General features: G+C 44.7%; 39 protein-coding genes, 1 tRNA gene, 1 other RNA gene and 2 pseudogenes. 9 read left to right on the plus strand and 34 right to left on the minus strand.

Annotation, left to right across the window (positions count from 1 at the left end; all coding sequences use genetic code 11):
• Positions 1 to 203 precede the first annotated feature (203 nt).
• The 7 genes from J7E78_RS20860 to J7E78_RS20890 all read right to left on the minus strand — a co-directional run bounded on the left by J7E78_RS20860 (position 204) and on the right by J7E78_RS20890 (position 9716).
• Positions 204 to 1457: a mechanosensitive ion channel family protein gene (locus tag J7E78_RS20860; protein ID WP_215078030.1), complete on the minus strand. Its 1254-nt coding sequence runs from the start codon at positions 1455 to 1457 to the stop codon at positions 204 to 206.
• 145 nt (positions 1458 to 1602) lie between these two features.
• Entirely contained in the window at positions 1603 to 2244 is a 642-nt protein-coding gene (locus J7E78_RS20865) for a polysaccharide deacetylase family protein (RefSeq protein ID WP_215078031.1), read from the minus strand.
• A 188-nt stretch (positions 2245 to 2432) separates the two neighbouring features.
• Positions 2433 to 3308, minus strand: coding sequence for a carbohydrate ABC transporter permease (locus tag J7E78_RS20870; protein WP_215078032.1), 876 nt, complete (start codon positions 3306 to 3308; stop codon positions 2433 to 2435).
• A gap of 15 nt (positions 3309 to 3323) precedes the next feature.
• A complete protein-coding gene (locus J7E78_RS20875; protein ID WP_215078033.1) occupies positions 3324 to 4193 on the minus strand; it encodes a carbohydrate ABC transporter permease in 870 nt (289 codons plus the stop codon).
• A gap of 217 nt (positions 4194 to 4410) precedes the next feature.
• A complete protein-coding gene (locus J7E78_RS20880; protein WP_215078034.1) occupies positions 4411 to 5724 on the minus strand; it encodes an extracellular solute-binding protein in 1314 nt (437 codons plus the stop codon).
• Positions 5725 to 5913: 189 nt separating this feature from the next.
• Complete coding sequence (locus tag J7E78_RS20885) at positions 5914 to 7692, minus strand: response regulator (protein ID WP_215078035.1); 1779 nt, start codon at positions 7690 to 7692, stop codon at positions 5914 to 5916.
• Positions 7683 to 9716, minus strand: a complete 2034-nt coding sequence (locus J7E78_RS20890) for a cache domain-containing sensor histidine kinase (protein ID WP_251035172.1) — start codon at positions 9714 to 9716, stop codon at positions 7683 to 7685. The genes J7E78_RS20885 and J7E78_RS20890 overlap by 10 nt, the downstream gene beginning before the upstream one ends.
• Before the next feature lie 229 nt (positions 9717 to 9945).
• Between J7E78_RS20890 and J7E78_RS20895 the strand changes: the two are divergent.
• The 4 genes and pseudogenes from J7E78_RS20895 to ltrA all read left to right on the plus strand — a co-directional run bounded on the left by J7E78_RS20895 (position 9946) and on the right by ltrA (position 14405).
• A pseudogene (locus J7E78_RS20895) lies at positions 9946 to 10816 on the plus strand (ABC transporter ATP-binding protein).
• Positions 10809 to 11234, plus strand: coding sequence for an ABC-2 transporter permease (locus J7E78_RS20900; RefSeq protein WP_311517756.1), 426 nt, complete (start codon positions 10809 to 10811; stop codon positions 11232 to 11234). Before J7E78_RS20895 ends, J7E78_RS20900 begins: the two are co-directional and overlap by 8 nt.
• A gap of 233 nt (positions 11235 to 11467) precedes the next feature.
• Positions 11468 to 11681: pseudogene (locus J7E78_RS20905) on the plus strand (GntR family transcriptional regulator); the annotation flags it as partial.
• 759 nt (positions 11682 to 12440) lie between these two features.
• A complete protein-coding gene (ltrA, locus tag J7E78_RS20910) occupies positions 12441 to 14405 on the plus strand; it encodes a group II intron reverse transcriptase/maturase (RefSeq protein WP_215078036.1) in 1965 nt (654 codons plus the stop codon).
• A gap of 641 nt (positions 14406 to 15046) precedes the next feature.
• On the opposite strand, the gene J7E78_RS20915 is transcribed toward ltrA, so the two are convergent.
• Positions 15047 to 15634, minus strand: a complete 588-nt coding sequence (locus tag J7E78_RS20915; RefSeq protein WP_215078037.1) for a hypothetical protein — start codon at positions 15632 to 15634, stop codon at positions 15047 to 15049.
• A 94-nt stretch (positions 15635 to 15728) separates the two neighbouring features.
• On the opposite strand from J7E78_RS20915, the gene J7E78_RS20920 reads away from it, so the two are divergent.
• Positions 15729 to 15890, plus strand: coding sequence for a hypothetical protein (locus J7E78_RS20920; RefSeq protein ID WP_215078038.1), 162 nt, complete (start codon positions 15729 to 15731; stop codon positions 15888 to 15890).
• Positions 15891 to 16317: 427 nt separating this feature from the next.
• Here J7E78_RS20920 and J7E78_RS20925 read toward each other — a convergent pair whose 3' ends face one another.
• The 16 genes from J7E78_RS20925 to J7E78_RS21000 form a co-directional block, all read right to left on the minus strand.
• Positions 16318 to 16890, minus strand: coding sequence for a zeta toxin family protein (locus tag J7E78_RS20925; RefSeq protein WP_215078039.1), 573 nt, complete (start codon positions 16888 to 16890; stop codon positions 16318 to 16320).
• Positions 16883 to 17080: a hypothetical protein gene (locus J7E78_RS20930; protein ID WP_215078040.1), complete on the minus strand. Its 198-nt coding sequence runs from the start codon at positions 17078 to 17080 to the stop codon at positions 16883 to 16885. The genes J7E78_RS20925 and J7E78_RS20930 overlap by 8 nt, the downstream gene beginning before the upstream one ends.
• Positions 17081 to 17166: 86 nt before the next feature.
• Positions 17167 to 17531: a transfer-messenger RNA gene (ssrA, locus tag J7E78_RS20935) on the minus strand.
• A gap of 585 nt (positions 17532 to 18116) precedes the next feature.
• A complete protein-coding gene (gene smpB, locus J7E78_RS20940; RefSeq protein ID WP_036674736.1) occupies positions 18117 to 18599 on the minus strand; it encodes an SsrA-binding protein SmpB in 483 nt (160 codons plus the stop codon).
• A 259-nt stretch (positions 18600 to 18858) separates the two neighbouring features.
• A complete protein-coding gene (gene rnr / locus J7E78_RS20945; protein WP_215078041.1) occupies positions 18859 to 21654 on the minus strand; it encodes a ribonuclease R in 2796 nt (931 codons plus the stop codon).
• Between the two features lie 555 nt (positions 21655 to 22209).
• A complete protein-coding gene (gene secG / locus J7E78_RS20950; protein WP_062837740.1) occupies positions 22210 to 22443 on the minus strand; it encodes a preprotein translocase subunit SecG in 234 nt (77 codons plus the stop codon).
• Between the two features lie 184 nt (positions 22444 to 22627).
• A complete protein-coding gene (locus J7E78_RS20955; RefSeq protein ID WP_215078043.1) occupies positions 22628 to 23317 on the minus strand; it encodes an ABC transporter ATP-binding protein in 690 nt (229 codons plus the stop codon).
• Complete coding sequence (locus tag J7E78_RS20960) at positions 23314 to 24501, minus strand: ABC transporter permease (RefSeq protein WP_215078044.1); 1188 nt, start codon at positions 24499 to 24501, stop codon at positions 23314 to 23316. The genes J7E78_RS20955 and J7E78_RS20960 overlap by 4 nt, the downstream gene beginning before the upstream one ends.
• Positions 24498 to 25535 (minus strand): FtsX-like permease family protein, encoded by a 1038-nt coding sequence (locus tag J7E78_RS20965; RefSeq protein WP_215078045.1) that lies wholly within the window; start codon positions 25533 to 25535, stop codon positions 24498 to 24500. Before J7E78_RS20965 ends, J7E78_RS20960 begins: the two co-directional genes overlap by 4 nt.
• Before the next feature lie 76 nt (positions 25536 to 25611).
• The gene (locus J7E78_RS20970) at positions 25612 to 25980 is read right to left on the minus strand and encodes a type 2 periplasmic-binding domain-containing protein (protein ID WP_215078046.1); all 369 of its coding nucleotides are present in this window, start codon (positions 25978 to 25980) and stop codon (positions 25612 to 25614) included.
• A 232-nt stretch (positions 25981 to 26212) separates the two neighbouring features.
• The gene (gene eno / locus J7E78_RS20975; RefSeq protein ID WP_215078047.1) at positions 26213 to 27499 is read right to left on the minus strand and encodes a phosphopyruvate hydratase; all 1287 of its coding nucleotides are present in this window, start codon (positions 27497 to 27499) and stop codon (positions 26213 to 26215) included.
• Positions 27500 to 27738: 239 nt separating this feature from the next.
• A complete protein-coding gene (gpmI, locus tag J7E78_RS20980; protein ID WP_215078048.1) occupies positions 27739 to 29283 on the minus strand; it encodes a 2,3-bisphosphoglycerate-independent phosphoglycerate mutase in 1545 nt (514 codons plus the stop codon).
• A 1-nt stretch (position 29284) separates the two neighbouring features.
• Positions 29285 to 30037, minus strand: coding sequence for a triose-phosphate isomerase (tpiA, locus tag J7E78_RS20985; RefSeq protein WP_215078049.1), 753 nt, complete (start codon positions 30035 to 30037; stop codon positions 29285 to 29287).
• A gap of 36 nt (positions 30038 to 30073) precedes the next feature.
• Positions 30074 to 31255, minus strand: a complete 1182-nt coding sequence (locus J7E78_RS20990; protein WP_215078050.1) for a phosphoglycerate kinase — start codon at positions 31253 to 31255, stop codon at positions 30074 to 30076.
• A gap of 151 nt (positions 31256 to 31406) precedes the next feature.
• Entirely contained in the window at positions 31407 to 32414 is a 1008-nt protein-coding gene (gene gap, locus J7E78_RS20995; protein WP_024629503.1) for a type I glyceraldehyde-3-phosphate dehydrogenase, read from the minus strand.
• Positions 32415 to 32520: 106 nt separating this feature from the next.
• Positions 32521 to 33546, minus strand: a complete 1026-nt coding sequence (locus tag J7E78_RS21000; protein WP_215078052.1) for a sugar-binding transcriptional regulator — start codon at positions 33544 to 33546, stop codon at positions 32521 to 32523.
• Between the two features lie 426 nt (positions 33547 to 33972).
• On the opposite strand from J7E78_RS21000, the gene J7E78_RS21005 reads away from it, so the two are divergent.
• Both J7E78_RS21005 and clpP read left to right on the plus strand, forming a co-directional pair.
• Positions 33973 to 34047 (plus strand) — tRNA-Arg (locus J7E78_RS21005).
• A gap of 177 nt (positions 34048 to 34224) precedes the next feature.
• A complete protein-coding gene (clpP, locus tag J7E78_RS21010; protein ID WP_017691245.1) occupies positions 34225 to 34821 on the plus strand; it encodes an ATP-dependent Clp endopeptidase proteolytic subunit ClpP in 597 nt (198 codons plus the stop codon).
• 166 nt (positions 34822 to 34987) lie between these two features.
• On the opposite strand, the gene J7E78_RS21015 is transcribed toward clpP, so the two are convergent.
• From J7E78_RS21015 to J7E78_RS21060, 10 genes are all read right to left on the minus strand, one after another.
• A complete protein-coding gene (locus tag J7E78_RS21015; RefSeq protein WP_215078053.1) occupies positions 34988 to 36085 on the minus strand; it encodes a stalk domain-containing protein in 1098 nt (365 codons plus the stop codon).
• Positions 36086 to 36473: 388 nt separating this feature from the next.
• A complete protein-coding gene (locus J7E78_RS21020; protein WP_215078054.1) occupies positions 36474 to 37226 on the minus strand; it encodes an SIMPL domain-containing protein in 753 nt (250 codons plus the stop codon).
• A 156-nt stretch (positions 37227 to 37382) separates the two neighbouring features.
• Positions 37383 to 37652, minus strand: a complete 270-nt coding sequence (locus J7E78_RS21025; RefSeq protein WP_017691248.1) for an HPr family phosphocarrier protein — start codon at positions 37650 to 37652, stop codon at positions 37383 to 37385.
• A gap of 255 nt (positions 37653 to 37907) precedes the next feature.
• On the minus strand, positions 37908 to 38846 hold the full coding sequence (whiA, locus tag J7E78_RS21030; RefSeq protein ID WP_215078055.1) for a DNA-binding protein WhiA: 939 nt from the start codon (positions 38844 to 38846) through the stop codon (positions 37908 to 37910).
• A 6-nt stretch (positions 38847 to 38852) separates the two neighbouring features.
• Positions 38853 to 39839, minus strand: coding sequence for a gluconeogenesis factor YvcK family protein (locus J7E78_RS21035; RefSeq protein ID WP_017691250.1), 987 nt, complete (start codon positions 39837 to 39839; stop codon positions 38853 to 38855).
• Positions 39840 to 39852: 13 nt separating this feature from the next.
• Positions 39853 to 40752: an RNase adapter RapZ gene (gene rapZ, locus J7E78_RS21040; RefSeq protein WP_215078056.1), complete on the minus strand. Its 900-nt coding sequence runs from the start codon at positions 40750 to 40752 to the stop codon at positions 39853 to 39855.
• A 51-nt stretch (positions 40753 to 40803) separates the two neighbouring features.
• Positions 40804 to 41754 (minus strand): ROK family glucokinase, encoded by a 951-nt coding sequence (locus J7E78_RS21045; RefSeq protein WP_215078057.1) that lies wholly within the window; start codon positions 41752 to 41754, stop codon positions 40804 to 40806.
• Positions 41755 to 42208: 454 nt separating this feature from the next.
• Positions 42209 to 43279, minus strand: a complete 1071-nt coding sequence (locus J7E78_RS21050; RefSeq protein ID WP_311517774.1) for an AI-2E family transporter — start codon at positions 43277 to 43279, stop codon at positions 42209 to 42211.
• A gap of 123 nt (positions 43280 to 43402) precedes the next feature.
• Complete coding sequence (gene trxB / locus J7E78_RS21055; protein ID WP_215078058.1) at positions 43403 to 44362, minus strand: thioredoxin-disulfide reductase; 960 nt, start codon at positions 44360 to 44362, stop codon at positions 43403 to 43405.
• Positions 44363 to 44532: 170 nt separating this feature from the next.
• On the minus strand, positions 44533 to 46266 hold the full coding sequence (locus J7E78_RS21060) for a tetratricopeptide repeat protein (RefSeq protein WP_215078062.1): 1734 nt from the start codon (positions 46264 to 46266) through the stop codon (positions 44533 to 44535).
• A gap of 828 nt (positions 46267 to 47094) precedes the next feature.
• On the opposite strand from J7E78_RS21060, the gene J7E78_RS21065 reads away from it, so the two are divergent.
• Positions 47095 to 47664 carry a hypothetical protein gene (locus tag J7E78_RS21065; protein ID WP_215078059.1) on the plus strand — a complete coding sequence of 190 codons (570 nt, stop codon included), beginning with the start codon at positions 47095 to 47097 and terminating at the stop codon, positions 47662 to 47664.
• Positions 47665 to 47726: 62 nt separating this feature from the next.
• Positions 47727 to 48056, plus strand: a complete 330-nt coding sequence (locus J7E78_RS21070) for a hypothetical protein (protein ID WP_215078060.1) — start codon at positions 47727 to 47729, stop codon at positions 48054 to 48056.
• The last annotated feature ends 376 nt before the right edge of the window (positions 48057 to 48432 follow it).

Below are 48432 nucleotides of genomic sequence, written 5' to 3' on the forward strand. Positions count from 1 at the left end.
TGCTCGCACTTCGTGTTGAAGTTACTTTGTCACGGGGCTTCAACCTTAGGATTTCTCCACCAGCTGCCCGTCAGCTACGAGGCGACTTGGCTCTTACCTCGACCGGACTTTCACCGGCTAGTTGTGTCTAGCTTGGCTAGGCGCGCAGAAAGTAGAAAAAACGACCACTAGTGTGGTCGTAATCGTAAATTTTATGGAATAGTCTAGTATTCTCTTGAATATTGCTTGTTCTCTTTCAATTGCACGATATCATGTCCGGTTGGATTCTGGAAGGCCCGAAGTCCAAATGTTTGTGCCACCGCGAAAATATGGTCAAAGATATCCGACTGAACGTTCTCGTATACGTCCCAGTCAGTATCATTGCTAAATGCGTAAATTTCAAGGGGCAATCCCCGATCCTCTGGTGCCAACTGTCTAACAATCATTGTCATATCCTTATGAATCTTCGGATGATTTCTCAAATACTGAAGGATATATTCCCGGAATACACCCACGTTTGTCAGTTGTCTGCCATTCACGTTGCTCTCGATGTTCACCTCATGCTCCGTGTTGTAAGCCTGGATTTCCTTTAATTTGGCAGTAACATAATCGCTCAGATAATGAATTTTTTCGAACTCGTCTATCATCTCTTCCGTACAAAAACGGATACTGCTGATATCGATATATATACTCCGCTTAATTCTTCTGCCGCCGGACACCTGCATGCCTCTCCAGTTCCGAAATGAGTCCGAAATGAGAGCATAGCTCGGGATCATCGTAATGGTTTTATCAAAATTCATAACCTTTACCGTGTTTAATGTAATGTCGATGACATCGCCATCCGCATTATACTTTGGCATCTCGATCCAGTCACCGACACGCACCATATCGTTCGACGATAACTGTACACCAGCAACCAGCCCCAGGATGGAATCTTTGAATATCAGCATCAATACCGCCGACAAGGCGCCTAATCCACTGAGAATAATTAATGGATTCTGTCCAATCAGGCTGGAGATGACGATAATGCCCCCGATAATGTACAGGACGATCTTGGCTACCTGAATGTAACTCTTGATTGGGCGAATCTTCGACACCTCATAGGTACGATAGATATCATCGAATACATTAAGCAAAGCATTCAGTACCGTGATCATGATGACAATCATGTAGGTCATTGCTGCTTTTTCAATTATGGCCTGATAGGGCGAGAAAATATAAGCGGAATAATAGATAATAATGGCCGGCACGAGATGCGACAGCTTCTGAAATAAATTTTTCTGAACCACGATGTGACCCCACTTGAAACGGTTGTTACTTACGATACGATGAACCGTCTTCAGCACCACTCGCTTGGCAATCACATTCGCCAATATCGAGATCACTGCTATAAAAATAATCATAATGATGTTTGAAAGATAACCAATGGAGGGTCCACTCATGCCGAGTTCTTCTAGTTGATTTCTGATAAAGTCCATTGTCTCCTCCTGACATAATCTAGTTTAGCCTATTATTATAAAGTAGTTTGAGAGGGCAAGCAAAGTTTTTGCTTTCGCTCCGTTCTTCCTATTCATTATATATAAAAAAAGACCCTGTCATTCAAAGAATGATGGGTCCACTTGATTATGTCGTCTTTATATCATGATCACGAGAAATGTCCAATAATTCACTCACCGTCACCAAACGGTACCCTTCCCCCACCAGTTCATCCACCAGCACACGAACCGCCTCCACGGTCTGGGAACGATCCCCGTACCCGTCATGGAATATCAACACGCTGCCGGGTTGCACCGCAGACCGGGTATACTCCAAGATATGCTTAACGCCGGGATTGTCCCAATCCCTCGCATCACCGTTGACTGCACCAATCGTGCGATATCCGCGCTCCGTTGCCAGAGACAGTATCTCTTCGTTTACGCCAAAATACGGCGGTCGGAAGCTGCGAGCAGGTTGCCCCGTAACTTCTTGAACAAGATGTTCTGCGCGTTGCAACTCTTCCCCGGCTTCCTCCAGCGTCAGCTGGGTTAGGTCTGGATGCGTGTATGTATGATTGGCGATCTCATGCCCTTCACGGTGCACCTTCGCCGCAATCTCCGGGTGGTTCTCCATCTCTTGGCCAATCATGAAAAACGTTGCCCGCCCACCGGCACGGCGGAATATCTCAAGCACTTGAGGTGTATACACCGGATGCGGCCCATCATCAAACGTGAACGCCACAACCTTTTCCCGAACAGACTCCTGCTCTACCATCGCGATATTGACCATACCATAATGCCCCCTCTCTGAAACTGCCTGGCTACATACCCCCTTATTATTCCATGACCACAGGCTCTGGTCTAGTCCAGAGATCACACTTTGTGAAATCCCTAATCAAGCTGATATCTACCAGAAAGAGAGCATAGCGAGCAAGCAGCTATCTCTTCTATCGCCACGCCCTCCAGTCCAGCCTCCAGCTAACCTTTGATCGCACCTGCGATCATACTCTTCTGCACCTGTTTGTTCAGCAGCAGATAGATGACCACCGTTGGCACCGTCGTAATCATCAGTCCAGCACCAATGATACCCCATTGCGTAATGTACGTTCCCACCATCGACATCATACCCACCGTCAATGTCTGGTAAGCCGTGTTATTGATAAATGTGACGGCAAACATCAGCTCATTCCAGCACGACAAAAACGTGAAGATGGCTACCGTTGATATAGCCGGGGTTACCAGAGGCAGAATAATAGAGAAAAACGTCCGGTAGATACCGCAGCCGTCGATCACCGCCGACTCCTCCATCTCTCGCGGAATACCTTTGAAAAAACTGCCCAGAATGAATACTGCCATCGGAATGCCAAATGCCACATAGGGAATGATTAGAGACCAGTAGCTGTTGAGCAGGTTCAGATTCTTCAAAATAATAAACAATGGCAGCAGCGCCGCATGAATCGGCACCATCATGCCCAGCAAAATGATCGTCATCGTGAACCCGCTGAGCTTCCAGTTCATTCTTGTGATTGCGTAACCCGTCATGGAGGACAGGATCAGCACCAAGACAATGGAGGCCGCAGTAACCAGCACACTATTCATAAAATAGGTCAGCACATGGCCGTCGGACATGGCTTTGGTGTAGTTGCTCCACAAAAACGCTTTGGGCAACCCGGCCACATCACCGCTGAAAATCTCACTGTTATCCTTCAGGGAAAACAGCGCCAGCCAGATGAGCGGATAGATCTGCACAATCGCAACGAGGATCAGAAACGCTTGCAGGAACACTTTCCCGATTGGTCCGGAGATGGACCTCGGCTTGGGCTTTTTTTGCAACATGACTTCTACGGTACTCATGCCTTATGCCTCCCTCTACTCCGTTTTGAACAATGAATTAATGAGGATCGTACACACCAGACACTCCACAATGATAAAGACCGAGATCGCACTGCCATACCCATACCGGAACGTATCAAAAATGGTGGCGTACATCAGCGTGCTTGGCACTTCAGTGGTATAAAATGGCCCGCCACCTGTCAGCACATAGATCAGGTCAAACACCTTGAACGCACCGATGACGGAAAAAACAAGGCTTACCTTCAGAATCGGCTTCATCAGCGGGATCATAATGGACCACGCCGTCCGAATACGGGAAGCACCATCCATTCGAGCAGCTTCGAGTACATCCTGGGACACGGACTTCGCACCTGCATACATCAGCAGCATGTGATATCCCACGTACTGCCACAGGGTTGGAATGAACGATGCCGTCAGTGCGGTGTCCTTCTGCCCCAGCCAGTCCTGTGCCCAATGGGATAAGCCGATATTCTGTAGCAGTACGTTCAGCAGTCCGTAATCGGCATTATAGATTTTCGACCACAACTGGGCAATGACCACCGTCGAGATCAGAACGGGAATGAAATAGACAGTCCGGTAGAACCCTTCTCCCTTGACGTTGGATGCCAGAATCAGGGCAAGCACCAGCGAGATCGGCAGTTGAATGAACACCGAAGCGCCCGCGAATAAGAGAGAGTTTTTGATCGAATTCAGCACCCGGGAATCCTTAAACATCTCCACATAGTTGTCCAGACCGATAAATGTGCCTTTCCCTACGCCGTTCCAGTCCAGCAGACTGTAATAACTGGAGACAAAGATCGGAATAAGCACAATCCCGCAGAACAGAAGCAGTGTGGGCAGTACGAAGACAGCTATCGTGCCTTTATTGGAAAATACAGAGTTCATTGTTGTTCTCCTCTCAAAGGCGTGACCGGGATATGCCGGGCCACGCCTTGTTTGGGTTCATCTTCATGGTTAGTAGCGGTAGCCGTGCAAGCTCACAAGGTCTATGCGTAAGATATTCACAGGGAATTGGCAAAGACATGTAGTGTAAAGACCTTCTAGGACCTGTATGCATTTAAGCTTGTATGCTTGCACGTGCGCATACCTGCCTACCTGTTTCCTATAGACTTAGTTCTGTTGGTTTGAGCTGTGCCATCTGTTTGCAGAACTCCTCCGGTGTTACATCGCCGGCAAGCAGCTGGGCAATCAGGTTTTTGTGCGCTTCAGCCGATTCCGCAGGCAGAATGTTATCCCACCACGCGATAAATGAGGTCGCCGTTTTCATAATATCTGCCGCAGACAGATCCAGGGAGGACAGGCTGGACGTGTCGAGTGCATCGGTTTTCCAGCTTGGCAGACCCGCTCCAGCCAGGAAACCTTGCGTACCAAGCTGCTCGCTCAGATACATGAGGAATTCCACGGCTTCCTTCGGATGCTTGGTATTCTGGTTGATGTAGAAACCATCGACGGCTCCCCCGAAGATTTCGGTATTTGTGCCTTGCCCATCCTCAAATACCGGGAACGGAATCACTTTCACTTTGCCTTTGACTGCCGAAGACGGATCCTCAATTCCTGCATTCACCCAGTTGGCCTGGAACATCATCGCCCCCTTGCCTGCATTAAATGCCCCAAGCATCTCGTCATAGCTCATGCTGAACATGCTGCTGTTGAACGCTCCTGCTTGCGCAAGCTGCTGCATTTTGGTTGCGGCGGCAACAAAGTCGGGCGAATCCCACTTTGACGGATCTTTAAAGGCTTCCATCACCGCAGCATTGCCTGCCTGACGCATCGCAATAATGTCGTACCAGTACATGCCAGGCCAGCGATCCTTCTCTCCAATCACAGCCGGGGTGATTCCTGCCGCTTTCAGCTTGGCGACTGCATCCAGCAGTTCGTTATAGGTGGTCGGAATCTTGGCACCCGCCTGCTCGAACAATTCCGTATTCACGTAAAGGTTGGCGATATGTGTGTACACGGGCAATGTGTAGATTTTGCCGTCCATATTGATCGCCTCAGCCATTCCCGGGCCCATTCGTTCTTTGATATCGTCCGTCAGGTAACTTGAGATTTCCAGCACATTACCGGATTTGATGTACGGCTGCATGAAGCTGCCGCCACCCATGCCATAGAACAGGTCTGGCGCTTCACCAGCTGCAATCGATGTTTTGACTTTGGTTTTGTACTGTTCTCCTGTCGTGCCTGTACGTTCAACCTGAATGTCTGGATGCTCGCTGTTCCATTTCTCAACAATCTCGGGCAGCAGCTTGGCCGAAGGATCGGTATTGCCGACCGATTGATCCCATAGCGTCAGCTTGATCTTGCCATTACTTTCCCCCTGTGCACCGCCGGACGAGCCGGATGAACATGCCGCCAGACTGCTTACAATGCCCAGAGCCAAAATTAGACTTGCTGATTTTTTTAGTAGCGCTTTCATATCTACGGACCTCCCTATGTGTTTTCGTTGGTTCTAGCCCATATTTTAGGCAAAATGTGCTTTGTTCTCCATTTAGAAAACAGGCATCCATTTGTAATATTCGAACATATGTGGAATTGGAACCGGAAGTCGGTTTACGCTCAAACCTTCTCCGCACTCCCCCGACACTCCCGATTGCACTCTCGTTTTTCAGTTTTTTACATTCCGATATTCATTCATGGATCGGCCGATATGTTTTTTGAACAAGACGCTGAAATAATGAGGGTCAGGGATGCCCACCTGCTCCCCAATCTCATATCCTTTCATATCCGTCTGTTTCAGCAGCTGTTCAGCCTTCTTCATGCGGAGTTGGGTCAGATATTCCACAAATGTCTGCCCGGTTTCTTTTTTCACCAGCCGCCCCAAATGGCCCGAACTTACATAAAAAGCAGCCGCGGTACTGGAAAGCCCCACTTCCGCATTGCCCATATTCTCTTCAAGATAAGCCATCACCCGATCGATCAGATTGCCTTCCTTGGCCTGTCGCTTAGCTTGTATGACATCCGATACGGTGCGGACATGCTGCTCCAACATACGTTTTAGTTCGGGCAGATGATCTGCTGTAAAAATGGCCGCAATGGCCTCTTTGTTCAATGCGTGCTCTCCCTCAATCTGCTGCTCTATGGCAGCACGCTGGCACTCCGTAACCACATCCAAGGCTGCCATCCGAAACTGTGAAACGTCCGAGAACGGCACAGACAGCACACGCTCCAGCAATAATACCGCTTCTTCCCTCGCACCAACACTGACGCAAAATTGCAGTTGTTGGAGCAGCTGAGCATCCGAGTGGTAGAGCCTCTGCCCGCCTTCGATGACCAGATCCTCGAAGCAAATGACCTGATTTTTCCCCACAAACGCCTGATAATCGAGTGCACGACACGCTTCCCGGTATCCCACACAGGCTCTTCCCCATCCTGATTGCCATTGCCCAATGCCTACGGTCACATCAACTTCATATCCTTCGAGTTTAAGCGTATATTGAAGTTCTTCCTGAAGCTGCTGCACCTGATTGGAGAATTCGGTATCCGCTCCAAGCGAGAGTACAACGATCCGGTTATGCGGGTCCATAACGATAAGGGTGTGCGAATCCTGCGGATAAAAAGCCTGCACCTGCTTCATGCCTACCATTCGCAGCAGAATATGTATTTCCTCAGCGGGTTGTCGATGGGCTTCTGTCTGATGCTGGCTTAATTGGGTTTGATCGTGTTGAGGCTCTCGTTGAACTTGGCTGTATTGGTGGGGTTGACGGGCTTGATGAGCTTCATGAGCTTGATGAGATGTCTCGGACAGATGTGGGTATACCTCTGGTGCAGCTATCTTCGCTCGCGGTACAGCAACCTCAACCTCCATTACTGCGATGCGTAATCCTGGTTCACTAGACGAGATAGGAATGCCTAAGAAACTTGCCTTCTCTTGTAGTTCATCCTCAGGTATCACGTCACTTAACCATTGATTTACAAACCTCTCCCTGAGATAAGGCAGGCTCTGCTTCATCTCCTCCCGCAGCTTCATCAGCTCGTACTCACGCCCCATCTCCTGCTCGATTGCCTCTCGCAGCTTCGCCGTAACCTGTAATAACTCAGAAGCACGAATGGGTTTCAAAATAAAATCGGATATGCCCAGCTTCACACTCTGACGAGCATATTCAAATTCATCATGTCCCGTCACAACCACGATTTTTATGTTCGGGTAACGCTCCATGAGAATGCCGCTCAGTTCAACACCGTCCATCTTTGGCATGTATATGTCCGTGAACACGATGTCTGGACGCAACAGCTCGACCTGTTCCAAAGCCTCTGCAGCATCCGAGGCCTCTCCAATGATACTCATGCCTTGCTGCTCCCAATCGATACGCATGCGCAGCAGATTTCGGATGAGGTACTCGTCATCCACAATCAATACCTTTAATGGTTCCAAAGTTAGTTCCATGATTCATCGGCTCCCTTCGGGATCGTTATGATAATGGTGGTTCCTTTTCCAACCTCGCTCTGCAGCTTAAGTCCATCTTCTCTGTCATAAAAAATGCGAAGCCGCTCCATCGTCCCCCATAAGCCAAAGCTTGGATTGTGTTTAGCGATATAGGTAATCTTAGAAAGATTGGAAGGATTGAAAAGATTAGTTGAATTAGAGGGGTTAGATGAGTTAGAGATATTCGAAGAGTTAAATGGATTAGATGAGTTTGAGTGATTAAACCTGTTCACTTCTGTGCGTTGAACCTGCTGCACATCTTCCTCGGACATGCCGACTCCATCGTCAGTGATCATTAGAAGTACTCCCTCCTTGGATCGACGAGCTTGGATGCGTATCGTGCCCGGGCTGCCTTTGGGACGAATACCGTGATACAGCGAATTTTCCACCAACGGCTGGAGCACAAGCTTGGGAATCATCACTCGCTCACAATCTGGAGCAATATCGTACTGCACCTCAAATACACCGGGGTATCGTACCTGCTGGATCGTCAGATAATTGCGTACAATCTCAACCTCCTCGTGCAGCGTAATCAGTTCACGCCCTTTGCTGACACTCAGCCGATAGTAACTTCCAAGCGCTTCTAACAGCTCACATACCTTATCGTTCATGCCCGACATCGCCAGGGAGGTAATGGAATCAAGTGTGTTGTATAGAAAATGCGGCTTGATCTGCGCCTGAAGTGTATTCAGCTCTGCACGGCGGATCGTCTGCTGCTCCTGAATGATGCGTTTCAACATCTCGTCAATCTGCTCAATCATCTGGTTGTATCCTCCATATAGCTGTGCGAACTCGTAGCTGTTCAGCTCAACCGTCACTTTGCGGAAGTTGCCGCTTGGCGCTTTCTGCATGGCACGAAGCAGCTTGTGAATCGGCTTGATGACACTGCGCGAGATGATGAATGAACTGACAAAAAAGACAGTCCCATTCACCGCCAGTAAGATCAGCGCAAGCAGTACCATAGATTTATTACGGGTATCCGTAGCCCGGTATGGACTCATGCTAATGAATTTCCACTGATCATCACCAGTCGAGCGATATGTCACTGCGTATTCCTGACCACGTGAATGTAAAGTGATAAAGCCAGAGGGCTGCTTTTGAAAAGCTTGTTTTAACCTGGCCTGATTGGCCTCTAACATCTCGTGCATCCCTTCCTGTCCAGAAGCCGCTGACATGGATGCGTCGGATACAGCAGGCACGGCCTTCTTTCCATCGGTTGCGTTGGTTGCGATCACCCGCTGATGCTCATCCAAAATGGCCACCTGAAATGAATCCGGTGCAGACAGGTTGGCGTAGGCTTGAGCGATGGATGCCCCCTTGATGTTCATGACCAGAAATCCAAGCGGAGACGTATCATCCAAATCCCGAATAAGCCGAATAAACGAAACCACCTCTTGCCCATCATTCTCCCCCATGGCCGAGACTCCGCTATCGTTGTTGCCACCATTCAGCCTGAGCAGATATCGTCCATTGTGCTTCAGTGCCTGTTCGTACCACGGTGCTTCCTTCACATTTGCTTCCATAAACGTGGGCCATTCCTGATTACCGACCGAGAATCGGTGCCCCGAATTATCATAAATATATACTGAATCGATAATTGGAACCGCTTGCATAAGATTGTTCAGATATGCACTGACCTTGGACTGTGTCTGTAAATTGGAGTACACATTGCCCTGCCGCAGCAGGTTCTGCAAGTTGGGATCGGAGAAAATCATTTTCGAATAATTGTTCACGTTCTCGATCATCAGATTAACGTTAGTCTCAATGGATGTAATTGTCTGCATTGATGCTTCATTGATCTTTCGCTGCGCATCATTTTCCGAGATTTGATTCAACACCAACGCACTGAACGCCACCGTTAGCAGAATAATGACAAAGTAGGCAAACGGGATTTTGAAAGCCAGCGTCTTGGGCTTGCGTTGAATGAACTCTTTGAAACGGGAATTCTCATTCTCATTCGTAGTTGCATTTTTATTTGTGTTCAATCTGATCCTCCATTCGTTCCGATGCTGTGGCATCCACCGCACTCTCGGGTTTTATACAATTGTATATTATAGGCCTGTCTGTGAACGAGGCTCACCCTTTTTAATGCTATAATCTGATGTTCAATTCCTTCTATTCTTTATTTTTTCAGGTATTGGCTGATCCATGAGTTAACCTTGACTTCACTAATTGTGCATGCACAACATACACGATTTGTTAAGGAGGTACGATATGCTGGCATTAGACATTCGAAACTTAAATAAGAAATACCCGAACTTTCAGTTAAAAGACGTATCGTTTCAACTAGAAAAGGGTTATATTATGGGGTTTATCGGTGCCAATGGCGCGGGGAAAACGACCACCATAAAATCGAACTTGAATATGATTCATATCGATAGCGGTGAAGTGCGTATTCTGGGCAAGGATATCGCTGAGCACGAAATCGAATTGAAACATGAAATCGAATTGAAACATGAAATCGGATGCGCCTTTGGCGGCATTGATTTTTATACTCGCAGCAAGATTAAGACGTTGACGGAGGTCATTAAGAATTCTACAAGAATTAGGATGATGACACCTATCACAAATATCTGAGAAGATTCAAATTGGATGAAAACAAAAAATCGCCGAATTGTCGACAGGAATGAAAGTGAAGTACAGTCTGGCCATTGTATTATCGCATGGAGCGAAGCTTCTCATCCTCGATGAACCCACAAGCGGGCTCGATCCGGCTGCAAGAGATGATCTGTTGGATATCTTTCAAGAGCTTGTCGTCAATGGCGAAATCAGCATACTTTTCTCTACTCACATTACATCAGATTTGGAGAAATGCGCGGATTTTATTACCTCTATCAATAACGGGCAGGTCATCGCCAGTTCAGAGAAATATGAACTTATGGAGTCCTTTCGCTTACTAAGCGGTAACAAAAACCAGCTGAACCATTTTAAAGAAAAGATGATTTCCTACAAAGTAAACTCATTCGGTTTTACCGGATTGATCCCTTCCAGAGACTTCGATGCCTCTTCCGATTTTAGAGCTACCACGCCAAGTCTCGAGGATATCATGATTTACTTCGCAAAAAAGGAGGATATGTATGTATAACTTGGTGATGAAGGATTTGAAATTAGCGATCAGTCCTTTATTTTTTCTTTTGCCTGTTATTTTAGGCGCCTTAATGCTGATCCCCGGTTGGCTGTACTTTATTGTCATCCTCTATTATTGCTGGATCACGGTACCGATTATGTTCGGACAATTTAGAGCACAGAACGATTTAATATTTACCTCGACCATGCCCATCACCAAAAAAGACATCGTGAAAGCAAGGGTGATTGTTATGGTTATCATGGAATTATTGCATATCGTCATGGCTATGATCTTTGGTGTGATCAATATTTACTTTATATCCGAATCTGACAAACTCTTTCTTCGGACCGTATTTGGGTTTTTGGGCCCTGTGTTTTATCATGCTTGCGATCTTCAACGTGATCTTTATCCCCATGTACTACAAGACAGCGTATAAATTCGGCAGGCCGACGATTGTATCGATAACGGCCGCTATGCTTTTTGCCGGAGTTGCCCAATGGATCGGTGTCCAGAGTCCTTTTGTGTCCGACATTTTTAATGGTTCCGGGGTCCACAATACAGGACTTCAAATATCTCTTCTGGCTGCAGGCACCGTGATATTTATTGCATTAACTATGATCGCCTATCGGATGGCGGCTAAGTGATTCCTCAATGTGGAGATTTTATGAAATGAACGTATCCATCTCGAATACATCTGAAAAACCGACTTATCAGCAGCTTTTCGAGCAGATCAGCGATCAGATCCTGAAAGGAGAGTTAGAAAGCGGTTATTGTTTACCACCGATTCGACAGGCAGCGCAAGAGCTTCGCGTAAGTGTTATCACCGTAAAAAAGGCTTGGGAAGAACTCGATCGAAGTGGTCTGATAAATACAGTAAGTGCGCGTTGTTCTCGGTGCACAATCCCTTCAGAAATGAAGGATAAAAACCGAGGAACTACGTTAAGTAAGCAACGTCATTAGATGTTGATTAAGTAATTAATGTGGTTTAACTCTATGTTCGAATAGGTAGGGGAAGTTCCTACTAAAGTTTAAATGCTGGTAAACTTTCTCTAATCCTCCGACATGCGGATTTCATTACCAAGGAATCTGTGTGAAGCTCGGTGAAGTCGGGCTCTGGCTTAACAACCAGAGTTCGGGAGGCCATAAAGTTCCTATGCTTAGAATGTTGTTCTAACAACTGACGAATCTTCGAATGTACGGCTCGATATTTATGGAGACTTTCCTCGGAAAGTCTCTGTCGCCTCTGGCGATCTAAGTCATGGGTGCATTGATTTTATACTGGGTCACACCTATCCTATACTCGCAGAAGTATAGAGACCTGCGCCCTCCAGCAACGGGTAAAAGGTCGGCTTACGGGTTAGAGAAGGAAGCTAAGGGAACTATGCAAGGCTAGAACATAGGGAACAGCGGAAACCCTAAAGACAATGTTAAGGAACGGTAACTCCAATGGGTCTAATAAGTAGGAAATGACTTATGAATCGGGGTGGCAGCAGCCCGTAGTAGTCCGAGCTAGGGAAAGCCTAGTACATGGCGAAGGGGCATAGTCATTATCATCCAATGCGAATAACTGTTTACTTTCAGGAAGCCGTTGAGCGTACACGATTAACGCCGATGCTTTCCGCAAGGAAGGAGTGAAATTCCATTGGCACGAGAACTGAAACACCCCCAAGACGAACAAGAATTGAAAGCAACTCTCGACCTGATGTATAGAATAACTAAGGACGAAAGTGAATCAGAAAATGGCAGAATAACAGGCTTCAAAAATTTGGTTGAGGTTATAGGTTCAGAAGCAAATATTGTGACAGCAATTCACAAGCTTAAAGGCAATCCTGGTAGCAAGACGCCAGGAGTGGACGACATAACAATAAGAGAAATTCTGGAGTCACATTATGACGAGGTCATAGATTATGTGCGGAAGAACCTACAAAACTACCATCCCAAACCTGTAAGACGAAAATGGATACCCAAACCGGGAAAGGAAGAAAAACGACCGCTAGGGATACCCACAATCGGAGATAGAATCATCCAAGAATGCGTAAGGAACGTCATTGACCCAATAATGGAAGCACAGTTCTACAAACATTCGTACGGATCACGACCAATGAGGGACGCCCACCAAGCACTGTCACAATTAACAGACATCTTATGGAAAACAGGGCATACATGGGTAGTTGAAGGAGAAATATCTAAATTCTTTGACACAATCAATCACTCCATACTTCTAAAGAAATTATGGAACATGGGAGTGAGAGACAAAAGAGTCCTGATGCTCATCAAACAAATGCTTAAAGCAGGCGTTATGGAAGAGACCAAAACAAATGAATTGGGAACACCGCAAGGAGGAATCATTTCCCCATTATTGGCAAATGTGTACTTACACTCATTTGACAAATGGGTTGCAAGAGAATGGGAAGAAAAGAGAACAAAACAGAACTATTCAAGGCAAGACGCTAGATACAGGGCATTGAGAACAAGTACAAATCTCAAGCCTGCATACTTTATCAGATATGCTGACGATTGGGTACTTGTAACAAACAGTAGAATCAATGCGGAAAAATGGAAACATCGCATTGCAAGATACCTAAACAACAACCTGAAACTCGATCTTTCCCATGAAAAAACGCTTGTAACGAATGTGTCAAAGAGGGCCATGAAGTTCTTAGGATATGAACTCAAAGTCAGACCAGGAAAAGCAAAAAAGGGATGGATCAGTCAAACAAGACCCAACCGCGAAAGACTACAAACTAAAGTCAGAGAAATTCGAAAAGACATCAAGAACCTCAGAAGACAGAAAACTAAAGAATTACTCATCGACAAAATTGCACGCATAAACTCGAAGATAAGAGGGCTAGCGGAATACTACAAACGTGCGACCTTGGTAAATGTTGACTTAGGAAGATACAAGTCAACATTATGGACCACGACAAAACGTAGTTTATGGGGCAGGAAAAAGAATCGCAAGGTGATAAGGATTCCTGCTGACCAGACCGACAACCTCAGATCAGTTCATGAGAACTACAAAGCCAGAATATGGGCAGTTGAACACGAGGGAATGAAATTTGGATTGACTAGCATCGGATTTATCAAATGGCAACCTGGGAAATTCAAAGACCATAAGGAAACACCCTACACCAAAGAGGGAAGAAAAATGCACCGAGAACGAACAATCAAAATACCGCTCAAAGTGAGGGCAGATAAACTCCTCACAGAGCACCAAATAAGGTATACCCTCCTAGGAAAAGAGTATAACCCTATATACAATTTTGAATATATCATGAACAGAGCATATGCGTACAACAGGGATAAAGGAAAATGTAAGGTGTGTAAAACAAATGCCTTTGGAGACAACGTGAATATACACCATAACTGCCCTAAACTCCCAATCAAAGATACAAACAAAGTACCGAACTTATCAACACTTTGCGTAAAATGCCATCGAAAAATTCACGACGGAAAAGATTATTCATACGAAGGTAAGAAAATCTGGGAGGCAATACGGAAATTCAGAGAAATGCTACCAATTAAAAACAGTAGTGAGCTTTCACAACTCAGAAAAACAAGGAAAGAAAAGAAAGCGGAAGAACTAATGTCAGCAATAACGATATAAGGGTGAAACAAGTTAGCGCGCAAAAAGATGATGATGATGGAGCGCCGTGTGCCGTGAAAGTGGCACGCACGGTGTGAAGGAGGGGAAAGGGGCTCTTAGCCATCAACATGGAAAGATGACCCCCACCTATTCCTATCAGGTAAAGGATGTTTTGTGGCCGAATATTCATCTGAAGAGATCCTGCGAATTCGCAATGAAATGATCTTGAATAAAATGGAAGTAGACATATCCTATTACAAATCTTTTAGCTTCACCCTGGATGAAGTGATTGAACTGTTGAAAATGATTTATTAACAACCGCAGTCGGTCTAATCGCAAGTGCAATAAACAAATGAATATTTGATTTAAGGTGTCGGAGACAAGAACATACACGCGTAAGAAGTCACGGGATCCGTGGCTTTTTTTGTTATAACGGTTATTTTATATGCCACACTAGCATACCGTACCGTCCGCAGCATAAAAGTTACGCTCTTTGCTTTAAATGCTTACGTTCTAAGTTACAGGAGAGTAAGAACAAGACCATTTGACTGAAGCCACGAATTCCGAGTCAAGAATAGAAAAACGGGTGAGTCCCGATCCATCGGAACAGACCCGCTATTTCCTTTGATTTTCTTATTAAATCAATACTAATTATGAGTTCTTCATTCGAAACAAGCAGAATAGATATCACCAATACTAAAAAAACCAATTGCTGCACTAATCAACTCAGGACCAGCGTCTTTTGCAGCGAATTTGACGGCATACCCAATTGCCTCACTTACGCTGTAACCCCACTCGTTCTTAGCAACTTTGAAAGCTGGAACCAAGTTACCAATGAATTTTGTTACGCCTCCACCGGCTTTGATAACATCTTTAATCTTTGCAATTTTTGCGAATGCGAAAAGGTTCTCCGCAATAGCAAGCCCTACTGCAGAAGTACAACCAATAACACCCAGCGTTCCTACAGTATCATCTTTAGACAAATTATAAAATTTATCACCATCTGTAATATACTTATCCCCTGTATAAGCACTTAGCCATTTTGCAGTTGCTTGAGCACCTTTTTCAATCACTTCATCAGGGATAGCTTCAATAAGGTATAAGGCCTTTTCCAACTCAGCAAATTCAGTTTGGCTGAATTGGTATGTAATATTCTCGTTGTTAGCACTCGCCGAAGCTACACCTACCAAATTCAATAACAATACCAAAGCCACAATACTAGAAATAGTGCTCTTGAAAAAATAATTCATGTTCTCTCTCCTTTTTTCTAATATTTGGTACAAGGACATATTATACCAAAATGTGCTATAATTCAACCAAATATATACAAAAGGAGGTTTTAATTTGAAAAACAGAGTGCCTTTTGGTCTATTAATTCTAGCTATTGCAATTGGTGGATTTTTTGTGACTCAGCTTGCGAATGATACGTTCAAGATAGTTTACTCAGTTTTAGGAATCTTGGCTATTGTACTAAGTTACTTTTTATTTTCAAAAAAGAAAGTATAGTTAACCACAACTTTCAAGCCCCCCTGTTTAAGCTCACGTAGTCGACGGTTACTCATATGCATTTCACCGACATTGATGTAATTGAACTCGCTTTCGTGGTCCAGTAGCTGCGTTGAATAACTTCCTGCTTAATGCTGGAGAGTCTACTCATTGCAAAAAGTAAGTCTGTCATCCATGCTTATGAGATGGGGCCCTGATCGAAGCTGAGACGCAGAAGCTGCTTGTACAATCTATGTTCCGTCAAGTTGTAATAAAAAAAGAATCAAATCGGTCGAACATCATTCAGATGCTCACCGTCTGATTCTTTTTTCTTGAGTACTTAATCGTCAAGTACCATCTTGGAGGCGAGGGGAGTCGAACCCCTGTCCGAAGATAACGGCACATAAGCTTCTACGGGTGTAGTCACTGTTGTGATGTCACCCGTGTATCAGTAACCCACAAGAACAGGATTAGCCCAAGCAGGTATGGACTCAACACAATAGATCAAATCACCCTGTATGATTTCTGCAACAATTAAAGGCTCGTATGTATTATCAATGATGATAACCTGATCTGCGATGGCTAGAGCCGGTTTAAGGTTCTTCAATGACTGACCATATCGATAACGAATGTCTTCTTCTGCAATCCAATGTCCACCTTGTTCAACACGAGAGGCTACACGATCTATATGCATTTGAACATCCTCAAGACCGATATAGTATACGACAATTTCGTAACGGTTTTCTTTTGCAATTTCCATATGTTTTAAAACAAATGATCCGGACAATGTCGTTTCAATAGCGAAGTTTATACCACTTTTAATGAGAGATCGAATTCTTTTCACAGCTTCCCTACCAGCAGATAGGTCAGCACTGCGCGGATTCTCTGGCTTCAACTCTCTTGCAATTTGATCCGGATCAACCAGTTCACCAAGCCACTCTCTCATTTGCATGGTGAGTGTACTTTTCCCTGCTCCATTGGTTCCAGCAAACACAGTCATGACTGGTCTAATTTCACTCATGATACTCAAACTCCTGGCGTTTCCCAGAAGCATCAAATATAATTTCGAATTTATTACCGGCAGCATCCTCACGAACGCGTTTGTTATTCTTTATATAGTAAATAGAGGCACCTGATTCTTTAGCTTGTTTCCGTGCATGTTGATTGGCTTTATTTAAAATTTCTTGGAGCTGTTCTCGATTTTCGAACATTTTGAATCCCCCAATCTAAATTTATGCTTATTATATCATAAATAGAAAAGCCACCAACCAGAACACTGGTTGGTGGCTTTTGACTCTAATGGAGGCGAGGGGAGTCGAACCCCTGTCCGAAGATAACGGCACATAAGCTTCTACGGGTGTAGTCACAGTTTTGATGTCACCCGAGTATCGCCCCGTAACCGGCTATGCGTTGGGTCAGCCTGATTGTCTTCTTCAGCACACCCCAGGCGGAGATGTGACAGCGTATCCCACTACTAGTTAGCCCCTATCCCTGTCACATGGGCGATGCAGGGTAGAAGCACGCACACAGTTTCTTAGGCTGCGAAAGCGTAGTTTGTTTGTTGTTTGCCGTTTAATAGGCTTTAGCGTTGATAAAGCGGACGCGTCCCCACTACCCGCTACCCATGCTCGAACTATCCCCGTCGAATCCATAAACGCCCCCTCAATTAAGAAGGGCTCCAGGATTAATCCGTGAATACGGAGCAAAGGTGCTGCACATCTTTTTCCTCCAAGGTAAAAAGATGCTTCTTTCAAACTCGGCATTCCTGTCTGCTACATGAATAATCATAACACAGGACAATTCACCGAAATAGTACAGATTGCTGGAAGACATTCCAGCAGGCTGAGCATGTGTACAAGGTTATCCAATACAACAGGCTTCATCGTCTACATATTATACCGCGTCACCAATCGGAAGTAAAGTTTACCCAGATCGGATCACGAACAACGGCACCTAAGTATCTTACCCACGTTTCAGGCAAACTACGCAAAGGCTAAAAATTTAGATTCATCAACGCGCCAAGCTTCCATGCTCCTACCGACTTCCCTTCAACACATATCAAAGGAAATCAGCACACTGCACACTTCGGCTATTCACACCACATCCCCTTTCAACTAAAAAAAAGCCTCAATCTTGCCCATTGCAGGACAAACCCTGAGACTCCTTAACTCATACATCAATCTTCCTGGCTCCATTACAAAACTATCTTATTCACCTAAAATAAAGCTTTCGCGCCCAGCGCTCCACTTAACGTGCAACCTTCTGCTTCTCGCGCAGTACCCGTTGGATATCACGTTGTGCATCCCGCTTGGCTGCAGTCTCCCGTTTATCATACTGCTTCTTACCTTTACCCAGTCCAAGCAAAAGCTTGGCATAACCGTTGCGGATATAAATTTTCAGCGGAACAATGCTGTAACCATCCTGTTTCGACAGCCCGAGCAGCTTGTGAATCTGCACTTTATGCATCAGCAACTTGCGCGTACGTGTCGGATCGAGTGGATTATTTCGGTTTCCTTGTTCAAAAGGACTAATATGCATATTGTGAATATGAATCTCACCGTTTCGAATCGTGGCAAATGCATCACCAATATTCGCACGGCCGTTACGAAGAGATTTGATCTCCGTTCCGGTAAGCACCATGCCCGCTTCATACGTATCTTCAATGAAGTAGTCATGGGAAGCCTTTTTATTCTGTGCGAGCACTTTACTCTGTCCATCATTCTTGCCCATGTCCTCACTCCTTCTCCGTAAAATAAGCCGGTACCATGCTCTATAGCAACGCACCCAATGTTGCACCAAGGTACCACGTGCCAGACCTTAATTGTAGCAAGTACGGCTGTTAAAATCAAGAAAGAGGCGACCTCTGCCGCCCCTCCTCATTACACCACTATCAGACTGTGTGAAACAACACACCGGCTGAAGTGACTATTTCTCCAACGCTTAACCCGGAGGAACCAACTGAAATCCATCTCTCCAAGTTACGTTAGCTTTATTTTTTCTTTTTCCGTACAAAAGCTGCCGTGCCGTTACCAGCTGCACCTTTGCTCTTCTTCCGCTTGCGTCTTGGTGCTCCACCTTCCTGAGCGCCACCAGGAGTTGCAGCTTCTCCGATAAATACGCCGCTTGGCGAAGTGTTCTTGCGTCCACTTCCGCCTTTGCCACCTTTACTGCCGCCCTTGCCGGACTTAAAGCTTCCTTCACCGCGACCGCTGCCGCTGTTCAGGCCACTTCCTTGTCCACCGGTTGAACCACTATCCGGTCCACCCGATGTAGAGCCATAACCACCTTTACCTGAGCCAAAACCAAAGCTCACCGCGCCTTTGCCCCGGCCAGTCGATCCGCCAGCTTCACCAGCACGACGCTCACCCTTCGGTTTGCCTCCGGCTTTACCAGCATAGCCACCCGATGATCCTGCGCCCGCTCCTGCACTCGCAGCACCACTGCGACCGCCACGTCCACCTTTGCTGCTATCCTCCGGTGGTCTGCCACCACGGTTGCCTCCAGCACCTGTCGAACTGCCTTTGCCGCCACGCGAGCCGCTGAAACCACCCGGTCCACCCTTGGCACCGCCGCGACCGCTACCACTTGCTGGGCGTCCACCTTTACCGCCACGTCCACCACCGAGGCCGCCAGGACGTTCAGCACGAGGTTTCATATCCACCATTTCAAAATCAATCGTATACTCTTCCATGCTTACACGTGCCACACGGATCTTCACTTCATCACCGATGCGGAAGACTTTTGAGGTACGTTCACCAATCAGAGCCATATGCTGATCGTCAAAATGGTAATAGTCGTCCGTGAGCGCGCTCAGACGAATCAGGCCTTCAACCGTGTTTTCCAGTTCAATGAACATACCAAAGCTGGTCACACTGCTGATCATACCTTCGAACTCTTCGCCTACTTTATCGAGCATGTACTCGGCTTTCTTCATTTTCTCCGTATCCCGCTCAGCTTCTACCGCCACACGTTCACGTTCCGAAGACTGTTGTGCAATATCGGACATGCGTGCTGCCAAATACTCCTGACGGTTCTCCGGCAAAGCACCATTATTTTCAATGACTTCGCGAATCACCCGGTGAATGACGAGGTCGGGATAACGACGAATTGGAGACGTAAAGTGACTATAGAATTCTGCCGCGAGTCCAAAGTGACCTGACATTTCAGAGTCATACTTCGCCTGTTTCATTGAACGGAGCATCATCGTACTAATCACAGTTTGCTCTTTCGTTTCTTTGATATCCTCAAGCAACGATTGAAGCGCTCGTGGATGAATTGCATTGCCACGTCCTTTGACCTGGTGTCCAAAATTCGCCGCAAAGGCGAGGAAGTTTTGCAGTTTTTCCTGATCCGGATCTTCATGCACACGATAGATGAACGGAACCTTCAACCAGTGGAAGTGCTCTGCTACCGTCTCATTGGCTGCAAGCATGAACTCTTCAATGATTTGCTCCGCAATCGAACGCTCCCGTTTCACGATATCTATCGGTTTGCATTCTGCATCCACAATGATTTTGGATTCTTCAAAATCAAAGTCAACCGCACCACGGCGCATACGCATAGCACGCAGCTTCAAAGCAATCTCTTTCATCAGATGGAAATCATCTACCAGATCCTTATAACGCTCGAGCAATTCCGGCTCTTCACCTTCAAGGATTTTACGAACGTTGGAATACGTCATCCGCTCTTTGGTTTTGATTACGCTCGTGAAGATGTCATGTTTCACAACCTTCATCTGGTCGTTAAACTCCATCTCACAAGAAAGGGTCAAGCGGTCTACCTGCGGGTTCAAACTACAGATCCCATTGGACAGACGTTGTGGCAACATAGGAATAACCCGGTCTACCAAATACACACTGCATCCACGGTTATAAGCTTCTTGATCAAGCTTGGAATTCTCCTGTACATAATAGCCAACATCGGCAATATGAACGCCAAGACGATAATTACCGTTAGGAAGCTTCTCTACATTAACAGCATCATCCAGATCCTTGGCATCTTCGCCATCAATCGTGACAATGTTAAGTCCGCGCAGATCACGGCGCCCCTGTTGTACTATCTCTTCATCCGTGATGGAGTCTGGTGCTTTCTCCGCCTCTTCTACCACTTCATCCGGGAAAGCTTCAGGCAGCTGATGCTTGCGAATGACGGACAAAATATCAATACCCGGCTCATCCTTATGACCAAGAATCTCGATCACTTCACCCTCAGCCGCCGCACGGCCCTCCGGATAGCTGACGATCTTTGCTACGACCTTCTGTCCATCAACCGCCCCAGCAAAGTTAGTACGCGGGATGAAAATATCTCGATTAATCCGTTTGTCATCCGGAATAACGAAGCCGTACACCTCATGGCTTTGGAATACACCTACAACTTGTGTCACAGCACGAGTAACAATACGGACGATCTCACCCTCCAAGCGACCGCCAGAAGGGCCTTGGGACGTGACTTTAACCAATACCGTGTCACCATTCATCGCACTCTTCATGTCATTGGCGTGAATGTACACATCCGGGTGCTCCCGATCCTCAGGAATGAGGAAAGCAAAGCCTTTGGCGTGAGCCTGTAAACGTCCACGTACCAAATCCATGCGCTCTGGCATGCCATAGCGATTGTTACGGGTCAGCAAAACTTTACCGGATTCCTCCAGCGTATTAAGCATAATCAAAAAGGCTTTGAAATCAGCTGCATCTTCGATCGCGAAGTGCTGTTCCAACTCCTGATAAGTCATCGGTTTATAAGCGGTTTCCCGCATGAAATCGAGCAATTGTTGTTCTGTTATCATTAATATATTCACCTCGGGAAACATAAAAGTGTAATCGGATCTCATCTGTTTATGTATCGGAATTCTTACCATTTTCATGCAATGCCATATCACTGTCGTGAAGAGTGTAGTAGTGCAACCATACTATCTCATACCCTAGTATACACGAATTCAATCCGGCCCATCCGTACCTCGCAAAAAAACCACAGTTTCCAGGCCCTCCTCAAAAATCACGCTTTCACGTATCTCTACAGACATTTTATGCGATACACATGCTGTACGCATCTGGCAGAGGGCTACATGCGAAAATTTTCTGTATACATGACATTCATTATAGGGAGTGAGTTCGCGTAACGATAAGCGAGGGACATACCATACATGATAGGGTTGTTTCACACTAAGGAAGGAATTCTGAACAGAAGTTGAGAAGAAGACCGAAATCATGAAGTCTATTGTCCATTGGAAATATTTGGACACATAAGAATTTATTAAAAAACCCCCGTTTCTCCACGAAACGAAGGTTTATCAATTAAGCCATTAGCTTAAGAGCTATTCATTGCCCAGCTGATTAAAGTCTTACTTGGAAACAACCGTAACAATAATAGACAAAATCATAAATCCTGCACCCAGTACCACCGTTGCACGTTGCAGGAAGAGATCCAATCCGCGCGCTTTCGTTTTACCGAAAAGATGTTCCGCACCACCGGAGATGGCACCCGCCAAACCAGCGCTTTTCCCGTGCTGCAGCAATACTACAGTGATTAGACCGATCGAGAAGACAACGAGCAGCAATTTCAAAGCAATATCCATTCTTTCCACCTCCTACCCATGTGGGCATAACATCTCACCATAAAAACAGTTATTTTAATTGTAACATAGCTATGGTTGTGATACAAGTAGCGACAACTAAGTACATCCACTATACAAAATAATTAGAATATTAAATGTAGTGCCTCTATATTTTTTGAAAATTTACTGCCAATCTTAATTATGCTTAGGAATCTTCCGTTTTAACAATCTTTCCATCTTCGATTCGAATAATTCGGTCACAGTAAGCTGCAATGTCAGGGTCATGTGTGACCAAAATTATTGTTTTTCCTTCTTCTCGATTAATAACTTGAAGCAATTCAATGATTTCTGTTGAGGTTTTCTGATCAAGTGCACCCGTTGGTTCATCAGCTAAAATAATCTCAGGATTATTAATTAATGCTCTCGCAATCGCTACACGTTGCTTTTGTCCACCTGATAAATTCATGACAGGTTCATTAATTTTTTGCCCTATGCGTAGTTTTTCGAGCAATTCAGGAAGCTTAGCTTCTCTGTTTTTTCGCAGCTTGTGACTCTTTACATAATGTAGAGGCAAGAGGATATTCTTTTTTACCGAATAATATTCAATTAAAGCAAAATCCTGCATAACAAAGCCTAATTCTTGGTTTCGGACTTGGGCAAGAAATTTCGGGGATTGTTTTTCTATTGCCTGTTTTTTTAGAAGGTACCTTCCTTCACTTGGCTTGTCCACACATCCTATTATGTTAAGTAATGTAGTTTTACCAGAACCAGAAGTTCCCATTATAGCTACCATTTCTCCTTTAGCAATACTTAACGAGACATCACAAAGAGCATGGAAACGGTTTTGCTTCTGACTAAATACTTTGTTTATTTTCTGTAACTCGATCACACTCATTTTTGCTTCCTCCTTAACATGTCATTCATGGGTGTGTATCTCAACTTCATCAAAGGCATTATTAAAAAAATAATCATTACTAGTAAACTAATCGCGATAGAAATTGACAGATTAGAGAACCAGGAGAAAAAAAGATTAACAATGAGATTACTTATTATAGTTAGAATGATAAATTGGCCACCAATCCTGATCATCACATCTTTAATCGAAGCACCTGATAATAGATGAACACCAAAATCGTAAGTATACCTCTCAATAAACTGTAAATAAGATACAGTTACTGTTAAAAAGGTGAAAATAAATATCAGGCCAGACAATAACAATTGTGTTTGTAGTATCTTTTTTTTATCTTGAGCTACAAAATCTGATTGATATTTCATACTTTTGTAAGCAAACGAATACGTATCAAGATCAGCCGCCAGTTTTACGATATTACCGAGCGAGTCTTCATTTTTTGTAGCCATATATGCTCTCGTAATTACACTATCGAGGTTGGTGATTTCAGACAGATAGTTTAGATTTTGGGGAAGGATAATCATCCTATCCAAATTTTTAAAATCACGAGTTGCCATAATGTCAATGTATGAACTGTTATCCTCAAGGACTCCAATTACGTTATAGCTTCTACCCGATACATCCGAGAATGTTTGATTCAGTTTAAACATAGATTGCATTTCACTTCCTATAATAACAGGAATATTTTGTGCTTCTTCTGTATAATCGATCTCACCGAATGGTCTGCCCTCCTTAATATTAAGGTTGAAATAATTAAAGAAAGAGGGGTTGGCGTAAATGAATGGCATTCGGTTCATATCCTTTGGAGTTAGGGTAGCAATTTTAGCATTTTCCGAAGATTTGGTTGTATAGAGATCTGCCGAATAAAGCGGAAATGCCTCAATTTCTGGATTTTTATATATGGAATCATACAGTTTACGTAAGTCTTGTAAATGTGTATCATCGGCGAACAACTTTTTAATTTGGTTTTCGCTAGTGTAGTCAATAAAGCTGTAGATTTCCTTTTGACTGTTCAATCGTTCGATCTCTTGCTCCATTTTATTCATATCATTCAAACTCCAAAAAAGTAGGTTGACAATAATAAGTAATATGACCATATCAATAAGCAGAATGATCGAAGTTCCTTTGTGCCGCCAAAGATCTTGTATAGAAAAGCGAAATGGATTCATGGGAGAAGAGCCTCCTCTAATTCTGACTTTCTATTCTTGTATCCATAACGATAAATGCTAATTACTGCTGTTAATGTGCCAATCATCAAACAAAAAAGAAAGGAGAGAAGGCTTCCCCATATAGAAACTTCTTTAATGATAGCATTGAATATTGCCATTTTTGCAATTACCCATGCCAATATACATCCAATAGCAAAACTAAATAATAATAACGGCCAGTAATCTTTAAGAAGCCACTTTCTCAAATCTGAAGCAGTAGCACCCACAAGATGACGTATTCGTAGTTCGTCTCTTCTCGATTGTATCCATGACACCGTGGTCCCAAATATACTCAATAGCATCAATAAAAGAGAAACTGCAAAAACAATAACAATGAAAGCCTGATCTTGTAGAGCTAGCCTTATTCGTTCTGTATAACTTTGGTTAGCTGGGATAATCGAGTATGATATGGATGCTGTCTGATTCAATTTATTTAAAGCAACTTCCAATTTAGTAAGGTTTATACCATCGACAGAATATTGTCCAGAAGAAATCTGGTCCTGTTCAAGTGCTACAAAAAATTTGCTGTCGATGTTAATGTATTTATTAATCCAAATAAAGGAATCTTTCACTTTATAGTATTTTCCATTGTATAAAAAGAAGAAATCATTTTCTTGAATAACGGTATTGTTGAGTAAGCTTTTATCTAGAATAACATTACCAGGAGGAACAGAAGTAATCTGCCTTTCACTCGAAGTCATCATCGGGAATATATAATTATGCAAATATATTGATTTTGCATAGCTGTTCCCCTCATCTTTGTATAGCAAAAAAGAACTTGATTGCTTTTTCAATTCATCTAGAAGCTGATTCACCTTGACATTCGGTGCATTCTCTGCCTGTATTGAAAAATATATACTCTCTTGACTCAGTCCATTCTGGAGAGTCTGAGTATTCGCATAAGATGTCAGTAAAGCAGAAAACGAAAGGGTAGTAAATGTACCTACTGCTATATAATAAATAATAATATAAATTGATCTCTTGATTAACGTCATCTTGTCACACTCCAGCATAAGTTAAGCCCCTTCTGAAAACAATGAAGGGGCTTATGTATTAATTTTTATTTACTATTTAGAAGTATATCCAACCATATCCTGATGTGGCTGTTGAAAATGGGTTATTCACTTTGGAAGTAACTGCTTCGTATAAATTACTGTCTGATGTATTCTTAGCAGTAGGAGAGTATACACGACCTGAGTCATAGTTTCCTTCCTTAAGCCATACATAAGCTTGCTTTACATTTTTTCCTGGGGTCAGTCCAAATCCATGAGAGCTTGTTGTAACTACGGATGGAGTGAAACTAGCACTTACCGTTAGTTGAAAATTATTAGTGTATGAAGAAAAATTGAAAAATCCCATCCCTGAAACCAATGAACCTCCTACCCCAACCACCCCAATAGCTAAAGCTAATGAAGTTGCTACCAATTTCGTTTTAAACATTCTAAATCCTCCCATTTAAATGTATTATTATTACAAATAAATAATACATTTAAATGACAAGCAATGTCAACCAAATATAAAAATATATGGAATATCGTTTTGTTTTGTTTTGTTCATGAAGTGTTTCATATCAGTACTATAAACTCACAAATAATCTAAATATACAAAAAGATTATGCAAAAAAAAAGACAAGCCGGTTACCCGGCTTGCCCATAAAAGCTGGATATCCAGCTTATTTTTTAAGGTTGTAGAATCCTTTAAGACCATTGTATTGAGCCAGTTCACCCAGTTGATCCTCAATGCGGAGCAATTGGTTGTACTTCGCGATACGGTCTGTACGGGAAGGAGCACCCGTTTTGATTTGACCAGCGTTAGTTGCAACAGCGATATCAGCGATTGTGCTGTCTTCGGACTCACCGGAACGGTGGGAGATTACAGCTGTGTATCCTGCGCGTTTAGCCATTTCGATTGCATCAAATGTTTCAGTCAATGTACCGATTTGGTTAACTTTGATCAGGATGGAGTTACCGATACCTTCGTTGATACCTCTGCCCAGACGCTCAGTGTTTGTTACGAACAGGTCATCACCAACGAGTTGTACTTTGTCTCCCAATTTCTCAGTGAGCAATTTCCAACCATCCCAGTCATCTTCGGACATACCGTCTTCGATTGTGATGATTGGGTATTTCTCAACCCATGAAGCCAGAAGGTCAACATACTCAGCGGAAGTGTAAGATTTACCTTCGCCAGCAAGTGTGTACTTACCATCTTTGTAGAACTCAGTGGAAGCAACGTCCATACCCAAGAATACGTCAACGCCTGGTTTGTAACCAGCTTTTTCAATTGCTTCGATGATTGTAGTGATTGCTTCTTCGTTCGAACCAAGGTTCGGTGCGAAACCACCTTCGTCACCTACAGCTGTGTTCAAGCCTTTGGAGCTCAATACGGATTTCAGGTTGTGGAAGATTTCCGCACCTACGCGAAGAGCTTCTTTGAAGCTTGGTGCTCCAACTGGAAGAACCATGAACTCTTGAACGTCGATGTTGTTGTCAGCATGCTCACCACCGTTGATGATGTTCATCATTGGTACTGGCAGTGCTTTAGCATTGAATCCGCCCAGGTAAACGTACAATGGCAGGTCCAGAGCGTCAGCAGCTGCACGAGCTACTGCCATGGATACAGCCAGGATTGCGTTAGCACCCAGTTTACTTTTGTTTGGCGTACCATCCAAAGTGATCATCAATTTGTCGATACCCAGTTGATCCAGTGCATCCATACCGATAACTTCTGGAGCGATTGTTTCGTTTACGTTTTTAACAGCCTGCAGAACGCCTTTACCGAGGTAACGGGATTTGTCGCCATCGCGAAGCTCAACTGCTTCGTGGGCACCAGTGGATGCACCAGATGGAACGATTGCGCGTCCGATTGCGCCGGACTCCAGGTATACTTCAACTTCAACTGTAGGGTTACCGCGGGAGTCGAGGACTTCGCGAGCGTACACGTCAGAAATAATAGTCATTTGTGATAATCTCCTTTATAGTTGGGATTTAATTTTGGGACCAACTTGTGTTTGCCCTTATTTCACTACGTCAGCAGAGTCGTCTTCCGATCGCTGTTATCCCCTGATTTCTTTGAACTTATTTTCATAAGTTGAAATCATGTGATAAAGGCGAGCGCTTCGCTTCTTCAGACTATTTCTACTGCCTTCGTTCAATGTGCAAACGCCAAACCGCCCAATTTATATATGTGTTGCGTAACTTATTTACGAGTAGCGATGACAGATGTACCTGTCATTTCTTCCGGTTTAGGCAATTGCATCAGGTCAAGGATCGTTGGCGCGATATCCGCCAGGATTCCGCCTTCACGCAGGGTTACATTTGCATCGGTAACGATGAATGGGACTGGGTTCGTTGTATGAGCTGTGAACGGACGTCCTTGCTCATCGAACACCATATCCGCGTTACCATGATCGGCCGTGATCAGTACAACGCCGCCTTTGGCAAGTACTGCATCCACAACACGGCCCATGCACTCATCTGTTACTTCAACCGCTTTGATGGTAGGCTCCAGCATGCCGGAGTGTCCAACCATGTCAGGGTTAGCAAAGTTCAGAATGATGGCGTCATGTTTGTCTGCTTCGATCTCGCGAACACATGCGTCAGCTACTTCATACGCGCTCATCTCTGGTTGCAGGTCATACGTTGCAACTTTTGGTGAGTTGATCAGTACACGAGTTTCGCCCGGAAGCTCCACATCACGACCGCCGCTGAAGAAGAAGGTAACGTGCGGGTATTTCTCAGTTTCTGCAATACGCAGCTGTTTTTTATTGTTCTGTACCAGAACTTCACCCAGGGTGTTGTCGAGGTTCTTCGGCGAATAAGCCACATAACCTTCAACTGTCTCGCTGAACAAAGTCAAACATACAAAGTGCAAGCCCACAGGGAACTTCGGACCACGATCGAAACCGCGGAAATCCTGGTTCGTGAATACTTGCGACAACTGGATCGCACGGTCAGGACGGAAGTTGAGGAAGATAACGGAATCGCCGCTTTCCACCAAACCTACCGGCTCACCATCCGCTTTGACAATAACCGTTGGTTCAACGAATTCGTCAAACACGGATTTCTCATACGATTCTTCAACCGCTTTGATTGGGTCAGTATATTTCGGTCCATCTCCATAAACGATGGCGCGGTATGATTTCTCAACCCGTTCCCAACGTTTGTCACGGTCCATCGCATAATAGCGCCCTTGAACCGTTGCGATTTGTCCTACACCAACTTCTTCAATCTTAGCGATCAGCTTCTGCATGAAGTCTCTACCACTGTCTGGCATAACATCACGGCCATCCATGAAGGCATGAATATATACATCGTTCATTTCTTCTTTTTTGGCCAGATCCAGCATAGCAAACAGGTGGTCGATGTGACTATGTACGCCGCCATCGGACAACAAACCGTAGAGATGAAGCTTTTTGCCGCTTTGTTTCGCTTCGCGAACCGCTTTGACAAGTGTTTCATTGTCGTAGAACTCGCCGTCACGAATGGATTTGGAGATACGGGTCAAATCCTGGTATACGATCCGGCCGGCACCAATGTTCAGGTGACCTACCTCGGAATTTCCCATTTGCCCTTCAGGCAAACCTACAGCTTCACCGCAAGCAGTGAGCGTTGTATGTGGGAATTGGCTCATGAAACGGTCGTAGTTCGGTTTCTTGGCTTGCGCTACAGCATTGCCTTCCACCGTGTTACGCAGACCGAAGCCATCCATGATGATCAATGCTACAGGTTTTGGAGCTGTCATCTTACTTCGCCCCCTCAACAAGCGCGATGAACGAAGCCGGCTGCAAGCTGGCACCGCCAACAAGCGCGCCGTCGATGTCGCTTTGTCCGAGGTATTCTGTTACGTTCTCCGGTTTAACACTGCCACCGTATTGAATACGAACTGCACTCGCAACCGTCTCGTTGTAAAGATCCTTCACTAATGTACGGATGTAAGCAATCACTTCATTCGCATCTTGGGAAGTGGAGGATTTGCCTGTACCAATCGCCCAGATTGGCTCATAAGCAATAACGACTTGTGCTGCTTGTTCTGCCGACAGACCTTCAAAAGCAGCTACCGTTTGCACTTTGCATACGTCTTTTGTTTGGTTCGCTTCACGCTCTTCAAGCGTTTCACCAAGACAGAAGATTGGAGTCAATCCGTGACGGAATGCTGCATGCAACTTTTTATTAACAGTCTCATCGGTTTCCGCAAAATATTGACGGCGCTCCGAGTGACCAATAATGACATAATCCACACCCAGGTCTTTCAGCATCACGCCGCTGATTTCGCCTGTGAATGCACCGTTATCTTCAAAGTGAAGATTTTGTGCACCAATTTTGATGTTTGTGCCTTTAACAGCTTCTACCAGGGATGGCAGATTAGTAAACGGTGCGCAGATTACAGTCTCCACGCCTTCAACTTCCGCTTTTCCTTTAACTTCCTGAATGAAGTCATTGGATTCGGAAACCGTTTTGAACATTTTCCAGTTACCTGCGATAATCGGTGTTCTCATGGGTTTCAACTCCTTCATGCTATAGACTGCTAAAACTTACTTGTCGTTCAATGCCACTACGCCTGGAAGTACTTTACCTTCCATGAACTCGAGCGATGCACCGCCACCTGTAGAGATGTGGTTCATCTTGTCAGCCAATTTGAACTTCTCAGCTGCTGCTGCGGAGTCGCCGCCACCAATAACAGTGTAAGCTTCTGTCTCAGCGCAAGCTTCCGCTACTGCACGAGTACCGTGGGAGAATGGCTCGATTTCAAATACGCCCATTGGTCCGTTCCACACAACCAATTTGGAGTTTTTGATTACGTCAGCATAGATCTCACGTGTTTTAGGACCGATGTCGATCCCTTCCCAATCTGCTGGGATGCCATCGATGTCAACGATTTGTGTGTTTGCTTTCGCACTGAAATCGTCAGACACTACGATATCTACCGGCAGGTAGAAGTTTTTGCCCAGTTTTTTCGCTTTTTCGATGAAACCAAGAGCAACATCAAGTTTGGAATCATCCAGCAAGGATTGTCCAATTTCATGTCCTTGTGCTTTGAAGAACGTGTAAGTCAGACCGCCACCGATGATCACGTTGTCTGCAATGTTCAGCAGGTTGTCGATTACATCGATTTTGTCCTTAACTTTGGATCCGCCGATGATAGCTGTGAAAGGACGCTCAGGGCTCGAGATGGCTTTACCCAACACTTCAAGTTCTTTCTCCATCAACAAACCGGACACTGCTGGAAGCAAGTGAGCGATTCCTTCAGTCGAAGCGTGTGCTCTGTGAGCCGCGCCAAACGCATCATTAACGAAAACGTCAGCCAGTTCAGCAAATTGTTTTGCCAGTTCTGGATCGTTTTTCTCTTCGCCTGCGTGGAAACGAACGTTTTCAAGCAACAATACGTCGCCGTTGTTCAGTTCAGCGATTTGAGCTTTAACAGCGTCACCAACGGAATCGTCAGCTTTAACGACTGTTTTACCAAGCAATTCAGACAAACGCTCAGCTGCTGGAGTCAAACGCAAGGATTCAACCACTTCGCCGTTAGGACGACCCATGTGGCTTGCCAAAATGACTTTAGCGCCTTTTTCAATCAAGAAGTTAATTGTAGGAAGCGTTGCACGAATACGTTTGTCATCTGTAATTTTACCATCTTCGAGCGGCACATTAAAATCTACACGGACAAAAGCCCGTTTTCCTGTCAATTCGATATCGCGTACACTTTTTTTGTTCATCTGTATTTCCTCCGCACCCATGTATTTGGTGGACCCATCAAGAGCTAAAATCCCTTGTCAATCCTGGTGTTTTTGAGAAATTTGCAAAATGTAGATATATAAAGAGCGGAAACAATATAGCATCTGTTTCCGCTCTATGTTATTGCAGATATTACTTAATCATTTTTGCAAAGTGCTCCAAAGTACGAACCAATTGTGCAGTGTAGGACATTTCATTGTCATACCATGCTACAGTTTTAACCAATTGTTGGTCGCCAACAGTCAGAACTTTAGTTTGAGTTGCATCAAACAAGGAACCGAAAGTGATACCTTGGATATCGGAAGATACGATTTCGTCTTCTGTGTATCCGAAAGTTTGTGGATCGGAAGCTTCTTTCATTGCTGCGTTAACTTCTTCAGCAGTTACTTTTTTGTTCAATACAGTTACGAGCTCAGTCAGGGAACCAGTAGCTACTGGTACACGTTGAGCTGCACCATCAAGGATTCCTTGCAGTTCTGGAATTACCAGACCGATTGCTTTAGCAGCACCCGTTGTGTTAGGGATGATGTTTTCAGCTGCTGCGCGAGCACGACGGAAGTCACCTTTAGGGTGTGGAGCATCCAACGTGTTTTGGTCGCCAGTGTAAGCGTGAATTGTAGTCATCAAACCTTGAACGATTCCGAATTTGTCTTGCAGTGTTTTTGCCATAGGTGCCAGGCAGTTTGTTGTGCAAGATGCGCCGGAGATTACAGTTTCAGTACCGTCGAGGATTTCATGGTTTACGTTGTAAACGATGGTTTTCATGTCGCCAGTAGCTGGTGCGGAGATAACAACTTTCTTAGCTCCACCTTTCAAGTGTTTCTCAGCTGCTTCTTTTGTTGTGAAGAAACCAGTACATTCCAGAACGATATCTACACCCAGGTCGCCCCAAGGAAGTTCTTCCGGGTTACGGTTAGCCAATACTTTAACTTCTTTGCCGTTCACTTTGAAGAAGCCATCGTGTACTTCAACATCGCCATCGAAGCGACCTTGAGTTGTATCATATTTGAGCAAATGAGCCAGCATTTTAGCGTCAGTCAAGTCGTTGATTGCTACTACTTCAATGCCCTCTACATTTTGAATACGGCGGAATGCCAAGCGTCCAATACGTCCAAAACCGTTAATACCTACTTTAATCATGAGTAAGTTCCTCCCAAGTTTCGATTAATTTTTTATGAAACTTATATATTCAAGACAGACGGTGAAGTCCGTCAAGACAACAATAGTTGTATTGCAAAGTAAACCCTTATTCCATTTCAGCAACGATGACTTCGGCAGCAGCCTCATCAATAATCAGAATATCTTCCTGACCAAATCGCAACACGGAATGTATAGCTGCAGCTTTGCTTTTGCCGCCTGCAATTCCAATTACAACATCAGTTCGTTCAATATCCTGAAGTCGCATACCCAATGTAAGCATGGTATGTACCACCTTACCCTGATCATTAAAGTAATAACCGAAAGATTCTGATACGGCTCCTTGCTCTTGAAGTTCATCTATAATCTCCGTCGCAAGTTTGCGTCTTGTCGCCATCTCCACGGCATCACCAATTCCATGAATAACAATCCGGGATTTTCGAATCAGCTGCAGAATCTCCTGAACACCGGGGTCCTGGATTAATGATTCATAGGCATGATCACTAAGCAAATCCGGTACATGCAGGAGTTTGTATTGGGCTCCTACCCGTTTTGCCATTGTGGATGCAATCGTATTTGCCTGAATTTCAAGGCTTTCTCCAAGTCCACCGCGTGCCGGTACGAACCAGACACCTTTGAGCGATGTTGGCGGAGTCAGCTGTTCTGCGACTTCGGCCGTTGTTGATCCGCCAGTAACGGCGACAACGTCGTTGTCACTCATGATATTGCCGAGAGCCTTCGCTCCGGCTCTGCCCAGTTCCCTTTTGGCAAACGGAGATATGTCCGAATCACCAGGAACCACAACTACCTTTTGCAGACCGTAGGCTTGCTTGATGCGCTCTTCCAGCTCGGATAATCCGAACAGCTCTTTGGCTACGGGCTCTAACTGCTGCAGCAAATCGTACCCTGCCTCGCTGATCTTCATTCCTGCACTGTCAATTTCAATAAGTCCCTGAGCCTTTAACAGATCGGTCTCAGCCCTCAGAACCCGCTCGGTCATCTGCATGGAATTAGCTAACGTTCTCCGTCCGATCACATCCGATAACATGATCTGTTGCAGAATCGTATACCTCTTTTTCAAGATATCCATGAGATCAGGCAGAAGCTGCTTTTGTACTTCTAAAATCGTTCGCATGCTTTCCACTCCCGCAAGTTCTCGTTCCAAGCTCTCTTTCGTGGCCCTAAAACGTCCCGGGTTAACTTTTTAAGTCCCACGTCTATTCTACCTAAAACTGACGTGACATGCAAGTGTTTCAACGAGTTATTTCGACACGCATTCAGCGTTTGTACGCGCCTATTTTCACAATCCTAGACTTCCATGATCAAGGACGAGCTCACGCATACCATATATAGAAGAAACGAATGAATTCCATCTACATATCGCTCAGAATCACAATTCATACTGCATGTCCAAAACCTCTAATAGCATTTACTTAAATGCATTCTTTATCCACTCTTCTTCATCATGATCATTTTTAGGTTAATCCAAACCAATACCACAACGAACTGCTTGCAATTAAATATTTCATGAGCTATAATCATTATTGCTGTCACATAATGTGCGCCCGTGGTCCAATGGATATGACGTAGGCCTCCGAAGCCTGAGATCCAAGTTCGATTCTTGGCGGGCGCGCCACTTTTATTTAACAGCTCATAACCCTTTTAACCAATGAAACCGGAAAGGTTTCTTTTTTTTGCAAGTTAGTTTGACTTTCTTTGACTTTTTGTTTGGAATTGTTTATTATGTGGGTAATACGGTAACAGTTTAAGTATAAACACCAATAACATTTACATTTCCGAGGAGGTTTTTCACGTGAGTTTTATTCCTATGGTCGTTGAACAGAGCAACCGGGGTGAGCGCGCCTATGACATCTATTCCAGATTGCTGAAGGATCGTATTATTTTCCTTGGTAGCGATGTTAATGATGTTGTGGCTAATGCCATTATGGCACAGATGTTGTTCCTGGCTGCGGAAGATCCGGAGAAAGACATTCACTTATACATCAACAGCCCAGGCGGATCAATTACAGCCGGTATGGCGATTTACGATACAATGCAATTCATCAAACCGGATGTATCTACCATCTGTGTAGGTATGGCCGCTTCCATGGGTGCATTCTTGTTGAATGCCGGTGCAAAAGGTAAACGTTTTGCGTTGCCTAACAGTGAGATTATGATTCACCAACCACTTGGTGGTGCTCAAGGTCAAGCTTCGGACATCGAAATTCGTGCTCGCCGCATCCTGAAAATGCGTGATACCTTGAACCGCATCATCTCTGAGCGTTCAGGTCAACCGCTGGAGCGGATTGAGAAAGATACAGATCGTGACTACTTCATGAGTGCTGCTGAAGCTGCCGATTACGGTATCATTGATAAAGTTATTGAAAACGTAGGTTCCCAAGGCATCTAAGTATTATCTAGATCACGGTCTACGCGTTGACATATTAACACCTAACGTAGTCAGCAACACAATATTGTGTTGTCTATACGCGAAGAAGCCCTCATCACGATCGTGATGAGGGCTTCTTTTTTCATTTTATAAGAAAGATAACCGAAGAGTGCATAATAATGATGCGTTATTTGGTTCCAGTTACATTACTGAAAGGTTCTGTGCCTTTAGGAAGAAGCTCTTTGTACGTAAATGGCATTTCAGGGAATCCCTCTGCGTATGCCGTATATTCATACAACTGGAAGAACACAACTACACCCGTTGGTGTCACATAGAAATCTTGATCTTTATTTAACCCTTTATAACCGTCAAGGTACCCACCGCGGGCTTTCAGTTGCTCGCCCACTTTTTTACCCAACGTCTCGCGCATGGTTTTGTTATTTTGCAGCACATCATCTAACGTAAGCTCCTTGCCTGTGTCCAGTGCAAAGGTGTGGCCCGTACGGGTTGTCATCCCGTGAGCGCCAGCATAATCTTCGTATCGTTGTGTAATGAGTCCCAGCACGCCTTTTTCGTTGTACGTCACGACATAAGAGCTCTCAAATGCATATGGACGGTTGGCTGTTGCACCGCCGAATTCAGATGTCTGTTTCTTGAAGTCAGCTACATAAGCATCCACTTCGTCTTTCAGCACTTTGTTGATTGCTGCTTCAGCTTCTTTGCTGGCAAGTCCACTCACCTGTGGATATTGAACATCTACTTCAGCATTTTTTACAGTAACATTAACTGTTGCCGCTTTAATTTTAACGTTATTTTGTTTCACCTTGCTGAGTGTCAACGTTTTGGTTTTGCCATCCCAATTCCCCTGTACACCCAGATAATCTCTCATTGCCGAGAAAGGGATATATAATCTGCCGTTGATCAACTTTGCATCCACTTGAGGATAATAGTTGTTAATTCGAACACTCGGCTGGCCATCCAATAGGCTGATTGTCATTGTGTTATTGGCTGCTGTCAGGGAATACTCTTTGGTTTTCGCATCATATTTCAGGGTTCCACCTGCCACATCTTTAACTGCCGTAAGAGATACCCAAGTTGAGCCACTTTGAAGAAGTCCTTTTTGAGTCAGTGTTTTTCCACCCGACTTCAGAGTTACCTCAGCCGGGGTTGTCACTTTTGAGGATACCGATGCTGCCTGAACCGAACTGTCCTGCCATACCGAACCGCTACCTACAATAATTCCTGCTGCAAGCAACGCACTTGTCCATTTTTTCCATGATGTCATATATAAAACTCCTCTCTGAATTCACAATTAGGGATCATTGCGTATGTAATCCTGACCTAATCGCATATCTCATACGCTCACCTCTCTATTATAATTAACCCAATTTCGGAAAGGTTTACAGCTCGAGTTACAATGTTGATGAATATCAGACCGAAAATATAACGGGATATGACCTTTTTGTCACGAACAACTATACAAAAAAGATACCAATAACCAGCATTTCATGTAGCTTCAAAAAGCTACCCTCCTATCCAACTTCATCAAAGTTTGCTTTTCCAACAAAAAAAGACTCTGTCCACAGGACAAAGTCTTTTTCATTATTTCGTTGTGTCCCTTCAAATGATCCTTGAAAAGGTTACTTAAGCTTACAGCCCTAGTTCAATCTTGTTTACTTCATTTCATAGGTGATATTCAGGATTGTACTTACTTTAACCTGGCCTGTTTCAATCTCAGTGCCACCTGCTGTATCTTGTGCTTTGGACATCAACGCCTCACTTGCATAGAACACAGGCACATTGGCATCACCTTGGCTTACGGAAAGAACAGCACCCAGTTGACGTTTAACTGCTTTTGCAATGGCGCCCGCTTTCACATCTGCATTGGCCACAGCTTTCTCAATCACTTGGGACTCATAACTTTCCGGATTTTCTACAGTAAAGCGCACGTTTTCAATATTGTTGGCACCCGCACCCGAAGCAGCATCGAGCAATTCGCCAATCTTGTCCATCTCACGATACGTGACTGTCAGCGTATGATGCGCTGTATATCCTTTAATTTGTTGTCCGTCTTTTTCGCTATACGTATAGTTGGGTTGTACAGAGAACTGACTCGTTTGAATGTCGTCTGAACTGATCTTCCACGTATTCTTAAGCAAGTTGGATACCTTTTGAACTTTGGCAGCATTCGCTTTTTGAGCAGATGCAGCTGTCTCTGCAGTACTGTTCACACCAATGGACAGATACGCGATATCAGGCTTCACCTGAATCTCACCTTTACCCACAACATTAATCACATTCTGTTGTACTCCCTGAACCTCTGCAGCGTAAGCATAGTTACCTGGTGCAACCCATGCTGTTCCTCCAACAAGCAACGAACTTGCCACCAGCACCGCACCAAACGGTTTCATCCATTGTTTACCCATCACGATAGCCTCCTTATGTGTTAACATCTCAAACTTTAAACGATTTGATACCTTAACAGACGGGACAAATCCCATAATGTTGCACTTGACGATAGCATAAACGTGAAAAACGCAAAAAAGCCCCTTTCGGGACTTCTTCATTGGATTGATCATATCTTATTGGTTTTCGAGCTCTTCCTTGCTTACCAGACTAACTAAAGCGTTTACAGCCTGTTCGGCATCCGCGCCTTCTGCACTAATCTGGATTTCCGTACCTGTGCTAATCGCAAGGCTCATGATCCCCATGATACTTTTTGCATTAACTTTTTTGTCGTCCTTCTCGACGAACACTTCAGACGAGTACTTATTCGCTTCTTGAACGAACAGTGCCGCAGGTCTGGCATGGAGACCCGTTTTCAAACGGACAACTACCGGGTGCTTTGTCATGGAAACTTACCCCCTATTATGAAATCTGGACATTAAATACACAATTATATTTATACAACATTATACCATTAACCCGTGCAGGACACTAGAAGAAAAAACTCAGAGTGCTTTGGAGGACATTATCTTGCCCTAATTTCATCTTTTGCAAAGCGCATCCAATGACCTAAGTGAGTCTCCCAGATCCTTAACGGCTGACTTTCCCGACCTTTCTGTTCAGCAGAAACAGCCGACCTTGTTACTTTACCCTATGCCGTCTTAACCGTAACGTTCTGCGCGCACTTTCTCAGCCAGCTCATCAATTTTACGAAGCCGATGGTTCACTCCCGACTTGCTGACTGTACCTTTAAGGAGCTCGCCCACTTCCTTCAAGTTGATATCCGGATGAGCCAGTCGAACCTCCGCCACCTCGCGAAGCTTCTCAGGCAGCGACTCCAGACCAACTTCCTTTTGCAACAACCGGATATTATCGATTTGTCTTACCGCAGCGCCAATGGTTTTATTCAGGTTGGCGGTCTCACAATTGACAATTCGGTTAACGGAGTTACGCATGTCTCGCATAATCCGTACATCTTCAAACTTGAACAAGGCCTGATGAGCACCAATGATGCTGAGCAGCTCAATGATTTTCTCGCCTTCCTTAATGTATAGGATGAATCCTTTTTTCCGTTCTATACACCGGGCATTCAGATGAAATTCATTGGCCAGGTCAACCAGTGCCTGACAGTGCTCCTCATACATGGACGCAATCTCCAGATGATAGGAAGAACCTTCTGGGTTATTAACCGATCCACCGGCCAGAAATGCACCGCGAAGATAGGCCCGTTTACAACAGTTCTGCTGAAATAACTCCGTATTAATTCCTGGCGTAAACAGAAAACCTTCCGATACAATATGAAGACTATTGAGAATCTCCTGTACCATGGTTGGAATACGAACAATATATACATTGTTCTTTTTCAGCCGCATTTTTTTGCGGACCAGTAATTCCGTATGCACTTGAAATTGCTTTTTAAGCAGAGAGTATGCCCGTCTTGCAATGGCGGCATTCTCCGTCGAAATATCCAAGATCACTTTTTTATTCGATAACTGCACTGCACCAAGCATACGGATAAGGGCTGAAAGTTCCGCCTTTTCGCAGCACGGTTCGCTCTCGATCATGGTTAACTCTTTTTTGGTCTGTGCTGCAAACGACATGGGACTTCACCTCTTCCGTAACATCCAATTTTGTACCAGTTGGTAGATGTGATGACTTAATTTGTCGGCATCATGACGCAGATAGGTTTTGAATAGAACAAGGGTATCTGCTACCACCTGATAGCCGGCACTTTCGAGTACATTCATATCCAGTACAACCGGTTTTGCTCCTTTTTCCGCATACTTATTTTGCACTTGCAGCGGAATATCACCATTATTTACGATAACATAGTCGAAGAGCTGATGACCTATATGCTCGTGTACCGCCTTAAGGTGGTCACTTACCGTATAGTTATCTGTTTCTCCCGGCTGTGTCATAACATTACAGATAAACATCTTCACCGCATCAGCCTCTACCACAGCCTCAGCCAACTTTGGTACGAGCAGATTGGGAAGGATGCTTGTATAGAGGCTGCCTGGCCCGATCAGAATGGCATCAGCTTGACGAATGGCCTCTACTGCCTCTGGCAACGGCTCCACGTGATCCGGTTCAAGAAAGACACGTTTGATGCGTCCACCCGCCTCAGGGATTTTGGACTCACCTGTAATAATTGTCCCATCTTCCATCTCGGCATGCAACACAACGGCCTGGCCTGCGGCTGGTAATACCTCACCTCGAACGGCAAACACGCGGCTAAGCTCCCGCACTGCGGTCACAAAGTCGCCCGAAATATCCGTCATTGCAGCCAAAATCAAATTCCCCAAGCTGTGGCCTGCAAGCCCCGCGCCTGTATTGAAACGGTACTTCAACATATCTGAAAGCAATGGTTCTACATCAGCCAGTGCCGTAAGTACGTTGCGAATGTCGCCCGGAGGCGGCATCTGTAGCTCATTGCGCAGGATGCCTGAACTTCCACCGTCATCTGCAACCGTGACGATGGCCGTGATATCCAGCGGCTTCTCTTTCAAACCGCGCAGCATCACGGATAATCCGGTTCCGCCGCCCATTACAACTATTCTCGGACGTTCTCTTCGTGGTCCGGCCTCTTTCATCCCTTCACCCTCTTCAATGACGGTCCCGGTCAGCGTCGCGATGGCTCACGGTGACAGCTTCAGTCTCGCTGCTTCCCAACATCTTGCCCAAATATTCCGATATTGCTACCGAACGATGCTTGCCTCCGGTACAGCCGATTCCAATAATAACCTGGCTTTTGCCTTCCTTCCGGTATTGCGGAATCAGGAAATGCAGCATATCCAGCAGCTTGGTCAGAAACGCCTGTGTCTCTGGCCATTTCATAACATATTCGTACACATCACTATTCTGTCCCGTATTCGGTCGCAAATGATCAATATAATGCGGATTCGGTAAAAAACGTACATCGAACACCAGATCAGCATCAATCGGAATGCCATATTTGAATCCGAATGACGTAATATTCACCGACAGCATTTGGCTTTCCAGATGAGAAAAGCGGGATATGATGCGTTCTTTCAGTTGTGCAGGCTTCATTGTACTTGTATTCAGTACCTGAGTCGCAGAGTTTTTGAGTTCCTCCAACAACTTGCGTTCCAGTCGGATGCCGTCCAGCGGCATGCCCTCAGGAGCCAGTGGATGTCTGCGCCTGCTTTCTTTGTAACGCTGAACAAGTACAGAATCTGTAGCATCCAGGAATAAAATTTCGCAATGAATGGTAAAATGATCTTTAATATAGTTCAAAGACTCGGACAGAGCCGTAAAGAATTCACGCCCGCGCAGATCGATAACCAATGCAACCTTACCAATCTTGCCGTTTGACTGTTCAATTAGTTCCGCAAATTTTGGAATCAATACCGGTGGCAGATTATCCACACAGAAGAAACCCAGATCCTCCAGGCTTTGTACTGCAATGGTTTTACCTGCCCCGGACATGCCCGTAATGATAATGAGCGTGGCGCCTGTGCCTGGTGAGCCTTCACCTTCAAGCATAAATGTCCCCTCCTTATCATATTGCTGTCTCCATATATTGTTACGAGGTTACTAGGAACGCAAGAGAAGACCTGCTGCACCCACAATACCTGCATTATTACCAAGTGTAGCTTCCAGAATCTGAACCCCTTCTTGCAGTGGTTCCGGTGTCAGCTTAGCAAATACAGTACGTATTTCATCAAACAAGAAATTGCCCGCTTTGGATACGCCACCACCGATGATGAACATCTCCGGGTTAATGACAGCTGCTACAGTAGCCATCGACTTGCCCAGATAAAAGGCCGCACGGTTTACAATGCGCTGTGCCACTTCATCGCCTGCCTTGGCAGCATCAAATACTTCTTTGGCTGCAATTTTGTAGACGAGAGCCAGTGACGTATGATCACCACGTTCTACTGCATCCTTTGCCATACGGATAATACCCGTTGCAGACGATACCGTCTCAACACATCCCATTTTACCACAACCGCACTTGATGGCCTCCAGATCCGGTACAACACTGATATGACCCAGTTCTCCCGCCATACCCGAGAATCCCTGATAGATGTTGCCATTCAGGATCAAGCCTCCGCCAACGCCCGTACCGAGTGTATAACATACGCAATTGTCTACGCCTTTGCCAGCGCCTGCCCATACTTCACCCAGTGCAGCCACGTTTGCATCGTTATCTATTTTGATTGGCTTGCCCAGACGTTCTTCCAGAATCGAACGAATGGCTACATTCCGAAATCCGATGTTAGGGGCATGAACGATAATTCCCTCGCGTACATTCGTGAACCCGGCCACTCCAGCACCTACACCCTCAAGCTGTTCCCAACTGTAAGGTGATTCGGCTACGATATGTCGGACATACTTCTCGATGTTGGCGATGACCGTGTCTACGCCCTGATCCACTTCAGTCGGTCCTTCATACGTATGCATTAGCTGACCTTGTTCATCGCATATACCGACCTTGATTGCTGTTCCGCCGAGATCGACCCCAACGTAGATTTTCTCAGACATGCTGCAAGCCACCTTTATCTATCTAAAATAGTTTAAGTCCTACGTACCAACTATAATTGAAGGATACGCCTGGGTCAAGACGATAAGACCTTGCATACATCATGCTTCACCAGGATTGTGAACCACATCACATAGCACTTTTGAATACGTATACATCCTCATTACCTTCATTTATTAACGCACGCTTTATTCCTTCCTCATAACAGAGGAAGCCTCAACTCATGATATTGCATCTTCACTCGTTCCATTCATAAAAGATGATCATCGCCCTCTCAGAGGGGTGACTCGTCTTATGCACCCCGCCACCTGTCATTCTCATGCAGAAAGCTATCTAATAACGGTACTGCCAACAAAAAAGCGCCTTCCATAGTTAGAAGGCACCCTTACTTTTTCAAATAAATCTGATGTTGTTTAACTTGGTTGAGCTCGATTGAACTCGGTCGATTTTCTTACGTTATAACTTCGTTTCCACACGTACCGGCTCTTCTGACTTCTCCATCTTGTTCACATCCAGAATATCGAGCAGGAACACGAAGATTGGAATACCAATGATCAGTCCCCAGATCCCCAGGAAGTGTTGCGATAGAATCAGTACGATAAAGGTGTAGAACATCGGTAATTTGGTCTTGTGTGCCATCAGCTTCGGATTCAGGAAATACGTCTCCAGCGCATGAATGATAATGATGATGATGATCACGATAATACTCAGTTTCAGTCCACCCATCTGATACCCAATCAGACAGAGCGGCACCAGGGAGATGATCACCCCCGCCACAGGCACCAAACTTAACATAAATACGAGAATGGTCAGTGCAAACAAGTACGGATACCCAAGAATCCAGAGTCCCAGCATCGTCAGCACCGTATTGAATACAGCAATCAGCAATTGTGCCTCGATAACTTTACCAAAAGAAGAAACGAACTTGTCGCCCAAGTAAGCTACTTCCGTATAAAACCATCCGATTTTACTTGTTTTGAACTTGGACGTGAACTTGGATATCTCCTGTTTCTGCAGCAAGAAGAACAGACTCAGAATGATAACGAGCAGTATAAACTCCAACCATTTGCTTAACGCGAAAATATATTTCAATGCATCATTGGTATAATTTTTGATATCGAAGGATTGAAGGTAACTCGCAATCTTGGAGGCAAAATTATCACCGTCTGCACTGTCCAGAAATTTTATAATCTCGTTTGTCAACTGAACGACCTGATCCACGATCCGTGGTGAATATCTCGAAATACCAAGCACGATTACCGCAATAACAATCATATAGAGCAGGATGACCACGACTTTATAATTAACTGGAAATAGTCGATTCAGACTACCTGTAATGAAATGCTGTAGCCTGTTCATGACATACGTCACCAGGAACAACAGCAGAATCATGTGCAGCATACTCCCCATACTGAACAAAATTAAACAGAATAAGAGCAGAATCAAAAACCGTCTCACTGTTGCATTTTGTAACCAATCTTTTATCATTTCCCCCAAAATCTTCACCTCACAGCTAATATGCCCCATATGTATACGAACTCATGCCCACTGTAGTTTCAAAAAAAGAGAAGCCTTCCGGCTTCTCTCATTTCATGAGACTTCCCGTTGTCTCTTATTCCTAGCCTATGCCTAACCTCACGCATGTCATGCTTACTTATCCAACGTTTCGCTCCAATCATGGACAATGCTTCCTTCAAGGAATTTCTCACAATCCATCGCGGCCATACACCCTGATCCTGCAGCCGTAATGGCTTGACGATACTTCGTATCCTGAACATCACCACAGGCAAATACACCCGGTATATTGGTCTCCGTCGTTCCCGGTTTAACCACAACATAGCCATGTTCGTCCAGTGTGATCGCATTACCCAGGAATCCGGTATTTGGCGTGTGACCAATGGCAACAAATACACCATCCGCTTCAAGCAACTCTTCCTGCCCCGTCTCATTATTGCGTACCTTCAGCCCTTTGACACCCATTGCTTCAGGCACGACCTCAAGTGGAGTACGGTTCAGTGCCCACTTCACCTTCTCATTGCTGCGAGCCCGATCCTGCATAATCTTGGATGCACGCAATTCATCACGGCGGTGAACCAATGTGACGTCTGTTGCAAAACGAGTCAGGAAACTCGCTTCCTCCATCGCGGAGTCTCCACCGCCCACAACCACGATTTTTTTGCCTCGGAAGAAGAAGCCGTCACATGTCGCGCATGTACTTACACCACGTCCTACATTTTCCTGCTCACCCGGAATACCGAGATAACGAGCGGAAGCACCTGTGGAGATAATGATCGATTCAGCTTCCAGTTCACCGATTCCTCCAACTTTAACCTTGAAGGGTGGTTTGCTGAAATCAACCTCTTCCACCCAACCGTTTTTGAATTCCGCTCCAAAACGTTCAGCTTGCTTACGCATATTGTCCATCAGTTCAGGACCCATGATACCTTGCGGGAAACCGGGGAAATTCTCAACTTCCGTTGTCGTCGTCAATTGACCACCCGGCTGAAGACCTTCGATAACCAGTGGGTTCAGATTAGCACGAGCCAGATATATCGCTGCTGTCAGACCCGCAGGTCCCGTTCCGATCACAATCGTTCTGTATTTAGACATATAGATACAGCCTCCTTAATAAGGTGAGAGTGTGTTGTACTAGCGATGAACTTGCCAAGATGATATCCTACAGGCGTTTACGAGGCCCATTCGTTAAGTTTACCCGTTTTCCCGGTTGTTGTATCCTTCACCTGATGATGTCTTTCTGAAAACGAGTGAGGGCCAACTTTCTATACAAGTGGTGGCTTGCTGTTACAAACCGAATGAATCTGTTTAGCATACTTGCTAACCGTTGATGCCGATATCCCATACCGCTCAGCAATGCTTTGATAGGTAACGGGCCGACTGTGATTCTTCGCTGCCAAATATTCAAGCCCCGCAGCCCAACCCTCAATCTGCTTCGTACCCGGAACCTCCGGATGTACCCGGGATACATAATCCGTCCAGAGCCGTTCCATCTCTTGCTGCAACTCAGCCTTTGCTTCAGACATCTGTAACGCACGATCAACAACAGCTTGCCAATGGGAGGTTGAACCAGTGTCCGGTAGCTCTGATGTGGATGGAACCTTCCCAATAGACTTTAAGGCTACAGGAGAAAAGGGTCGAACCACCTGAGTATTCCGATCCTCTTGTTCAGCCGATTTTAATCCGTTCAATACAGCTTGTGCTGCCTCAAGCAGATCCTGTTCTTCTCCCGGCTCTTCAATGAAGGATTGCAGGGCCTGCTGCACCTCATAATCACCGATCATCCCAAGCGCATGAATAACCTGCAGCTTGGTTGCCCGATCACCATGACGCAATGCCCAGAAGAACGATGAGCGAATCAGTGGATCATTCTTCATTTCTTCAGGTATACCACTACCATAGTTCTCCCACTGTCTGAACTGCTCATCAAATGGCAGATGATAGTGATAACTTAGCTTCTCTGGCTCTTGCTCGCCTTGTCTTACAGCCTCAAGACCTGACAGATAATACCGGGATACTTCGGAACCCGGATCAAGCCTGGACACATGATGCCATAAACGCTCAGCAGCATCATAACGTTCTGTATTATAAGCCGCCACGGCTGCATAGTGAGCAAGTGCCGGATCAGCAGCTGTCTCTTCGTCCTTGAGCAAACGCCGGAAGTGAACATAAGCTGTATCGTGTTGGCCCAGAATTCCCATTGTTGTCGCCAGTTTGTAGACTTGTTCGTGCTGGAATGGCACGATGACACGCAATTTTTTGATCAGAAGCAGTACTTGATCAGCCCGGTTTTCATTTTGATGGAAAATAGCGAGATTGCAAAGTGCATGCAAATTACCTGGTTCCTGTTCAAGCACTTCCGCAATAGTCTCTTTGGCTTTGGGAAACAGCCCCATATAATAGTAGGCAAGTGCCAGATTGTTACGGGCAGCCAAGTAATCAGGATAATCCGATGACATGCCTTCGAGCAGCTCAGCAGCCTGTGCAAATTTCCCTTCTTCCAACAGTTCCCGTGCCTGATCGTGCTCCACTACACCTTTACGCGATTTGATTCGATTCAGTTTGGCCGGACGATCCAGCTCATAGTACAGAAGCTCCATCATCTCTTCAGCTTCCGTCATGAACTGACCCTGGGTGTCCTCCTCCAAGTAGGTAACAAGTGCTTGCTCGGCTTCCTCAAACCGGTCCATATTTGCATAATTGTTCGCCATATAGAAATAACATTCCGTCATCGACGGATCTACCACTTCCAGCACGTTAGCCAGAATGGCATTGGAGGCTTCGTAATCCCCCTTCTCCGATAGTATACCCGCCATATTACAATGATTCACCGGATTATCCGGCTCGTATTCAACAGCTTTGCGAAAATATTTTAATGCCTTGTCGACATGATTACGGTCCAGCGAGCGGACAGCTCTTTCAAAGAAGAAAGAAGCATCCAAGTGAATCGGTATAATATTGGCAAGGTGTCCCTCAGCCCGCACTAGCTTGCCCTTCATCTCCCAAGGCACCTCCTCTTTGCATTTCATTCATACTCTCCAGTATACCACATCTTAAGGCCCACTTCTCAATATGTAGTTTCATGTCGTTTATGAAAAAAATGCAAAAGAAGGTGACTTTTCATCATGCACGGATGAAATACCATCTTTTTGCTATGCAACTTTTCCTTTTGGATTTACAGCTCCTATTTATAAGGTATATCCAGATCGACAACCTAACATATCCTTAGGAAAACCAACAAACATAAACACCCCTCACTTGCCACCCACTCTCTCTTGATATAGCGCATTAGTCCATCCTTGTCGGTTTGCGAATGGGAAAGCAATCGACCCAACGTACTTCACGCATGACAACCTATACTCAGGAGACGTTAAGGGGCTTACGTCTTTATTTATTCAATGACATTACCCGATAGACGCGGTTGTTTGGTTTGTTCCAGACCTTGAGAAGCGGCTAAAAGAACAGCAAGTTGTAATGCAAGAATGGGTAGTGTCTAACAACATGATACTTGTAAGTTAAGTTTTTTGTGTTCTAATATTTGGTTAATTAAACATTATTTTGTTTTTAATTAAGTTTGTCCCGCTATACTGGGATGGGCTATTTTTTTCTAACCAGCATTAGAGTTGTGACAAAGATATGCGCGAAAAGACTGTTAACAACATGATTCGATGATTTAATGCAAGAGAAAAATGTCGAAATCTGATTTTTTATGTCAAATTATTTACCTAAAGAATCATTTTTACTTATAAGGATTAAAATGTATTGAACTTCTATAAAAACCCAAATATAGTTATCTCATAAATCCAAGAAAGAGGTGCAAGAACGAAATGAGAAAAAAGATTACCACATTGTTAATGGCTTTAATGTTGTCGCTGTTGTTGATTCCCACTGGGCTGGCATCAGCATCAACAGCGGAGGTAGGCACTACCCCAAACCAAGTCTATCAATCTTCAATCATCACAGTGGACGACAATGGTCAACCATCTACTATTACATCTGCTCCGGGCAATGATAACGCAGAGATTCAAGCAACAGTTCCCTTTACTGTTGATATTTCTGAACCTAGGAACGGTACGGTAAGAGGTGAGTGGACTTATAAAAATCCCGGTAAAATTGTTACAAAAGTTGCTTTAAATATGGAATTACAATATAGAACTAGTTTCCTTGATTTTACTTGGGAAACAATTGATTCTCACCCTTTTCTTTATACAGGTGGAATGGGTAGCAGTGAGGAAAATGAGCACACATTCCGAATTTCAAGCAAAGGGCAGTATCGCGTTAAGGTAGTGGGTCAAGTTACATTTGTTGGTGGGCACCATGACGTATTGATGTATTCTGGTCAAAAAGGTTATGATGGTGGTGGAATCATTATCTCTGATGAACCAGAAGCAAAATAATTGAAAACATTCAGGGAGCCTTTAGTTGTAGGCTCCTTGATTCAAATTCAGGAGGTGTAAGTGTGCATAATGAACGGGAGGTTCAAATTAAGGAAAGAATACAAGAAAGATATGATATTACAGAGGAATTGTATTCAGCTTGGTTTACTAAAGAACCTGCTTTGGTAGTGGAAAAAGATAGATTCTATCAAACAGAGTACATTGAGAAGCATCGAGCTATATCTTATCTATTGGACAAGGGATATATTGTCGCACAAACAGCAGAAAATGACCCTAAGATGGTTGTAATAAGCATTACTCCTGCGGGGATTGATTTCTATGAGCAAGGATATTTAAGCGGTAAGGCTAAAGGATGGCAAGTTGTAATTGAACAGAAAGATAGCGAAGGATAAGGACCGCCCAAATTGTTGTGGCGGCTTTTCTTTATTTTAAAATTAGGTTGTGAGCAATTAAAATCCAAAATATATATATATACAAAATCCTATCTTTGTGGATACATTCTAAAAAAACAAGTTACAAACTATTAAATTGAAAGTTAATAAAAAAAAAAAAAAAAACACCAGATGAGCTATGAACCGCTCCCTGTCAAGTAGACAGTTAAAAAAACAAAAATTAGTTCATTGAGATACCTTTGTTCGTTGGACATTTTAAGTTAGTTTTAGTGTTGTACAGCACTCCGCTCTCCTTTCGTGGTTAAGCGGCGGAAACACTCCCGGTAACTGTGTTGTTTGTTGTATGGCACTTCACGCTCTCTCTTTTCCTCCTCTC

This window comes from Paenibacillus polymyxa, assembly GCF_018614975.1.
GTDB classification, from domain to species: Bacteria; Bacillota; Bacilli; order Paenibacillales; family Paenibacillaceae; genus Paenibacillus; species Paenibacillus polymyxa_E.

Excerpts from the sequence above, each read along its gene's own strand:
- J7E78_RS20860 (WP_215078030.1), bottom strand. The coding sequence starts at position 1,457 with ATGGACTTTATCAGAAATCAACTAGAAGAACTCGGCATGAGTGGACCC.
- J7E78_RS21015 (WP_215078053.1), bottom strand. The coding sequence starts at position 36,085 with ATGACATCATGGAAAAAATGGACAAGTGCGTTGCTTGCAGCAGGAATT.
- smpB (WP_036674736.1), bottom strand. The coding sequence starts at position 18,599 with ATGGGCAAGAATGATGGACAGAGTAAAGTGCTCGCACAGAATAAAAAG.
- J7E78_RS21045 (WP_215078057.1), bottom strand. The coding sequence starts at position 41,754 with ATGTCTGAGAAAATCTACGTTGGGGTCGATCTCGGCGGAACAGCAATC.
- tpiA (WP_215078049.1), bottom strand. The coding sequence starts at position 30,037 with ATGAGAACACCGATTATCGCAGGTAACTGGAAAATGTTCAAAACGGTT.
- J7E78_RS21065 (WP_215078059.1), top strand. The coding sequence starts at position 47,095 with ATGAGAAAAAAGATTACCACATTGTTAATGGCTTTAATGTTGTCGCTG.
- J7E78_RS21050 (WP_311517774.1), bottom strand. The coding sequence starts at position 43,279 with ATGGGGCATATTAGCTGTGAGGTGAAGATTTTGGGGGAAATGATAAAA.
- gap (WP_024629503.1), bottom strand. The coding sequence starts at position 32,414 with ATGATTAAAGTAGGTATTAACGGTTTTGGACGTATTGGACGCTTGGCA.
- J7E78_RS21035 (WP_017691250.1), bottom strand. The coding sequence starts at position 39,839 with ATGAAAGAGGCCGGACCACGAAGAGAACGTCCGAGAATAGTTGTAATG.
- J7E78_RS21000 (WP_215078052.1), bottom strand. The coding sequence starts at position 33,546 with ATGCGAACGATTTTAGAAGTACAAAAGCAGCTTCTGCCTGATCTCATG.
- J7E78_RS20960 (WP_215078044.1), bottom strand. The coding sequence starts at position 24,501 with ATGAATCCATTTCGCTTTTCTATACAAGATCTTTGGCGGCACAAAGGA.
- trxB (WP_215078058.1), bottom strand. The coding sequence starts at position 44,362 with ATGTCTAAATACAGAACGATTGTGATCGGAACGGGACCTGCGGGTCTG.
- J7E78_RS20990 (WP_215078050.1), bottom strand. The coding sequence starts at position 31,255 with ATGAACAAAAAAAGTGTACGCGATATCGAATTGACAGGAAAACGGGCT.
- J7E78_RS20970 (WP_215078046.1), bottom strand. The coding sequence starts at position 25,980 with ATGTTTAAAACGAAATTGGTAGCAACTTCATTAGCTTTAGCTATTGGG.
- J7E78_RS20880 (WP_215078034.1), bottom strand. The coding sequence starts at position 5,724 with ATGAAAGCGCTACTAAAAAAATCAGCAAGTCTAATTTTGGCTCTGGGC.
- rapZ (WP_215078056.1), bottom strand. The coding sequence starts at position 40,752 with ATGCTTGAAGGTGAAGGCTCACCAGGCACAGGCGCCACGCTCATTATC.
- J7E78_RS21020 (WP_215078054.1), bottom strand. The coding sequence starts at position 37,226 with ATGGGTAAACAATGGATGAAACCGTTTGGTGCGGTGCTGGTGGCAAGT.
- gpmI (WP_215078048.1), bottom strand. The coding sequence starts at position 29,283 with ATGACAGCTCCAAAACCTGTAGCATTGATCATCATGGATGGCTTCGGT.
- eno (WP_215078047.1), bottom strand. The coding sequence starts at position 27,499 with ATGACTATTATTTCTGACGTGTACGCTCGCGAAGTCCTCGACTCCCGC.
- J7E78_RS20955 (WP_215078043.1), bottom strand. The coding sequence starts at position 23,317 with ATGAGTGTGATCGAGTTACAGAAAATAAACAAAGTATTTAGTCAGAAG.
- J7E78_RS21060 (WP_215078062.1), bottom strand. The coding sequence starts at position 46,266 with ATGAAGGGCAAGCTAGTGCGGGCTGAGGGACACCTTGCCAATATTATA.
- J7E78_RS20930 (WP_215078040.1), bottom strand. The coding sequence starts at position 17,080 with ATGTTCGAAAATCGAGAACAGCTCCAAGAAATTTTAAATAAAGCCAAT.
- J7E78_RS20875 (WP_215078033.1), bottom strand. The coding sequence starts at position 4,193 with ATGAACTCTGTATTTTCCAATAAAGGCACGATAGCTGTCTTCGTACTG.
- J7E78_RS20865 (WP_215078031.1), bottom strand. The coding sequence starts at position 2,244 with ATGGTCAATATCGCGATGGTAGAGCAGGAGTCTGTTCGGGAAAAGGTT.
- rnr (WP_215078041.1), bottom strand. The coding sequence starts at position 21,654 with ATGATAACAGAACAACAATTGCTCGATTTCATGCGGGAAACCGCTTAT.
- whiA (WP_215078055.1), bottom strand. The coding sequence starts at position 38,846 with ATGTCGTTTGCAGCACAGACCAAAAAAGAGTTAACCATGATCGAGAGC.
- J7E78_RS20925 (WP_215078039.1), bottom strand. The coding sequence starts at position 16,890 with ATGAGTGAAATTAGACCAGTCATGACTGTGTTTGCTGGAACCAATGGA.
- J7E78_RS21025 (WP_017691248.1), bottom strand. The coding sequence starts at position 37,652 with ATGACAAAGCACCCGGTAGTTGTCCGTTTGAAAACGGGTCTCCATGCC.
- J7E78_RS20900 (WP_311517756.1), top strand. The coding sequence starts at position 10,809 with ATGTATAACTTGGTGATGAAGGATTTGAAATTAGCGATCAGTCCTTTA.
- J7E78_RS20915 (WP_215078037.1), bottom strand. The coding sequence starts at position 15,634 with ATGAATTATTTTTTCAAGAGCACTATTTCTAGTATTGTGGCTTTGGTA.
- secG (WP_062837740.1), bottom strand. The coding sequence starts at position 22,443 with ATGGATATTGCTTTGAAATTGCTGCTCGTTGTCTTCTCGATCGGTCTA.
- J7E78_RS20965 (WP_215078045.1), bottom strand. The coding sequence starts at position 25,535 with ATGACGTTAATCAAGAGATCAATTTATATTATTATTTATTATATAGCA.
- J7E78_RS20870 (WP_215078032.1), bottom strand. The coding sequence starts at position 3,308 with ATGAGTACCGTAGAAGTCATGTTGCAAAAAAAGCCCAAGCCGAGGTCC.
- J7E78_RS20885 (WP_215078035.1), bottom strand. The coding sequence starts at position 7,692 with ATGGAACTAACTTTGGAACCATTAAAGGTATTGATTGTGGATGACGAG.